General features: G+C 69.7%; 48 protein-coding genes (1 of these 48 running past the window's edge). 19 read left to right on the top strand and 29 right to left on the bottom strand.

The features are described from left to right. Window positions 1-717, top strand: the 3' portion of a protein-coding gene (locus AAFN86_RS25130) for a TlyA family RNA methyltransferase (protein WP_347546346.1). Its footprint begins 21 nt before the window's first position; 717 of the gene's 738 nt are visible here — the last part of the coding sequence; its start codon lies off the left edge, out of view; it ends in the stop codon at window positions 715-717. 164 nt (window positions 718-881) lie between these two features. Here the strand turns inward: AAFN86_RS25130 and AAFN86_RS25125 are convergent, their stop codons facing one another. Then, window positions 882-1,877: a DUF4118 domain-containing protein gene (locus AAFN86_RS25125; protein ID WP_347546345.1), complete on the bottom strand. Its 996-nt coding sequence runs from the start codon at window positions 1,875-1,877 to the stop codon at window positions 882-884. A 78-nt stretch (window positions 1,878-1,955) separates the two neighbouring features. On the opposite strand from AAFN86_RS25125, the gene AAFN86_RS25120 reads away from it, so the two are divergent. Next, entirely contained in the window at window positions 1,956-2,690 is a 735-nt protein-coding gene (locus AAFN86_RS25120) for a Crp/Fnr family transcriptional regulator (protein WP_347546344.1), read from the top strand. A gap of 325 nt (window positions 2,691-3,015) precedes the next feature. Beyond that, complete coding sequence (locus AAFN86_RS25115; protein WP_347546343.1) at window positions 3,016-3,648, top strand: glutathione S-transferase N-terminal domain-containing protein; 633 nt, start codon at window positions 3,016-3,018, stop codon at window positions 3,646-3,648. A gap of 383 nt (window positions 3,649-4,031) precedes the next feature. On the opposite strand, the gene AAFN86_RS25110 is transcribed toward AAFN86_RS25115, so the two are convergent. From AAFN86_RS25110 to AAFN86_RS25100, 3 genes are all read right to left on the bottom strand, one after another. After that, on the bottom strand, window positions 4,032-4,289 hold the full coding sequence (locus AAFN86_RS25110) for a hypothetical protein (RefSeq protein ID WP_347546342.1): 258 nt from the start codon (window positions 4,287-4,289) through the stop codon (window positions 4,032-4,034). 292 nt (window positions 4,290-4,581) lie between these two features. Then, window positions 4,582-5,490, bottom strand: coding sequence for an ABC transporter permease (locus tag AAFN86_RS25105; protein ID WP_347546341.1), 909 nt, complete (start codon window positions 5,488-5,490; stop codon window positions 4,582-4,584). Window positions 5,491-5,502: 12 nt separating this feature from the next. Beyond that, window positions 5,503-6,456 carry an ABC transporter permease gene (locus tag AAFN86_RS25100; protein ID WP_347546340.1) on the bottom strand — a complete coding sequence of 318 codons (954 nt, stop codon included), beginning with the start codon at window positions 6,454-6,456 and terminating at the stop codon, window positions 5,503-5,505. A gap of 351 nt (window positions 6,457-6,807) precedes the next feature. On the opposite strand from AAFN86_RS25100, the gene AAFN86_RS25095 reads away from it, so the two are divergent. From AAFN86_RS25095 to AAFN86_RS25065, 7 genes are all read left to right on the top strand, one after another. Beyond that, the gene (locus AAFN86_RS25095) at window positions 6,808-7,542 is read left to right on the top strand and encodes an aspartate/glutamate racemase family protein (protein ID WP_347546339.1); all 735 of its coding nucleotides are present in this window, start codon (window positions 6,808-6,810) and stop codon (window positions 7,540-7,542) included. 295 nt (window positions 7,543-7,837) lie between these two features. After that, window positions 7,838-10,348, top strand: a complete 2,511-nt coding sequence (gene hrpB, locus AAFN86_RS25090) for an ATP-dependent helicase HrpB (RefSeq protein WP_347546338.1) — start codon at window positions 7,838-7,840, stop codon at window positions 10,346-10,348. A 32-nt stretch (window positions 10,349-10,380) separates the two neighbouring features. Further along, window positions 10,381-11,433 (top strand): trypsin-like peptidase domain-containing protein, encoded by a 1,053-nt coding sequence (locus tag AAFN86_RS25085; protein ID WP_347546337.1) that lies wholly within the window; start codon window positions 10,381-10,383, stop codon window positions 11,431-11,433. A 12-nt stretch (window positions 11,434-11,445) separates the two neighbouring features. Beyond that, on the top strand, window positions 11,446-12,126 hold the full coding sequence (locus AAFN86_RS25080; protein ID WP_347546336.1) for a response regulator transcription factor: 681 nt from the start codon (window positions 11,446-11,448) through the stop codon (window positions 12,124-12,126). A gap of 284 nt (window positions 12,127-12,410) precedes the next feature. Continuing rightward, on the top strand, window positions 12,411-13,823 hold the full coding sequence (locus tag AAFN86_RS25075) for a HAMP domain-containing sensor histidine kinase (RefSeq protein WP_347546335.1): 1,413 nt from the start codon (window positions 12,411-12,413) through the stop codon (window positions 13,821-13,823). A gap of 66 nt (window positions 13,824-13,889) precedes the next feature. Then, the gene (locus AAFN86_RS25070) at window positions 13,890-14,162 is read left to right on the top strand and encodes a hypothetical protein (RefSeq protein WP_347546334.1); all 273 of its coding nucleotides are present in this window, start codon (window positions 13,890-13,892) and stop codon (window positions 14,160-14,162) included. Window positions 14,163-14,282: 120 nt separating this feature from the next. After that, on the top strand, window positions 14,283-15,419 hold the full coding sequence (locus AAFN86_RS25065; RefSeq protein ID WP_347546333.1) for a YbfB/YjiJ family MFS transporter: 1,137 nt from the start codon (window positions 14,283-14,285) through the stop codon (window positions 15,417-15,419). Between the two features lie 176 nt (window positions 15,420-15,595). On the opposite strand, the gene AAFN86_RS25060 is transcribed toward AAFN86_RS25065, so the two are convergent. From AAFN86_RS25060 to AAFN86_RS25045, 4 genes are all read right to left on the bottom strand, one after another. Continuing rightward, window positions 15,596-17,176, bottom strand: a complete 1,581-nt coding sequence (locus AAFN86_RS25060) for a glycosyltransferase family 39 protein (RefSeq protein WP_347546332.1) — start codon at window positions 17,174-17,176, stop codon at window positions 15,596-15,598. A gap of 20 nt (window positions 17,177-17,196) precedes the next feature. After that, window positions 17,197-18,594: an amidase gene (locus AAFN86_RS25055; protein WP_347546331.1), complete on the bottom strand. Its 1,398-nt coding sequence runs from the start codon at window positions 18,592-18,594 to the stop codon at window positions 17,197-17,199. Further along, window positions 18,594-18,770 carry a hypothetical protein gene (locus AAFN86_RS25050; protein ID WP_347546330.1) on the bottom strand — a complete coding sequence of 59 codons (177 nt, stop codon included), beginning with the start codon at window positions 18,768-18,770 and terminating at the stop codon, window positions 18,594-18,596. Before AAFN86_RS25050 ends, AAFN86_RS25055 begins: the two co-directional genes overlap by 1 nt. Window positions 18,771-19,140: 370 nt before the next feature. Continuing rightward, on the bottom strand, window positions 19,141-19,548 hold the full coding sequence (locus tag AAFN86_RS25045; protein WP_347546328.1) for a globin family protein: 408 nt from the start codon (window positions 19,546-19,548) through the stop codon (window positions 19,141-19,143). Window positions 19,549-19,931: 383 nt separating this feature from the next. Between AAFN86_RS25045 and AAFN86_RS25040 the strand changes: the two genes are divergently transcribed. The 5 genes from AAFN86_RS25040 (at window position 19,932) to AAFN86_RS25020 (ending at window position 23,863) form a co-directional block, all read left to right on the top strand. Beyond that, window positions 19,932-21,131 carry a CoA transferase gene (locus tag AAFN86_RS25040; protein ID WP_347546327.1) on the top strand — a complete coding sequence of 400 codons (1,200 nt, stop codon included), beginning with the start codon at window positions 19,932-19,934 and terminating at the stop codon, window positions 21,129-21,131. 22 nt (window positions 21,132-21,153) lie between these two features. Next, a complete protein-coding gene (locus AAFN86_RS25035) occupies window positions 21,154-21,681 on the top strand; it encodes a biotin transporter BioY (RefSeq protein WP_347546326.1) in 528 nt (175 codons plus the stop codon). 65 nt (window positions 21,682-21,746) lie between these two features. Beyond that, entirely contained in the window at window positions 21,747-22,649 is a 903-nt protein-coding gene (locus AAFN86_RS25030) for a hydroxymethylglutaryl-CoA lyase (protein WP_347546325.1), read from the top strand. Window positions 22,650-22,714: 65 nt separating this feature from the next. Further along, window positions 22,715-23,620 (top strand): trypsin-like peptidase domain-containing protein, encoded by a 906-nt coding sequence (locus AAFN86_RS25025; protein WP_347546324.1) that lies wholly within the window; start codon window positions 22,715-22,717, stop codon window positions 23,618-23,620. 111 nt (window positions 23,621-23,731) lie between these two features. Then, on the top strand, window positions 23,732-23,863 hold the full coding sequence (locus tag AAFN86_RS25020; RefSeq protein ID WP_347546323.1) for a peptide chain release factor 1: 132 nt from the start codon (window positions 23,732-23,734) through the stop codon (window positions 23,861-23,863). A 554-nt stretch (window positions 23,864-24,417) separates the two neighbouring features. On the opposite strand, the gene AAFN86_RS25015 is transcribed toward AAFN86_RS25020, so the two are convergent. Then, a complete protein-coding gene (locus AAFN86_RS25015; RefSeq protein WP_347546322.1) occupies window positions 24,418-24,849 on the bottom strand; it encodes an Rrf2 family transcriptional regulator in 432 nt (143 codons plus the stop codon). Window positions 24,850-24,932: 83 nt separating this feature from the next. Between AAFN86_RS25015 and AAFN86_RS25010 the strand changes: the two genes are divergently transcribed. Next, window positions 24,933-25,085 carry a hypothetical protein gene (locus tag AAFN86_RS25010; RefSeq protein ID WP_347546321.1) on the top strand — a complete coding sequence of 51 codons (153 nt, stop codon included), beginning with the start codon at window positions 24,933-24,935 and terminating at the stop codon, window positions 25,083-25,085. A 57-nt stretch (window positions 25,086-25,142) separates the two neighbouring features. Beyond that, complete coding sequence (locus AAFN86_RS25005; protein ID WP_347546320.1) at window positions 25,143-26,378, top strand: NnrS family protein; 1,236 nt, start codon at window positions 25,143-25,145, stop codon at window positions 26,376-26,378. Here the strand turns inward: AAFN86_RS25005 and AAFN86_RS25000 are convergent. From AAFN86_RS25000 to AAFN86_RS24910, 19 genes are all read right to left on the bottom strand, one after another. Continuing rightward, entirely contained in the window at window positions 26,330-26,806 is a 477-nt protein-coding gene (locus AAFN86_RS25000) for a hypothetical protein (RefSeq protein WP_347546319.1), read from the bottom strand. The two genes, AAFN86_RS25005 and AAFN86_RS25000, sit on opposite strands and share 49 nt — an antisense overlap. Window positions 26,807-26,818: 12 nt before the next feature. Beyond that, a complete protein-coding gene (locus AAFN86_RS24995) occupies window positions 26,819-27,766 on the bottom strand; it encodes a polysaccharide deacetylase family protein (protein ID WP_347546317.1) in 948 nt (315 codons plus the stop codon). 11 nt (window positions 27,767-27,777) lie between these two features. Continuing rightward, window positions 27,778-29,361: an ABC transporter substrate-binding protein gene (locus AAFN86_RS24990; protein WP_347546316.1), complete on the bottom strand. Its 1,584-nt coding sequence runs from the start codon at window positions 29,359-29,361 to the stop codon at window positions 27,778-27,780. Window positions 29,362-29,744: 383 nt separating this feature from the next. Continuing rightward, a complete protein-coding gene (locus AAFN86_RS24985) occupies window positions 29,745-31,448 on the bottom strand; it encodes an ABC transporter ATP-binding protein (protein WP_347546315.1) in 1,704 nt (567 codons plus the stop codon). Beyond that, window positions 31,445-32,590 carry an ABC transporter permease gene (locus tag AAFN86_RS24980; RefSeq protein ID WP_347546314.1) on the bottom strand — a complete coding sequence of 382 codons (1,146 nt, stop codon included), beginning with the start codon at window positions 32,588-32,590 and terminating at the stop codon, window positions 31,445-31,447. The genes AAFN86_RS24985 and AAFN86_RS24980 overlap by 4 nt, the downstream gene beginning before the upstream one ends. Then, the gene (locus AAFN86_RS24975; RefSeq protein WP_347546313.1) at window positions 32,590-33,576 is read right to left on the bottom strand and encodes an ABC transporter permease; all 987 of its coding nucleotides are present in this window, start codon (window positions 33,574-33,576) and stop codon (window positions 32,590-32,592) included. The genes AAFN86_RS24980 and AAFN86_RS24975 overlap by 1 nt, the downstream gene beginning before the upstream one ends. 16 nt (window positions 33,577-33,592) lie before the next feature. Next, window positions 33,593-35,530 carry an ABC transporter substrate-binding protein gene (locus tag AAFN86_RS24970; RefSeq protein WP_347546312.1) on the bottom strand — a complete coding sequence of 646 codons (1,938 nt, stop codon included), beginning with the start codon at window positions 35,528-35,530 and terminating at the stop codon, window positions 33,593-33,595. A gap of 465 nt (window positions 35,531-35,995) precedes the next feature. Beyond that, the gene (locus AAFN86_RS24965) at window positions 35,996-37,315 is read right to left on the bottom strand and encodes a hypothetical protein (protein ID WP_347546311.1); all 1,320 of its coding nucleotides are present in this window, start codon (window positions 37,313-37,315) and stop codon (window positions 35,996-35,998) included. A 59-nt stretch (window positions 37,316-37,374) separates the two neighbouring features. Further along, complete coding sequence (locus tag AAFN86_RS24960) at window positions 37,375-38,574, bottom strand: polysaccharide pyruvyl transferase family protein (protein WP_347546310.1); 1,200 nt, start codon at window positions 38,572-38,574, stop codon at window positions 37,375-37,377. A gap of 71 nt (window positions 38,575-38,645) precedes the next feature. Further along, entirely contained in the window at window positions 38,646-39,089 is a 444-nt protein-coding gene (locus tag AAFN86_RS24955; RefSeq protein WP_347546309.1) for a hypothetical protein, read from the bottom strand. 50 nt (window positions 39,090-39,139) lie between these two features. Continuing rightward, complete coding sequence (locus AAFN86_RS24950; protein ID WP_347546308.1) at window positions 39,140-43,021, bottom strand: glycoside hydrolase family 99-like domain-containing protein; 3,882 nt, start codon at window positions 43,019-43,021, stop codon at window positions 39,140-39,142. Between the two features lie 47 nt (window positions 43,022-43,068). Further along, complete coding sequence (locus tag AAFN86_RS24945) at window positions 43,069-44,403, bottom strand: HlyD family type I secretion periplasmic adaptor subunit (protein WP_347546307.1); 1,335 nt, start codon at window positions 44,401-44,403, stop codon at window positions 43,069-43,071. Then, window positions 44,400-46,043: an ATP-binding cassette domain-containing protein gene (locus AAFN86_RS24940; RefSeq protein ID WP_347546306.1), complete on the bottom strand. Its 1,644-nt coding sequence runs from the start codon at window positions 46,041-46,043 to the stop codon at window positions 44,400-44,402. Before AAFN86_RS24940 ends, AAFN86_RS24945 begins: the two co-directional genes overlap by 4 nt. Beyond that, window positions 46,040-47,758, bottom strand: coding sequence for an ATP-binding cassette domain-containing protein (locus tag AAFN86_RS24935; RefSeq protein WP_347546305.1), 1,719 nt, complete (start codon window positions 47,756-47,758; stop codon window positions 46,040-46,042). Before AAFN86_RS24935 ends, AAFN86_RS24940 begins: the two co-directional genes overlap by 4 nt. A 3-nt stretch (window positions 47,759-47,761) precedes the next feature. Further along, window positions 47,762-48,451, bottom strand: coding sequence for a hypothetical protein (locus tag AAFN86_RS24930; RefSeq protein WP_347546304.1), 690 nt, complete (start codon window positions 48,449-48,451; stop codon window positions 47,762-47,764). Continuing rightward, window positions 48,423-49,703, bottom strand: a complete 1,281-nt coding sequence (locus AAFN86_RS24925) for a glycosyltransferase family 4 protein (RefSeq protein WP_347546303.1) — start codon at window positions 49,701-49,703, stop codon at window positions 48,423-48,425. Before AAFN86_RS24925 ends, AAFN86_RS24930 begins: the two co-directional genes overlap by 29 nt. Before the next feature lie 4 nt (window positions 49,704-49,707). Then, window positions 49,708-51,852: a glycosyltransferase gene (locus AAFN86_RS24920; protein ID WP_347546302.1), complete on the bottom strand. Its 2,145-nt coding sequence runs from the start codon at window positions 51,850-51,852 to the stop codon at window positions 49,708-49,710. A gap of 49 nt (window positions 51,853-51,901) precedes the next feature. Then, window positions 51,902-52,735, bottom strand: a complete 834-nt coding sequence (locus tag AAFN86_RS24915) for a calcium-binding protein (protein WP_347546301.1) — start codon at window positions 52,733-52,735, stop codon at window positions 51,902-51,904. 105 nt (window positions 52,736-52,840) lie between these two features. Then, on the bottom strand, window positions 52,841-53,500 hold the full coding sequence (locus AAFN86_RS24910; RefSeq protein ID WP_347546300.1) for a winged helix-turn-helix domain-containing protein: 660 nt from the start codon (window positions 53,498-53,500) through the stop codon (window positions 52,841-52,843). A 175-nt stretch (window positions 53,501-53,675) separates the two neighbouring features. Here AAFN86_RS24910 and AAFN86_RS24905 point away from each other — a divergent pair, with 175 nt between their 5' ends. Beyond that, on the top strand, window positions 53,676-55,586 hold the full coding sequence (locus AAFN86_RS24905) for a class I SAM-dependent methyltransferase (RefSeq protein WP_347546299.1): 1,911 nt from the start codon (window positions 53,676-53,678) through the stop codon (window positions 55,584-55,586). Window positions 55,587-55,636: 50 nt separating this feature from the next. On the opposite strand, the gene AAFN86_RS24900 is transcribed toward AAFN86_RS24905, so the two are convergent. Then, window positions 55,637-56,575 carry a hypothetical protein gene (locus AAFN86_RS24900; protein WP_347546298.1) on the bottom strand — a complete coding sequence of 313 codons (939 nt, stop codon included), beginning with the start codon at window positions 56,573-56,575 and terminating at the stop codon, window positions 55,637-55,639. A 265-nt stretch (window positions 56,576-56,840) separates the two neighbouring features. Here AAFN86_RS24900 and AAFN86_RS24895 point away from each other — a divergent pair. Continuing rightward, window positions 56,841-56,972 (top strand): NAD-dependent epimerase/dehydratase family protein (locus tag AAFN86_RS24895; RefSeq protein WP_347546387.1); only part of this gene is annotated, 132 nt, incomplete at its 3' end.

The raw sequence follows: 56,972 nt of genomic DNA, 5'->3' as shown, positions 1-56,972 counted from the left end.
GTGGTGCTGGTGGAACGCGGCCTCGCGGAATCCCGCACGCGCGCGCAGGCGCTGATCCTCGCAGGCAAGGTGTTCTCCGGGGAGAAGCGCATCGCCAAGGCCGGCGACCTGCTCGCCGAGGGCACGCCGCTGGACGTTCGCGGCCAGGATCATCCCTGGGTCAGTCGCGGCGGCATCAAGCTTGCCCACGCGCTGGATTTCTTTGGCCTGTCGCCCGACGGTCGCATCGGCCTCGACATCGGGGCTTCCACCGGCGGCTTCACCGATGTGTTGCTGACGCGCGGCGCGGCAAAGGTCTACGCCGTCGATGTCGGGCACGGGCAACTCGACTGGAAGCTGCGCAACGACCCGCGGGTGGTGGTGCTGGAACGCACCAATGCGCGGCACCTCACCGCCGAGCAGGTGCCCGAACCACCCGGCGCGGTGGTCTGCGATGCGTCCTTCATCGGGCTCCGCACGGTGCTGCCGGCGGGGCTCGCGCTGGCCGCCCCCGGCGCCTTTGCCGTCGCGCTGATCAAGCCGCAATTCGAAGCAGGGCCCGAGAAGGTCGGCAAGGGCGGGGTGGTGCGCGACCCGGCGGTGCATGAGGAGGTCTGCGCGATGATACGCGACTGGTGGACCGCGCTGCCCGGATGGCGCGTGCTGGGCATCGAGGCAAGCCCGATCACCGGGCCGGAGGGGAACCGGGAGTTCCTGATCGCCGCGCTGCGGGCATGATGCGGCGGCAGCCGCGCAAGGAACGGGCGCTGCCCCAGGCGCGCGGAGATTTGGTGGTTGCAGGGGATGGAGAGGGGCTCTGCCCCTCTCCAGACCTCACCCCGCCAAAGGCCAAGGGGCCTCCGGACACCTTGTGTTGGTGACATATGGCGCGGCCGAGCGCCTCAGCCGGCCGGCGGCGGCAGCAATACCGTCACCAGCGCCCCGCCACCCGCCGCGTTGCCGAGTTCCAGCCTGCCGCCCAGCCGCTGCGCCATGCTGCTCATCACCAGCACACCGAGGCTGTCACCCTCGGGATCGGGCGTCGTGGCGAAGCCCGGGCCGTCATCGTGCAGCGTCAGGCGGCGCGTGCCATCGGGGTCGCTTTCGAAGCGGATGTCGATCCGCCCGGCCTCCCGCCCAGCGAAGGCGTGCTTGATGGCGTTGGTCACCGCCTCGGCGACGATCATCGACAGGGATGTGGCATCCGCCGGCGTGATGGCCAGGCGCGGCGCCCGCACGCTGACCGTGACATCCTTCCGGCCGGCGGCGGACAGGATGTCGCGCGCCAGGGTCTCGATCGCCTTCTCGAAGCCGGCCTCGCCTAGCGCGGGGTCATGCAGGCGCCGATGGATGGTCGCGACGATCGACAGCCGCGTCACCGCGTCGTCGAGCACCGCGCTGGCGTCCTCGGCGGTTTCGACGCGGCTCGCCTCCAGCGAGAGGAGGCTGGCGACCAGTTGGATGCCGTTGGCGATGCGGTGCTGCAATTCGCTGAACATCAACTGTTCGGAGGCGCGCATGGATTCCATCTGCGCCCGCTTCCATTCCAGCCGCGCGAGCGCCTTGGTCAACCGGTGCACCAGGGCGATCTGGCTGCCGGCAACCAGGATGAAGAAGCCCATCGCCACGATGTCGCGTGGCCACGCGAAGCTCCATGCGCCGGGCGGCGGCAGGAAGAAGTAGCTGGCCGCGAGCAGCGATGCGGCCGCCACCGCCGTCGCCGGCATCCAGCCGCCGACGAAGGAGGTCAGCAGGACGGCCAGGAAGAACGTGACGAAGGGCAGCCCGCCCATCGATTCGGAGAAATGGTACCGGGCGAGGAAGGCGACCGCGAAGGCCGCTGCTCCCACAACCCATCCTGTCCAGGGCCTGCGGACGAGGATGTCGAATACGGCCAAGCCGGTGAGTCTCCTTGTTCGAGGGTAACTAGTGCAACGATCTCGCCGTTTCGTCATTAACCTGGGATACTGCCCCTCATGGAACCCCCGCTGCCCTGCACGGCCTGCCCGCTGCGCCCCCTGGCAGCGTTCAAGCCGGTAACGCCGCTGGAGCTGGCCTCCATCTCCGCATCGAAGGTCGGCCAGCGGCTGTGCACCGCCGGGGCGACGGTGCTGGCGGAAGGCCAGGCGACGACGCGCGTCTATGTCCTGCTCGCCGGTTGGGCCTTCCGCTTCAAGACCATGGCGGATGGGCGGCGGCAGATCCTAAATTTCCTGCTGCCGGGCGACCTGCTCGGGCTGCAGGGCGAAATGCTGGCGAACCTGACCCATGGCGTCGAGGCGCTGACCGAGGTGAACCTCTGCGCCTTCGCCACCGACGCCGTACCCGGGTTCTTCCGCGACCATCCCGGCATCGCGTTCGACATCACCTGGCTCGCTGCGCATGAGGAAAGGCTGGTTGACGACGCCGTGCTGACGGTGGGTCGGCGCACCGCCATGGAACGCGTCGCCGCCCTGCTGGTGCATCTGTACAAGCGCGCCGCCTCGGCAGGCATGGTCGAGGGCGTCAGTATCCCCTTCCCGTTGACGCAGTTGCACATCGCCGACGCGCTGGGCCTGTCGGTGGTGCACACCAACCGGGTGCTGCAGCGGCTGCGCAAGGGCGGCTTCATCCGGCTGGAAGGCCAACGATTGGCGATTGGCGATCTGCACGCGATGCAGCGGGTCGGGCACTACTGGGAACAGCCCGCGCCGCGGCGGCCGCTGCTGTAGGCGCACGGCGCGGCCACAGCCGATCCGGCCGCGCCGCGTCTCCGGTGGCGACCCGCCGGTGAAAATTCCCGCATGGCCGCGCGACGTCCGGCCCTGGCCGTGATCCTGGTCCGCGGCCTGTTGGCGTTGCCGCTGCTGTAGTCCGGCGGGCGCCACCGCGGTTCCTGTGTTTCGCACGCCCCCGGGCTGCACTGAAGCAGGATCCGTTCGCTTTCGCTCACGCCTCCTGCTCCATGCCCTGGTTTGATCGTGCGATTCACGCGCCCGGTGATTCCACCTGCGGCGATCACGCTATAGCCTGCCGAGCCGCGGCAGGGAGGATAGCATGCTCAAGGTCTGGGGTCGGGTGAACTCGGTCAACGTCAAGAAGGTGCTGTGGATGCTCGACGAGCTCGGCATCCCCTATGATCGCGCCGATGCCGGGATGGAGCATGGCGTGGTCAACGACCCGCCCTATCGCGCGATGAACCCCAATGGCCGCGTGCCGACCATCGAGGATGACGGCTTCGTCCTGTGGGAATCGAATTCCATCCTGCGCTACCTCGCGATGAAGCACGGCGGCGCGCTGTATCCGGCCGACCCGGCGGCGCGCGCGAGTGCCGATCGCTGGATGGACTGGCAGCTTTCCACGCTGGGCCCGGCGGAACGCAACCTGTTCTGGGGTCTGGTGCGCACGCCCGCGGACCGGCGCGACATGGGCGCGGTGATGGCGGCGGCGAAGGCGGCGGGTGAATGCTGGGCGATGCTGGACGCGCATATCGCGCGCCATGGCGGGCCGTTCATCGACGGCGCGGCGATGACGATCGCCGACATCGTGCTCGGCTGCTACGCGCGGCGATGGTTCGGGGAGGAGGTGCGGGTCGAGGGCATGCCCAATTTCCCGGCGCTCGCCGCCTGGTATGCCGCGCTTGCTGAGCGGCCGGGCTTCGCGCGGTGGGTTGCCGTGCCGATGACGTAAAGGGCCGGGCGGTGCAGGGACGGATCCGCTTCGGCTTTTTGCGAGAGCCGATATCGTTCGCGAACGGCGCTATCTCGGTCTCGCCGCTGCCAGATTTCGCTACCACAGCCGCGAGTGTCCTTGCCTCGGAGGGCGTCCAAGACAATTGGCTGGAGCCCCCGCTCCAGCGCAGCGTCGAGATCGCGACGGGCAGGACCCGCATGGGCCCAGCAGCCGCGACTTGGTTTTCCGTACCGTCGACGCATGAGCTGACCCACATACGCGCTTCCGATGTGGAGCGCCTGCGGTTCCTCGTGTTCCTGACCGGCTTCTTCTTCGGAGTTCGCTGTTTGCCCGAGGGCTATGGTCATCTCCAGCGAACACCGCTGAGGTTGCACGAGCTGTCAGACTTCTATTGTTTCGCCGATGACGCAGCGGCGGCTCTCACGTTGGTTGACCACTTCTGGAAGCGCACAACAAAACGCAAGCGATCGTTGCTGCTCGCGACTGTGAATGTTCACCAAATGAGCCAATCGTACCGCAATCCTTTTGAGCAGCTCTTCTTTTTGACAACCGGCCTGGACGCAGCCTGGAAACTTCGCGAACTGGATCAGCATCGGCCAATACACGCTCGTCGCGTTCCGTACGGTGAACGGCTCCATGAACTATGCCAATGGATCGGTTGTCCAACTCCGTGCTGGATGCGTTCTCGCTCATCGGCCAGGGGCCGGGTTCGTACGGGATTTTCTGATCTAAGGAATGCGTTAGTGCACGAGGGCCTCGTAGCCGGGCAGCCCCTGGGCTTTTCCGTCCAACACGCGCGTAAGATTTTGATCTTCGAACATCTGCTGAGTCGCGCCATTTTTGCAGCGCTCGAGATCCGCATTCCCTACACAAGTCGGACTGTCGAGACGCGGGATATGCATGACCTTGGGGGCATTCGTACCCTCGCGATCAGCCCTTCACATCCATCGCCTGGCGCAGCCCGTCGCTCAGCAGGTTGAAGCAGATCGACGTCACGAAGATGCACACGCCGGGCAGCACCGCCACCCAGGGCTGCACATAGATCGCCGTGCGCAGCGTGTTCAGCATCAGCCCCCATTCGGGCTCCGGCGGCTTGGTGCCGAGCCCCAGGAAGGACAGGCCGGATGACAGGATCATGCATACGCTGATCAGCGACGTCGCATAGACGAAGATCGGCCCCAGCACGTTGCCCAGCACATGCACGCGCACGATCGTGAACGCGGATGCGCCCGAGGCCCGCGCGGCATCCACGAAGTCGAGGTTGCGCACGCCGGTCGTCACACTTTCCGCCACGCGGATGATCGGTGGGACGAATACCAGCGTCAGCGCCAGGATGGCGTTGATGATGCCCGCGCCGAGCGCGCCCGAGATGGCAACCGCCAGCAGCACCGAGGGGAAAGCGTAGAAGATGTCGGTAGTGCGCATGATCGCCATGTTCACGCCCCCCCCGGCGAAGCCCGCCAGCACGCCGAGCGTGGTGCCGATGACGAAGGCGAGTGCGACCGGCGTGATGCCCATGAACCAGGACAGCCGCCCGCCGAACAGCAGCCGCGTCAGCATGTCGCGGCCCAGTTCGTCGGTGCCGAGCAGGTAGTTCGGCGTGCCGAGGCCCCGCAGGCGCCGCATCATGCTGCCCTGGTACGGGTCGTGGGGCGCGATCAGCGGCGCGAAGACGATGGCCAGCAGCATGACCAGCAGGACCACCGCGCAGGCGATGGTCAGCGGATCACGCCGCAGGCGCTTCCAGACGCCGGCCCAATAGCCCTGGCCGCGCGCGGTGCCCTGGCGGGCCTGGATGGCGAGTTCGGCCTCGGCGGCCGTCGGCGTGGTGGCACTCATCGCCGGTCTCCCTCAAGCCCGCTTGATGCGGGGATCGAGCGCGGTCTGCACCAGGTCCACGCACAGGTTCAGCGCCACGAAGAACATCGCCAGCACCAGGATGGTTCCCTGCAGCACCGGCAGGTCGCGCTGGAAGATCGCGTTGTTCAGCAGCAGCCCGGTTCCGGGCCAGGAGAACACCGTCTCCACCAGGATCGACCCGCCCATCAGGTAGCCGAGTTGCAGCCCCATCACTGCGAGCGCGTTCGGCGCGGCGTTCTTGACGACGTGGGTGAAGATGCGCCCGCGCGTCAGGCCCTTGCCGCGCAGCGCGGTGACGAATTCCTGGTTCATGATCTCGGCGACGATGCCGCGCACCGTGCGCGTGACGATGCCCATCGGGATGACCGCGAGGGTGACAGCGGGCAGCACCAGATGCTGCAGGTGTTCCCAGTCCCAGCCCCAATCGGCCGATCCGCCCGGCCCTGCCCCCATCGCCGGCAGCCAGTTCAGCTGCACCGAGAAGATCACCACCATCACCATGCCGAGCCAGTAATGGGGCACCGACACGCCGGCGACCGCGATGCCCACGGCGATGCGGTCGATGGCGGACCCACGGAAGGTGCCCGCCAGCCCGCCCAGCAGGCAGCCCATCACGAAGCCCATCACCGAGGCGACCACCGCCAGCCGCAACGTGTTCATGATCGCCCCCGCCAGGTCCGACCACACCGGCCGCCCGGTCGCCAGCGACCGCCCCAGATCGCCCTGCACCACCTTCAGCAGCCACAGGCCGAACTGGACCGGCAGCGGCTTGTCGAGCCCGTAGTCGCGCCGCACCTGCTCCACCACATCGCCCGGCGCATCGGCCGGCACGATGGCGTTGATCGGGTCGCCCGGGGCGATCTGCACCAGCATGAAGCAAACGAAACCGACCGCCAGCGCGATCGGGATCGCATAGAGGATGCGGCGGATCAGGTAGAAGAACATGTGCGCTCCTCACAGGCGCCGGGCAGAAGTGCGGCCCGGTGCGGATGGGTCTCGGTCGGCGCGACGGGCCGGCTTGAAGTGCCAGCGTCCCGCGCTGCCGGCCTGCCTTGCCGGCCGGCCAGGAACACCAGCGTGCTGCAGAAGCCGTCCGCAAAAGCCGACTGCAAAAGACGTTTGCAAAGGCCATGCCATGCCACTCACCCAGCGGGCGACCCTGTGCCGTGCCTTCGATGCCCAGATAGGCGGCAGGCTGCCCGTGCGGCATGCGCCCGTGGCCCCTGCCGTGCCGCGCCGAGGCAGCGCCTGGCCTCGGCCCTTGCGCCCGGGCCGCCCCCATGCTGATGCCACGCGATGCGCCTGCTGCTGCTGAACGGCAACACCGACCCTGCCATCACCGACCTCATCGCGACCCGCGCGACCGAGGCCGTCGCGCGCCTCGGCCTGCCCGCGTCCGAGATCATCCCGGCCACGGCGCCCTTCGGTGCGCGCTACATCTCGACCCGTGCCGCCGTGGCGGTGGCCGGCCACGCCGTGCTGGCGGCGCTCGCCGAGCATGTCGGCACCGACAATCCGCACGGCTTCGATGCCGCGGTGATCGCCTGCTTTGGCGAACCGGGCATCGAGGCGGCGCGTGAAATGCTGCCCATCCCGGTGGTCGGCATGGCCGAGGCCTCGATCGCCGCGGCGCTGGCCATCGCGCCGCGCATCGCCCTGCTGACCGGCGGCGCCCTGTGGGTGCCGATGCTGGAGGAATTCGCGCTGATCCGTGGCCATGGCGCTGACCGCGTGGCCGTGCGCGGCGTGGCGCCCACCGGAGACATGATCGCCCGCGACCCGGACGGTGCCGCCGCCCTGCTGGTCGAAGCGGCCCGCGCCGCGGTGCAGGACGGGGCCGGCGTGGTGGTGCTGGGCGGCGCCGGCCTTGCCGGGATCGCACCGCGCGTCGCGCCGCATGTGGGGGTACCGGTGCTCGACAGCCTGGATTGCGCGCTGGCGGCGGCGCTCGGGGGCGGTGCGGCGCCGGAGCGGGTGGCGCAGGCGCCGGTCTTGGGGGTGTCGGAACCGTTGCGCCGCTGGTTCGCGTGAGTGGCGCGGGAGATTGGAGGGGCTCTGCCCCTCCAAGCCACCCCGCCAAAGGCCTAAGGGCCTCTGGACACCTCGCCTTGGCGTTGGGCGCGGCGATCGAGCGAGGACGGTCCGGCCGCCCTTGGCGCGGGGCCGGGACACCCGTCCGGGCACCGGGGCCATCGGTTGCGTTTCACGGCAGCAGGCCCGCCGCGCCGGGCCCCAAATGCCCGCGGTCCAGGGGCCCGTTGGCCCCTGGTGGGGTGGCTTGGAGGGGCAACGCCCCTCCATCCGTCGCGCTGCAAAGCCCCCCCTGATGCTTCCCTTCCCCGACCTCCCCGTCGCCGACGCCATCCCCGCCCTGTGCGACGCCCTGCGCGCCGGCCCCAACGCCGTGCTGATCGCCCCGCCCGGCGCGGGCAAGACGACCCTCGTCCCGCTCATCCTGAAGGACGAGCCCTGGGCCGCCGGCGCGCGCATCCTGGTGCTGGAACCCCGCCGCGTCGCCGCCCGTGCCGCCGCGCGGCGCATGTCGGAGATGCTGGGCGAATCCGCCCCGGGCGGGACGATCGGCCTTGCCACGCGGCTCGACCGCGCCTTCTCCGACCGCACGCGGGTCGAGGTGGTGACCGAGGGCCTGCTGGTGCGCCGGCTGCAATCCGATCCTGGCCTGGATGGCGTGGCGGCCGTGCTGTTCGACGAAGCGCATGAGCGCAACATCGACACCGACCTCGCCCTGGCGCTTTGCCTCGACCTGCAGCGTGCCCTCCGGCCAGAACTGCGGCTGCTCGCGATGTCGGCGACGATTGATGGCGGTGCCTTCGCCGGGCTTCTGGGATGCGGGCCGCTGCAGGGCGCGGCATCCACGGGCGCTGCGCCGACCGGGCCAACGGACGCTGCGCCCGTCATCGAAAGCCTCGGCCGTGCCTGGCCGGTGACGCTGAAGTACCGCCCCCGCGACCTCGCCGATGCGCGCGACCTGCCGGAAGCGATGGCCGGCGCCATCCGCGACGCGCTGCGCGAGCATCCCGGCGACGTGCTCGCCTTCCTGCCGGGCTGGGGCGAAATCCGCCGCACGCAGGAACGGCTGTCCGGACTCGATGCGCTGGTGGTGCCGTTGCATGGCGAACTGCCGCCCGCCGAACAGGACATCGCGCTGAACCCCACCAGCGACGGGCGGCGCAAGGTGGTGCTGGCGACGTCCATCGCCGAGACGTCCTTGACCGTGCCGGGCGTGCGCATCGTCGTCGATGGCGGCTTCCGCCGCGCGCCGCGCCTGGATGCGGCATCGGGGCTGTCGCGCCTGGTCACGCTGCGCATCAGTCGCGCCGCGGCGGAACAGCGCGCCGGGCGCGCGGGGCGCACGGCGCCGGGCGTGGCAATCCGGCTGTGGACGGAGGCGCTGCATCGCGGCCTGCCGCTCGCGGACCGGCCGGAGATGCTGGAGGCGGAACTGTCCTCGCTGGTGTTGGACATCGCCGGCTGGGGGGCGTCGCTGGGTGACCTGGCGTTCCTCGATCCGCCGCCGGGCGGCGCGGTGAAGGCGGCGCGGGCGCTGCTGCACGACCTTGATGCGCTGGACGATGAAGGGCGCATCACCGCGACGGGGCGGCGCATGGCGCGGCTGGGGACGCATCCGCGCCTCGCCCGGATGCTGGTAGCCGCGACGGATGACGGCGAACGCGCGCTCGCCGCCGACCTCGCCGCGCTGCTGGAGGAACGCGACCCGATCAAGGGCCGCGAGGCACCGTCCGACATCCATCTGCGGCTCGACCTGCTGCATGGGGCGGATCGCGCCGATGCGGATCGTGCGACGATCCATCGCATCCGCCGCGCATCGGCGCTGCATCGGCGGCGGCTTGGCGTGCATGGCGGCGTGCATGCGGAAGGCGATGCCGGCGCGCTGCTCGCCGCCGGCTTCCCCGACCGCATCGCGGCCAAGCGCGGGACGATGGATGGCGCCTTCCGGCTCTCCTCAGGGCAGGGCGCGCGGCTGCCGGCGACCGATCCCCTGGCGAAATCGGCGCTGCTGGCGGTGGCGGACCTTGCCCTTCAGGGCACCGAGGCGCGCATCCGCATGGCCGCGCCGATCGACCGCACCGTGCTCGAAGCCCGCTTCCCGGAACGGTTGCGGCGGGAGGAAGGGGCGGCTTTCGACGCGCGCACGGGCGCGGTCATCGCCCGTCGGCGCCTGATGTTCGGCCCGCTGGTGCTGGAGGAAGCCACCCTCGCCCATGCCGACCCCGCAGCCGTCGCCGCCGCCCTCGCCGATGCGGCCGCCGAACGCGCCCTGCGCGACCTGAACTGGACCGATGCCGCGCGCCAGGCGCAGGCGCGGATCGGCTGGATGCGACGGGTCGAGGGCCACGAATGGCCCGATGTGTCGGACGCCATGCTCGCCGCCAGCGTGCGGGATTGGCTCGCACCCCACCTGCATGGCCGGACGCGGCTGTCCGAACTCGGCGCGCTGGACGCGACCGGTCTGCTGCTGGACCAACTGCCCTGGGAGAAGCGCCGCGCGCTCGATGCCGCGCTGCCCGCCCGTATCGCCCTGCCGGCCGGGCGGTCGGCTGCCATCGACTATGCGCGCGACGTCCCGACGCTCGAAGCCCGCGCCCAGCATCTGTTCGGCCTCGCCGCCATGCCGCCCCTCGCAGGCGGGCGGGTGCCGATCCAGGTCGCGCTGCTGTCGCCGGCCGGGCGGCCGATCGCGGTCACCGGCGACCTCGCCGGCTTCTGGAAGGGCACCTGGGCCGAGGTGCGCAAGGAGATGCGCGGGCGCTACCCGAAACACGCCTGGCCCGAAGATCCGGCAGCGGGCGGTTGAACCCCCCGGTGCGGCAGCGCAGATTGGACGCCGTGAACAAGCCTTCCCTCCCTGCCGAGTCGCAGTCCCCGCCGCTGTCGCGCCGCCTTGCGCTGCTGCTGCCCACCGCCCTGGTCGCCTGCGCACGCCCCGGCGTGGCGCAGCGCGGCCTGCCCGATTTCGCCGACCTGGCGGAAAGCGTGCTGCCGGCCGTCGTCAGCATCCAGGTGACCAGCCGGGAGGGCGGTGAACAGCGCGGCACGCCGGCGGAACGTCGCCGAGGCGGCCATCTGGTGCAGGGCGCCGGGTCGGGCTTCATCATCGAGCCCTCGGGCATCGTCGTCACCAACGGCCATGTCGTGGGCAACGCGACCCGGGTGATCGTCACCACCCAGGACGGCACCGAATATCCGGCGCGGGTGATGGGGGCGGACGACCTGACCGACCTTGCGCTGCTGAAGATCACCGCGCGCACGGCGCTGCCGGCGGTTTCGCTGGGCAATTCGGCCACCATGCGGGTGGGCCAGTGGGTGATGGCCGCGGGCAATCCCTTCGGGCTTGGCGGCTCGATCACGGTGGGCATCGTCTCGGCGCGCGGGCGCGACATCGGCGCCGGTCCGTTCGACGACTTCATCCAGACCGACGCGCCGATCAACCCCGGCAATTCCGGCGGGCCGCTGTTCAACATGGCGGGCGAGGTGATCGGCATCAACACGGCGATCTACTCGCCCTCCGGCGCCTCCGCCGGCATCGGCTTCGCGGTGCCGTCCGACCTTGCGCGGCCGGTGGTCGAGGCACTGATCCGAGGCGGGCGGGTCGATCGCGGCTGGCTTGGCGTGTCGGTCGCGGATGCCGAGGAACAGGGCCGCCGGCAGCGCGGCGCGGTGATCATGGGCGTGGAGCGCGGCAGCCCCGCCGCCCGTGCAGGGCTGCGCCAGGGCGACCTGGTGACCGCGCTGAACGGCGAGGCGGTGGCGACGTCGCGTGCCCTGGTGCGCGGCGTGGCCGTGCTGCCACCCGGTGAGACGGTGCGCCTGACGCTGCTGCGCGGCGGGCGCAGCCAGGACATCGCCGTGCAGATCGGCCGACGGCCGAACGAAGGTTGAGGACAAGGGCGCATGCGTATCCTGCTGGTCGAGGATGATGCCGAGGTCGCGCGTTTCGTGCGCAAGGGCCTTCAGGAAGCCGGCCATGTGGTCGAGCACGCCGGCAATGGCCGCGATGGATTGTTCCTCGCGGCATCGGAGCAGTTCGACATCCTGGTGCTGGATCGCATGCTGCCCGGCGGCGTGGACGGCGTGCGCCTGGTGGAGACGCTGCGTGGCCAGCACAACCGCACACCGGTGCTGTTCCTGTCGGCCCTTTCCGCGGTCGACGAACGCGTGAAGGGCCTCAAGGCCGGCGGCGACGACTACCTGGTCAAGCCCTTCGCCTTCGCCGAGCTGCTTGCCCGCGTCGAGGCACTGGCGCGCCGGCCGACCGTCGATGCACCGGCGACGAAGCTCAAGATCGCCGACCTCGAGATGGACCTGCTGTCGCGCACCGTCACCCGCGGCGGCAAGCGCATCGAGATCCAGCCACGCGAGTTCCGCCTGCTCGAACACCTGCTGCGCCATGCCGGGCAGGTGGTGACGCGGACCATGCTGCTCGAGAAAGTGTGGGATTATCACTTCGACCCGCAGACCAATGTGATCGACGTGCATGTCAGCCGGTTGCGCCAGAAGGTGGACAAGGGCTTCGACAAGCCGCTGATCCACACCGTGCGCAACGCGGGCTACATGATCCGCGCCGAGGCGTGAGAGGGTGGGGGTGGAAGAACCGAAGGGGGCGTTGCCCCCTCCGGGCCTCCCCCACCAAAGGCCTAAGGGCCTCTGGACACCTCGACTCGGCGCCGGGCGCCACGGCTGGAACGAGTTGATCCTGGCGAATCCTGCTCCGCAGCGGGACATGCTTACCGGCGCCCGGCCCATCATCTGCGCTGCCCAACCATCAAGGCGCCAAGTCCCCGCGGTCCAGGGACCCGTTGGTCCCTGGCGGGGAGGTTTGGAGGGGCAGCGCCCCTCCATATCCTGCGCACCCCCCCATGGCTGACGCCACCGCTCCAGTACCCGGCGCCTGGGACCCCTTGCTGCGTTTCCTGCGCAGCGCCTCCTTCCGTTTCGCGCTGCTTTTCGCCGGTGTGTTCAGCGCTTCGGCAGTGTTGTTCGCGTTGGTGCTGTGGTTCGCCACCGCCGGCTCGCTCGACCGCCAGACCGATGCGGCGCTGCGCACCGACGCCTATGGCCTGGCCGAACGCTGGCGCGAGGCCGGCCCTTCCGCTGTGGCCGAGGCGATCGCCGAGCGCCTCGCCGCCGATGTCGAGAACCACGCCATCTACGTCATGGTCGATGCGGCCGGGCGGCGCCTGGCCGGCAATCTCGACCGCTGGCCGTCGGAAGCGGGCGGCGACGGCGACTGGTCGGTGGCGCTGGTGATGCGGGAGGGCGTGCAGGTCGAGGCACGCACCTACACCATCGAGCTCGATGGATACCGCGTGCTGATCGGCCGTGACGTCGAGGAAAAGCAGCGCCTGCGCGACCTGCTGGCGGAGGGTATCGCCTGGTCGGCCGCCGCCGCGGCGCTGTTCGCCCTGGTCGGCGCGGCAGTGCTGCGCCGCGCGCTGGAACACCGGCTGCGCCCGGCCGCGCAGACGGCCCGCGCGATCGCCGCCGGCGACCTGTCGCGCCGCGTCCCCTCCTCGGGGCGGGATGACGAATTCGACCGGCTGGGGGAGAGCATGAATGCGATGCTCGACCGCATCGACCGGCTGATGGAAGGCATCCGGGGGGTATCGGATTCCATCGCGCACGACCTGCGCACGCCGATCGCTCGGGCGCGCGCGAAGCTGGAGGAGGCGCTGGCCGATGCCGGCGATGCCGATGCACTGCGGGCGGCGATGGAACAGGGCATCACCGACCTCGACAACATCACCCGCGTGTTCGAGGCGCTGCTGCGCATCGCCGAGGCCGAGGCGGGCGCCCGCCGTGCCGCCTTCGCGCCGATCGATCTGGTGCCGGTGCTCGCCGATGTCGCGGAGTTTTATGGCGTGGTCGCCGAAAGCCGCGGCCAGGTGATCGAGACCGACCTGCCCGAGCGGCTCGACGTGGTGGGCGATCGCGACCTGCTGGCGCAGGCGGCGGGCAACCTGCTGGACAATGCGCTGAAATTCACCCCGCCGGGCGGCACCGTCCGGCTGTCCGCCCGCGCCGGTGCGCGGGATGCAATCGAGGTGGCCGTCGCCGATACCGGACCCGGCCTGCCGCCCGAGGAACGCGCCCGCGCCGGGGAACGATTCTTCCGTGCCGATGCCTCGCGCGGGACGCCTGGCTCGGGGCTTGGCCTGTCGCTGGTGCAGGCGGTGGCGCACCTGCATGGCGGGGACATCGTGCTGGAGGACGCGGTCCGGGGTGCCCAGCCGCCGGGGCTGCGGGTGGCGATGCGGCTCGGCGGGGCGTGATGGGCACGGGCGACCTATGAACGGGGGTTCATGCAGCCGTCACCGGGCGGCTAGGCAGGGCACCGCATGGTGCGATCGATGCGTGCCTTGTTGCCTTTGGCCTTGCTGTTCGGGACAAGTGACCTCGTTGCCGGTGGTGAACCGATGCCACGGGTCACCACAGATAGCCGCGAATACTGCGTCGAACTCGTTCACCGGCTGGTCGTGCTTCCCGGTGCGCAGGACGAGGTGGTGCGCCGGATGGCCGAGGACGGCATGCGGCTGTGCGATACGGGGCACCCGCGTACCGGGGTGGCCAAACTGCGACGGGCGATTCGCGCGGCGCAGGCCCAGCCCTAAGCAACATCGCGACCGTGCGGCTTCGGCTGGCCGGGCCCCTGGAGCTATCGCACCGCCTCGTGGCCGGTGCCGCAATGGACGGGCGCTGCGCCTTCGGCCCGCGCGGCGATTCGGCCCGGCATGACCCGCCCGCTCATCGCCCCTGCCCTGGCCGGCGCCGCCGCAACCTGTTCCGGCATCGGCCTGGCGCGCTTCGCCTATGTGCCGCTGTTTCCCGCGATGGTCGCAGCGGGCTGGGTGGATGGCGCGGGGGCGGGCCTGCTCGGGGCCATCAACCTCACCGGCTACCTGATCGGTGCGCTGTCGGCGCCGCGGGTGGGGCGGGCCTTGTCGATCCCCCGTGCGCTCGATGCCGGCATGGCGCTGGCGGCGCTGGCGGCGGCCTGTTGTGCCTGGCAGGGCGGGCTGGCCTGGCTCGGGCTGTGGCGTTGCCTGGCGGGTGTCGCGGGCGGGGTGTTGATGGGGCTGACGGGGCCGGCGGTGCAGTCGGTGGTGGCGGCGCAGCGGCGTGGCGTGGCGGGCGGGATTGTGCTGCTCGGGGTGGGCAGCGGGATCACGCTCGGTGCGCTGCTGGTGCCGGCGCTGGTCGGGTACGGCGTGCCGGCAGCCTGGCTTGGCCTGTCGGCGACCACGGTTGTGCTCTGGCTGGCGGCGCGGCGCTTCTGGCCGGCGCCGCCGGTCGCTCCCGCGGCGCAGATGCACGGGGGGCTGCCGCCGGTTGGACGATTGGTCCTGTCCTACGGGTTGTCGGGGGCGGGTTTGGTGCCGCCCATGGTGTATCTGGCGGATTTCGCGGCGCGCGGGCATGGGCTCGGGGTGCGGGCCGGCGGGCTGATGTGGGTGGTGTTCGGCATCGGCGCCGTCTCCGGCAGCCTGGCCGGTGGGGCGCTGGCGGATCGGCTGGGTGGGCGGCGGGCCATGGTGGTGGCGCTGTCGGTGCAGGTCGTCGCCCTCGGCACCGCTCTGCTGCCGGGGGTCGCGTGGCTGGTCGTCTCCGGCTTGCTGTCGGGGGTGGCGGCGGTGGGCGTGACCTCCGTGGCGCTGGCCGCAGCACGGGAACGCGCCGGGGCCCAGGCGGGTGTGGTCTGGGTACGTACTACCGCGGCCTTTGCCGTGGCGCAGGCCGCCACCGGCTTCGCGATGGCGGCGATCTTCGGTGCCACCGGGGAGAGCCATGCCGCGATCTTCGCCGTGGGGCTGCTGCTGTCGGTGCTGTCGATGGCCGTGGCGATGGTCGATCGTCCAACCTCGGCATGAACGGCTGCGACGGACTTCGCGATGCTCCGTATCGGGAGCGCGCGGCGCGACCGCGCCCAGATCGACCGCGGCCCCCGGCGCACCAGTACAGGGCGCGAAGCCAAGGCGCGCGGAGGCGGGCCGCCCGGCGTCCGGGGGACACATGAAAAACCAGCTGAAACCGGCATCCGCCGGCTTCAGCGCAAGCGCCAGACCTCGACCGGCCCGCGTTCCTCATAGACCACCGAGGCAAGGTCGTAGCGGTCGGCCAGGGCTTCCTCGATCATGGCCGCGATGCGGGGGCGCACGCGCGGCCACCAGCCGCGATCGACCACGATGACCTGCGGATTACTCGCCAGAATGCGCTCGACCTCGGCATTCGGGTCAATGCCGGTGACGCGCCAATACGGCCCGACCAATTGCCCCGGGAAGGCGTAGCGCGTCGCCAGCCCGGCCCCCGACATCACGTACAGCGCCGGGTGGTAGTTCACGACCCAGACAGGGTCGCCCGGATCGATCTCGCGCCGGATGGCGGCGGCAACCTCGCGAACCGGGTCGGGTCCGCCGAGGCCGACCGCGCCATAGAGCATCGGCACGGTCGAGGACCGCCATGCATCCATCGCGACCCCGCCGACCAGAAGCGCGAAGGCGGAGACGACGAGGCCCGGCCGCGCCGCCCGCGCCAGCCGGCGCGCGCCAAGCGCTGCGAGCAGGCTGAGCGGCGGCAGCCAGATCAGGAAATAGTGCTGGTAGTACATGCCTGGCATGATCACCGCCCCGGTGGCGGCGATGAACCAGGCGATCGCCACCCAGCGCAGCAGCGCGACCGGACCGTGCTTCACCCGCGCGCGGATCAGCGCCGGCGGCACCAGCGCGAAGGCCCACAACAGGATCATCACCACGATCAGTACGAAGCGGCTGGCGTCGCCCACCCCGATGCGTTCGCCGGCATAGCGCAGCGGTGCGATGAAGGTGCCGGTGACGAAGGCGTCCAGCTCGCCGCGCAGCAGATAGGCAAACCCCAGCAGCAGCGTCGGCATGGCGCAGAGCGCCGCATAGGACAGCGCATAAGCCAGCACGCGCCGCCAGGAGATCAGCCCGCGCAGCAGGGCCGGGCCGACCAGCAGGGCCCAGGCCAGGCAGCCCTCGAACACCGCGACCGGCTTGATCGCCAGGGCGCAGCCGATCATCACACCCATGCCGAGGATCTTGCCGAAGGGCGGCGCCTCGTCATGTTCCAGCGCACGGCGCACGGCCCGCAAGCCGAGCGCCATGGACCACGCGACCAGCGGCGCGAACAGGATCTCGGTATTGGTCGCGAGGCCGCCGAGCAGCGTGGTGTGCGCGAGATACAGCAGCCCCGCCGCCAGCCCCAGCGCGGGCGGCGCGGTGGCGAAGCGCACGATGGCGAACAGCGCCCAGGCGGTCAGCCAGGTGGTGATCACGCCAAGCAGGCGCGGCACCCAGATGCCCTCGCCGAACAGCCACATGATGGCCGAGAACAGCGCCGGCGCGCCGACCGGATGCATGTCCCACACGCCAACCAGCGGCCAGTTGCCGTTCAGCCATTCGCGCGCCTGCACCATGTACAGGCCTTCGTCGGTGTCGATCACCGCCGGGACGAAGGCGAAGGCGCGCAGCAGCGCGGCCGCGACCAGCAGCAGCAGTGGCACCGTCGCGCCCCGCAGCAGCCAGCGCACCCGTGGGGACCGCAGCGCGAGCCCGGGCGCGGATGCTGCCTGCACCGGCCGGCTGAGCGAGACGCTGTCGGGGCTCATGGCATGTCGCCGCGCGCGCCTCACGGCGCGGGGCGAAGGTCCTTCCAGGGTGCGGCACGTTCATATGCCGCCGCCGCGCGGTAGATCGTCGCCTCCTCGAAGAAGCGCCCGACCAGTTGCAGGGCGAGCGGCAGGCCCTCCTCCTTCGACAGGCCGCACATCAGCGTCAGCGCCGGGTGCCCGGTGACGTTGAAGGGGGTGCGCGCCTGGCGTGGATAGGTGATCTCGACCGCTGCCGGGTCGTCGATGCGGCAGGCGGGGTCCATGCTGCTGGCCGTCAACAGCAGGTCGACGCCGGCGAAGGCATCCTCCACCGCGGCGATCAATTCACGCCGGCGGCGCTGGGCCTGGACGTAGTCCTCCGCCCGGACGAACAGGCCGGGGGCGAGGCGCTTTCGGGTCAGGTCGGAATAGCCCTCCGGTGTATCGCGCAGCCACCGCCCATGGATGGCAGCGGCTTCCGACAGCAGGATGGCGCGGTTGACACCGGCGAATTCGTTGAGCGACGGCAGGGTGACGATCTTCATCTTCACACCCTCCTTCGCCAGGAGTTTCGCCGCGGTTTCCAAGGCGGCGGATATTTCCGGCGTGGCGGGCTGGTCGGCCTCATGGAAATGGCGGACGAAGCCGATGGTCAGGCCCTTCAGGCCCTTCTTCATGTGGCGGCCGTAATTCTCCGCGCGGCGCGCGGCGCTGCCCGGGTCCTCCGCGTCATGCCCCGCGATGACGCCGAGCAGCATGGCATTGGAGGCAACGTCCTTCGTCATCGGCCCGACATGGTCGAGCGTGAAGGCCAGCGGAAAGACACCGCGACGCGACACCAGCCCGTAGGTCGCCTTCATGCCGACGATGCCGCAATGGCTGGCCGGGTGCCGGATCGATCCGCCGGTGTCGGTGCCGAGCGCTGCCGGCAGGATGCCCGCACCCACCGAGGAACCGGAGCCCGATGACGACCCTCCCGGATGATGCGCCGTGTTCCAGGGGTTGCGCGCCGGCGGGAAGGGCAGGTCGAAGGCCGGCCCGCCGATGGCGAATTCATGGGTGGCGAGCTTGGCCGGAAACACCGCCCCCGCCGCACGCAGCTTCGTCACCACCGCCGCATCGGCCGTCTTCCGGTTGTCGAGCAGATGGCGCGAATGGCAGGTGGTGACCTGCCCGGCCAGGTCGATGATGTCCTTCAGCCCGATCGGCAGGCCATCGATCGGCGATCGCGGACCGGACCGCGCGATGCGCCGCCCGGCCTTCTTCGCATCCTCCCGCGCATCGTCCCACAGCGGGAGGATGGTGGTGTTGAGTCGCGGTTCCAACGCGTCGAACCGCGCGCGCAGCGCGTCGAGGTATTCGACCGGCGAGATCCGCCGGCGGGCGATGGCCGCTGAGGCTTCGGCGAGCGTCAGTTCATGCGGCTGCGAGGCCATCAGCGGGCGACCGGCACGGCATAGGCCGGGATCGGCTCTGCGCGCTCATCGGCGGGGCGTGTGAAGGCGCCGGCCAGGCGGCGCGCATGGGCGGTCGCCTCTGCGATCTCGGCCGTCCGGTCGCGCCACTTGTCCCCCAGACCCGCCGCGCGGGCGAGCGCCTCGTCCTCGGTCATGCCCCAGCCATCCTTGTGCCTGCTTGGCGGCAAACTGCCGCAAAAGGGCCAGGGGCGGAAGTTAGCCGAGGAGGATGGCAGGGGTAGGGCGGGCGCGTGGCAGGTTGGAGGGGCGCTGCCCCTCCAAACCACCCCGCCAGGGGCCATCGGGCCCCTGGACCGCGGGCTTTTGGCACCGGGCGGCATGGTTCAGCGTTGGAGATGCGACCGATGGGCCTTGCGCCGGGATTCGGCCCATCGCTGGGCCAAAAACCTGCGGGCCATGTGGTGCTGACCGCGGCGCGGCGCCCGGTCGAGGTGTCCAGAGGCCTTTAGGCCTTTGGTGGGGTGAGGTCCGGAGAGGGGCAACGCCCCTCTCTGGTGCCTCCGTCTAGGCCGCCGCCTTCCGCATCACCCCCGCCAGCAGCGTATAGGCGGCGAGCCAGGCCGATTGGGCTTCCTCGGTCCAGGCCGGCCCCAGGCCGCGTTCCAGCGTCCAGAGCAGCGCGGCGCCGACGCTGTCGTACTGGCTATCCGCCACGCCATACCCCGCATGGCGGCGGGCCAGGGCTTCGGCGGCGGGGATGATGTCCTGTGGCCGGGACAGGCCGGCGACCACGGTGCCGAGCATGGTCATCAGCTTGCGCTTCTGTTCCGGCAGGGTCTCGGCCTTGAACAGCGGGCGGGTGGTGGGGTCGAGCTCGAACAGCCGGTCGTAGAACAGGTCGGCGGCGGTGTTGGCGATCGGTACGACCTGCTTCCACGTCGTCTGCACGATGCGCGTCTGATCCGGGGTCATGGTCCATCCTCATCTCGGTCGTGAGGACGCCACTGTGCCGCACGGTGCGGTTGCGATGCAGCAAGGATCGTTTCGTAGAACAAAAAAGTTGGGGGCGGCACCGTCGGGGTGCCGCCCCCGAAGTCTGGCGGCCCAGAAGTCGGACCGGGGCACCGGGCAGGGAGGAACCCGGGCCGTCCAGGGTGCCGCGGCGCCAAAGCGCCCCGGCTCGCGCAGCCTGCGCCCGCACGGGTTGCCGAAGCGTTGCCGGCGCGACGGAACGATCGAAGCATCCGCGCGTGTCTGTCCTGGATTGACCGCGCGCAGTCGGGACATCGCCTCTGGCGATCCCCACGCACAGGGCTGATTCCAGCCGCAGGCGATCTGCTCTATTGGATCAGGCCATGACGCATGCGCCCAGATTGCCCCTCGCCGGGCTGAAGATCGTCGAACTCGGCCACTACATCGCGGCACCCTTCGCCACGCGGCTGCTGGCCGATCTCGGCGCCGAGGTGGTGAAGGTGGAACCGCCCGACGGCGATCCGGTGCGCGGCTGGGGGTCCAGCGTGGACGGCAACGCCGTCTGGTTCAGCGTGCATGGGCGCAACAAGCTGTCGGTCACGCTCGACCTGAAGAAGCCCGATGACCGCGCGAAGCTGGTGGCGCTGCTGAAGCGCGCGGATGCGCTGGTGGAGAATTTCCGCGCCGGCTACCTCGAGCGCATCGGACTGGGGCCGGATGTGCTGCATGCGGAGAATCCGCGGCTGATCATCGGGCGCATCTCCGGCTACGGCCAGGACGGGCCGTATCGCGATAAGCCGGCCTTCGGCGCGATCGGGGAGGCGATGGGGGGCCTGCGCCACCTGACCGCCAACCCCGGCCAGACCGAGTATCCGCCGCCACGCTGCGGGGTGTCGATCAGCGACGACCTGGCGGGGATGTACTGCGCCATGGCGGTGGTCGCAGCCTGCTGGCAGGTGAAGGGCGACCCGGCCGCGAAGGGGCGCGTGGTCGATGTGGACCTGGTGTCGTCCGTCTTCTCGCTGATGGAGGGGATGCTGCCGGAATACGGGCTGTTCGGCTGGGTGCGGCAGCCGCAGGGCGCGGCGATCAAGACGGCGGCACCCACCAACACCTATCCCTGCGCGGACGGGAAGTGGCTGTGCATCGCCGGCAATTCCGACCTGATCTTCAAGCGGCTGATGGGTGCGATCGGCCAGCCGGCGATGGCCGCCGACCCGCGCTTCGCCAATAATGCCGGGCGTTGCGAGAATGTCGCGGAACTCGACGCCGCCATCGCCGACTGGACGCGGACGCGGACGGGCGCCGAGGCGGAAGCCGTTCTGGAAGCCGCTGAGGTGCCCTGTTCACGCCTGTTCGACATGGCCGATTGCGCCACCGACCCGCATTTCCGCGACCGCGGCTGGGTGATGGAGGTAGCGGACCCGTTGCTCGGCCAGGTGCTGCACCCGGCGGCACCGTTCCGGTTTGATGGGGTGAGCCCGCGGGAAATGGTGCGCTGGCCGGGTGTGGCGGCGGGTGCGCATAACGAAAAGGTCTTCGCTGCGCTCGATCGCGGGGAGACCGCGCCGCTTTCGGCGTGACGGAATACGAAGGACACATCCCATGACGACCATGACGAACACGGCCACGCGCAGCGCCGCGATGGCGCGCTTCTGGGGCTTTGCGCTGCTCGGTTCGGCCGTGCTGGCCGCCTCGGCGCAGGTCAGCCTGCCCATGTGGCCGGTGCCGGCGACGCTGCAGACGCTGGCGGTGCTGCTGCTGGGCGCGCTGGGCGGATCACGGTTGGGGGTGGCGAGCGTCGCGCTGTACCTCGCCGAGGGTGCGGCCGGCCTGCCGGTCTTTGCCGGCGGTGCGGGCGGGTTGCCCGTGCTGGCGGGGCCGACGGCGGGCTATCTGCTGGGCTTCCTGCCGGCGGCCTGGATCGCCGGACAGGCGGGGCGGGGCGCGCTGCGCCAGGCCGCCGTGCTGGCCGCCGCGCATCTGGTGTTGTTCGTGCCGGGTGTGATCTGGCTGGCGGGTTTTGTCGGCATGGAACGAGCGATGATGGCCGGCTTCATGCTGTTCGTGCCGGGCACGTTGGTGAAGACGGCGCTGGCCTTCGCCACGCTGCGGGCATTGCGGCGGGGCTGATCGCAGCCCCCCTCGCGCCGCCGACGCAGAAGTGGGAAAATGGTCGTCGAGACCAGGAGGAATGCATGCCCGAGACCGCCATCATCAGCGAGGTCGCCCCGCGCGACGGCATCCAGTCGATCACCGGCGCGCTCGTGACGACCGAGGCCAAGATCGCCCTGATCCAGGCCTGCTACGATGCCGGGCTGCGGCGCATGGAGGTTGGCTCCTTCGTCTCGCCCAAGGCGATCCCGCAGATGGCGCAGACTGAGGTCGTGCTCGCCGCCTGCAAGCGGATGCCCGGCCTTGAATCCACCGTGCTGGTGCCGAACCGCCGCGGCTTCGACAGCGCGATCGAGCACGGCGCCGACCGGCTCGGTTTCTTCATGTCGGCTACCGCCGGGCACAACAAGGCGAACCTCAACCGCACGCGGGAGGAATCCTTCGACGAACTGGCGAAGCTGGTGCGCGACACGCCGAAGGGCACGAAGATCCGCTTCAACCTGTCCTGTGTGTTCCATTGCCCCTTCGACGGCGTGGTGCCCGAAGCGGAGGTGCTGCCCTGGGTGGAACGCATCGTCGCCCTGGATCCCGATATGGAGATCGCGCTCGCCGACACCACGGGCAATGCGAGCCCCGACCAGGTCTCCCGCATCTTCCGCCACGCCATCGGCGCCTGGGGCAACCGCTTCGCCTTCCACGGGCATGACACCTACGGCATGGGCGTCGCCAATGTCTCCGCCGCCTGGGAAGCCGGCTGCCGCGTATTCGACTCCGCCGCGGGCGGCATTGGCGGCTGCCCCTTCGCGCCGGGTGCCACCGGCAATGTGGCCACCGAGGACCTGGCCTGGATGTTCCGCCGCATGGGCGTGACGACGGGCATCGACTGGAACCGGCTGCTGGTCGCCGCCGACATGGCGGCAGCCATTCCCGGTGCGGTGCCGGGCGGGCGGATGCGCGCGGTGCCGGCGGCACGGCAGGCGGCGTGACGCCGCGCCCGGCCGCGTCGCGCGCCCTTTCGCCGGCGGCCCCGGCTCCCAATCTGTTGGCGCAGATGCGTTACGCCCCCAGCCTGGTCCTGCTGCTGCTCGCCACCGCCTGTGCGCCGCTGGGCGAGGCGCCGTCGGCCACCGCCCCGCAACCTGGCGCGCCGGCGGACGGCACCATCGTCACCGACTATGGCGGCGGCACGGCACCTGTCGCCCAGTATGTCCGGCTGCCGGACGGCCGGGCGATGCCGACCGAAGGTGCGCCTGGCGCCGCGGCTGCTGGCCCGCCCGCCGGCAAGCCTGGCGAGGGCACCAGCGTCGCCGAAGCCCCCACCCCGCCGCGTGAAGGGCGCGCGATCGGCACCGGGTCGGCCTTCGCCGTCACCGCCAATGGGCTTGCCGTGACCAACGCCCATGTCGTGCAGGGCTGCCGCACGGTGGTGGACGACCAGGGTCGCCAGGCGCGCGTCATCGCATCCGACCGCCGGCGCGACCTCGCGCTCATCAATGTGGGGCGCAGCTTCCCCTCGGTCGTGCGCTTCCGCGACCGCGCGGCGGTCGACCTCGGCGAGACGGTGCTGGTCTTCGGCTTCCCCTATGGCCAGGCGCTCGGCACCGGGCTGAACGTAACCAACGGGATCGTCACCGGCCTCGCCGGGCCCGGCGGCGACGCATCCCGCTTCCAGATGAATGCCGCGGTGCAGCCGGGCAATTCCGGCGGGCCGGCGGTGGATGATGCCGGGCTGCTGCTGGGCGTGGCGGTCGGGCGGCTGAACGACATCGCCGTGCTGCGCGCCACGGGTTCCCTGCCGCAGGGCGTGAACTTCGCCATCCGCGCCGACCAGGTGGAAGGCTTCCTTGCCGAGCAGGGCGTGCGGCCCGAGCGCGGCGCGCATGGTGCCGGTACCGGCGCCCGGGCGGTTTCGGCGGCGGTCGCGCCGGCGGTGTTCCAGATCCTCTGCCGCGGGTAAGCCACGTCACCGCATCCTGCCCGGCCGCGGCCGTAACCTTTCCACGATTCAGGCACTTTTCACGGTCACTGTCTGCATCATGCCGCCGGAGATCGCGGCCTGGAGGGTTGCATGTCGGAGGCCGAGATCGAGCGGCGGATGGCGGAGCTGGACCGCCTGTTGAACGACCCCGAGACGCGGATGGACGCGGAGCGGGTATGGGCGATCCTCGCCGAGATCAAGCGGGCGGCGCCGCGCCGGTGAACGGCTGGAGGGGCCGCGCTCCCTCATGGCCACATTGCCGAACACGAAGACAAGCCAGAAACGGGATCGTGGCTCCTGGCGTCGTCTCCGCTGGGAAAAGCGCCGGCGGCCTTCTGCATGTCCATGAGCTGCCCGACCAGTTCGATGCCGGGCGGATCGTCAGGTGCGTCGCCTGGCGTGGCGAACAACGTGCCGACCAAGCCCGTGCGGCCTCCAGGACGCCCTGCCCCTTCCCGAAAGCAATGGCCCGCCGCGGCTCTGCGACGCGGTCGGCGCAGGTCTGCGCGAGGTTTGGGTGGAAAGCCGCTGCTCCGGTGATCACCTCTGCTGACGCCGCCAGCCATTCATCGGGCGGCGCCTGGAGCATGCTGCGTTCGCATGCACTCACGCCGCATGCTCCGGCCTATTGTTTTGAGAGCATCTTCACCCGATCAGGTGATTCCATCTGATCAGGATCTGCCCCAACCGAATCGATCTCCGATGCATCCTCAAGCGTGGATCCGGCGCAGCAACAGGTCGCGCCCACCCGGCAAGGTTGGCGGCTTGGCCCGTCTTCAGGCCGCGATTCCCAGCAGGTCCTGCAACTGCCCGCCGGACTGGGCGAGATCGGCGAGGGTGGTGGCATCCAGCACCGCGAGGAACGCCTCCCGCGCCTCATGCATCGTGCGCTTCAGGCGGCAGGCCGGCATGATCACGCAGGCCCCGCCCGCCAGGCACGGCACGACCGCCATGTCCGGTTCCATCTGCCGCACCACGTCGCCGACCGTGATCTCGGCCGCGGGCCGCCCCAGCGCGAGCCCGCCTCCACGCCCGCGCACGGTGTTCACATGGCCGGACTGCCCAAGCAGATGCGCGACCTTCATCAGATGCGCTTCCGAGATGCCATAGGCCGTCGCCACCTCGGCGATGGTCGCCCGCCCACCCGGCTTCACCGCCAGGTGGATCAGCATGCGGAGGGAGTAGTCGGTCAGGACGGTCAGGCGCATGAGCTAAAGATACATATTATATATTGCTTTTCAAGCACTAAGCGCCCATAAGGTTGATGCAACATAGACCTTAAAGGGCCACCATGACGCCGCTCCGTCTCTTCCTCCTCCCGGGCAATCTCGTCAGCGACGCCCTTCACATCGCCGATCCCGAGAGCCGCACGATGCTCCGCTCGCTCGTGAACATGCTGGTGTGGAACTTCATCGGCGTCTTGGCGGTCCTTCCTTTCGTCTGATCCGTCATCGCGGAGCACGCCAGCGCCGCCCCCAATGTCCCGAAGGCAGGCATGCCAATGAGTGCAGCAACAAATCCGCCCGGTCGTGGCGTGGCGTCCGTCGCCGCGCCAAGGCGCGGGCTACGCTTCGCCCTGCTGGCCCAAGGATTTCGCCCCTTCTTTCTCCTGTCGGGGATCTGGGCCCTGTTGGGCGTGGCGCTCTGGGCCTCTGCGCTGTCCGGGATGCCGGTGCCAGAAGGGCCGCTCCCGCTCGTGCGATGGCACGGCCATGAGATGCTGGCCGGCTTCGTCGGCGCCGCGATGGTCGGCTTCCTGTTGACCGCCGTGCCGAACTGGACCGGGCGGCGCGGCCATGCCGGTGCATCGCTGGCCATCCTGGTGACGGTCGTCCTGGCCGGGCGCCTCGCCTTGCTGCCCGGCTCGCCCCTGCCGACGGGCATCGCCGTCGCCATCGCGCTGGCGGGCCTGCCGACGCTCCTGCTGCTGTTGCTGCCCTCCCTGGCGAAAGCCGGGCAGCCAAGGCTGTTCGGCCCGCCCCTCATCGTGCTGCTGTTCTGGGGCGGCGACCTCCTCATGCTGGGTGGGACTGCCGGCTGGTGGGCAGCCGACACCTGGCGGCTGGGGCAACTGCTGTCGGCCAATGCGGCCCTCGCCCTGGTCGGGCTGATCGGCGGGCGCATCGTGCCTTCCTTCACCCTGAACGCCCTGCGCAAGACTGGCAGGCCGGCCGAGCCTGCGCCGCTGCCAGGCGTCGACCGTGCCGCGGTCTTGTCCCTGCTCAGCGTGGTGGTGATCGACCTTGTCCTGCCGGACAGCATGGCGGCCGGTGGCGTTGCAGCACTGGCGGCGATCCTGGTCGGGCTTCGGCTCTCGCGCTGGCACGGGCTGCGGACGCTCGGCCTGCCGATCGTCTGGGTGTTGCACCTCGCCTACGCCTTCGTGCCGCTGGCGCTGGCCACCAAGGCGGCCTTCCTGTTGGGTGGCATGCCATGGGCGGTGAACTGGCTGCACCTGCAGGGTGCGGGTGCCCTCGCGCTGATGATCGTGGCGGTGATGACCCGCGCGGCACTGGGCCACACCGGACGTGACCTGGTCGCCGCCCCGGCCACTGTGTTGGCCTATGTGCTGATCGCGCTGGCCGCGCTGATGCGCTGCTTCGGGCCGCCGCTCACCGGCGGGGCATTGGTGACGCTGATGGTCGCAGGGGTGCTCTGGGTCGCGGCCTTTGTCCTGTACCTGACGGTCTACGCCCCGGTACTGCTGTTCGCCCGGCCGGACGGGAAGCCGGGGTGAAAAGCGCGTTCAGCCATGCCATCCGGCAAGCCTGCCCGGTCCTTTCCCACGCCGCCTGCGACGGACAGGGCTGGCGCGTTGTGTTCCTGCTCATCGAAGGTCAGGCCAGTGATCATCGCGGCGCCGCTCGCATGCAGACCCGGTTCCCAGCCGGGGCGGAGGAAACAATCGTGGATCGTGGCTGAGACATCGCCCACCTTCGCGACGCCCTGACCACGCGCGGCATCGCACCCTGCATTCCATCGACGCGCAGTATCAAGCAACCCATCCCGCACAACGCCTTTCTCCACCGCCAGCGCCACCGCATCGCGATCATGCTCGGCAGGTTCAAGGACGGGCGCCGCTTTGCACGGCACCATGATCGCCGCGCACACACCTTGTTCAGCACCATCACGCTCGCTGCCGCCGTCACCTTCCGGCTCAAGCAATGAGTCCTGAGCCTAGATGAAGGCGAACTCCTCCTCCTCGGGCACCACGCCAATGGCGCGCTCCGCGACATCGGCGAGCGTCGTTCCAACAGGTCGAAGGCCGGCGCGGCCGCATGCCGCGCACATCTCGTCCAGCATCTCCTTGAAGCGCTGCGTGAAAGGGTCGGCCGCATCGCGATACTCAAACATGTTGTGGCTGATGGCATTCAGCACGGGTACCGCCGGCGCCCGCGCGGTGACTTGAGCCACGATGTTCTCCGCGATGCTGCGATAGGTGATGCCGAACTGGCCTACCCAATCCGTATCCGGCCGGAAATCGGCCGGCATCCGCCTGCCATTGGAGGCTATCAGCACCTGCGAGACGTCGGCCGAGAGCGGCATGTTGCCGAATTCGAGGTCCCCCGCGATCTGCCGGAAGGTCGCGTTCGGCCGATGCGGATCAGGTTCGCAGCCTGTCCATACCGAGCGGGTTGCACGATAGACGCGCTCCGGGGCCGATATCGATCCGCCACGGAACCCCAATGCGGTCAGCACCCGGAATGTGCTGTCGTTCGCCGAGAAGGTACCTGGGCGAAACCACAGCGGATGTCGTCCCATGGCTTCGTGGAAAAGTGTGGCTGCCTCCGAAAGCAGCGCCGTGGCATCCGCTTCCGCAAGGTCGCCGAAATGGCAACGGAAGCGCTTCCCGTCGTATCGTGCGTAGGAATACTTCCAGGGATGCATATGCAGGCCGACGCAATGCCCTTCGGCTTCGAGCGATCTGAACAGATCAGCCTGGGCGAGGATCGTCTCGGGATGGACGAAGAACGTGCATGGGAAGCCATAGGACTTCGCGATCTCCGCATAGCCGGTCACTGCGCGTTCCCCCATCGCCCAGTCGCGCGGCCCGGTGGCCTTCGGATGGCTGGTCGCCGTGCTTGGCTCGCAATCCATGGTGATGACGACGCTGATGTCCTGCACTTCTATGTCCTTTACGGCTGACGCTTGACGTCGAAGGCGAAGGCGGATTCGTCGGCGCGACCCACCATGGCGAGGCGGCCGCGCAAGGCCCAGGTGTTCACTTGGAAGTGCAGCGGGACCACCGCCACGTCGTCCATCGCGATGCGTTGCGCCTCAGCCAGGATCCTTTCCCGCACAGCATCGTCGGTGGTGCGGGCCGCGAGCGCGAGGCGCGCATCAAGCCTGATGTTCGAGTATCGCCCGCGGTTGTTGGTCCCGAGCCCGGCGGCAAGGCTCTGCGTGGCAAGCGTTGCCGTCAGCACTGACAGCGCCTCACCATTCGCCGGGAAGGCAGTCAGGTAGACGCTGAATTCCGGCGTGCCCAGTTCTCCTCCGGATGTCGCCCGGGTGAAGAAGGTATTGCGCGTATACGTCTCAAGCGTCGTGCGCACGCCGATCCGCGTGAACATCTGCGCCACCGCCTCGGCGACGCGGGCATCGTTCACATAGCGGTCATTGGGCGAATGCAGCGTGATCTGGAACCCGTTCGGATAGCCCGCCTGTGCAAGCAATGCCTGAGCGCGTGCGGGCGAGAAGGGATCGGCCTGCAGTCCCGGATCGAAGCCGAGGAAGCCTTCCTGGACGAGCTGGCCAGCCGGAACCGCGGCACCTTCCATCGTCCGCGTCACGATCGCATCGCGATTGATCGCCAGTGAAAGCGCGCGCCGCACCCTGGCGTCGCGCAGCGGATTGGGCCGCAGCGGCTGGCCCTCGTTGTCGCGGATGAAGGGCGAGATATCGCGATTGCTGTCCAGCGACAGAAAGACGATGTAGCTGGACGGCACCTGCACCACCGATACACCCGGCGTGCCACGCAGACGCGCCATGTCAGCAGTTGGGACATGATCGATGATGTCGGCCTGCCCGGCGAGCAGGGCCGCGACCCGCGCCGGATTGGCGCGCATGAGGCGGATCGTCACCTGGCGCCATTCAGGTCGGCCGCCCCAATAACTGTCGTTGGCCGTCAGTTCCACCCGCTCGCCGGGCCGGAAGGAGGAGAGGCGGAACGGACCGGTCCCGACAGCGGCGGTGCCCGCATTGAATTGCTCAGTGCCGGCGCCCTCGGCCGCGCGGCGCGACACGATCGCGACCATGGCGAGGTCACTGAGCATCAGCGGATAGGGACCGGGCGTTTCGATGCGGATCGTGTGATCATCGATGACGGTAAGCGTCTTGCCGCGTGTGAACAGTGCGAAGCTGCCGGGGCTGTTCTGCACGCGGGGGACGCGGTCGAAGGAGAAGGCGACATCCGCGGCAGTCAGGGGTGTGCCGTCATGGAAGGTGACGCCGCGGCGTAGGCGGAACTCCCAGGTACGATCGTCGATGATGCGCCAGGACTCGGCCAATCCCGGATGCGGCTGGAGACGCGCGTCCGTGTGGATCAGGTTGTCGAAGATATGGCGGGCGACCTGGTTGTTCGGCGCCGTGTAGTGGAAGTGTGGGTCGATCGCCGTCGGTTCCTGCTGCACCGCGATCGTCAGCGACTGCGCGTGCGGACCCGAATGGACGAATGCTGCGGCGAGAACAGCAACAATGGCGGCGAGCACCTGGCGCATCTGCAACCCCCTCGGCCTATCGAAGAAGCGTATCGTCGGCACTTGGCGTCGGCAACCTGGCAAAGCCAGGCTTGGGGATGCCTTCGACGCCACCTCGGCCATGCCGGCGGGCTTATCCGGAGGGCCGACGCGGGATCAAAAGCCGGGCATCCCAGCAGCGCGTCGGTCGTGGGCTGGAACCTTGGCGGCGCACGTTTGCCCGCATGTCAGGCGGTCGTCGCAGAACGCGCGGCCGTCTTCGGCGATATTCAAGAGGACGAATATTCTGAGCGGCAGCGTGCCACGGATCGTGGTTGCGATCCGGACGCGTCGGATGGAACCACCCTGCCTATCCGTGCTCCTCATCTCCGACGCACACTCGATCCTACAATCGAGGACCAGCGCTACTCCATCCGGTAGCGATGCCGCAGATGCATTCGCCGCTCGCCGGGGTCCGGACGCGGCACGGCCGAAAGCAGGGCCCGCGTGTACGCATGTTGCGGATCATCGCAGACCTGAAGCGTTTCGCCGGTTTCCACGACACGGCCGCGAAGCATCACGGCCACGCGGTCACACATGTAGCGGATGACGGAGATGTCGTGGCTGATCAGAATGAGGGCGAGGTCGAGCTCATCCTGCAATTCGAGCAGCAGGTCGAGCATTCGAGCACGGATCGAAACGTCGAGTGCCGATGTCGGTTCATCCGCGACGATCACCCGCGGAGACAGTGCAAGCGCGCGGGCAATGCCGATCCGCTGCCGTTGACCGCCTGAGAAGGCATGCGGATAGCGTTCCGCCGAACTCGGCTCGATCCCGACACGCGTCAGCAGGGCCGCAACCTTGTCGCGCAGTTCGGTGCCCCGCGCCAGGCCGTTCACCAGCAAGGGCTCGCCAACGATCTGGGCAACCGTCATCCGCGGGTTCAGGCTGGCGAAGGGGTCCTGGAACACCATGCGGATCTCGCAGCGCGCCGCGCGCAGCGCCTCGTCCCGCGCCGTGACGAGGTCGATCACCGAACCGTCGCGCCGGCGGTACTCGATGGCGCCGCCGGTCGGATCGACCACGCGCAGGATGCAGCGGCCGAGCGTGGTCTTGCCCGAACCGCTCTCGCCCACCACACCGAGCGTCTCGCCGGCCCGCACGTCCAGGGAGATGCCGTCCACCGCCCGCACCTCGGTGGTCTTGCGCCGGAACAGACCCTTGCCGCTGGAGAAGCGCATCTCGACATCCCGCAGGCTCAACACCGACGGCCCGACGGGGCGGCCCGGTCGTGCCAGGCGGATGGCCGAAGGGCGCTCCAGCTTCGTCACGTTGCCGAGCAGCATGCGCGTATAGGGATCGCGAGGATCGGCGAAGAGGTCCCTCACCTTGCCGCGTTCGCGCACCCGGCCGCGTTCCATGACGACCACGTCATGCGCGATCTCGGCGACCACGCCCATGTCGTGCGTGATGAACATCATCGTCATGCCACGCTCGTCCTGCAGACGCCGCAGCAGATCCAGGATCTCGGCCTGGGTCGTGACATCCAGTGCCGTGGTCGGTTCGTCCGCGATCAGCACCGAGGGGTTGCAGGCCAGCGCCATGGCGATCATGGCGCGCTGCCGCATCCCGCCGGAGAACTCGAAGGTGTAGCGATCGACGGCAGTCTTCGGGTTGGGGATCTCCACCTGCGCCAGCAGTTCGGCCGCGCGCGCGCGGGCCTCCCGCCGCGATACACCAAGATGCAGGCGCACCGCCTCGCCAATCTGGTCGCCGATCCGGTGGACCGGTGACAGCGAGGACATCGGTTCCTGGAAGATCATCGCGACGTCGTGGCCGCGCAGTTCGCGGATCGCGCGGCTGCGCGGATGCAGGGCCGCAAGATCAAGTTCGGGCTGGTCGGGCCGGCGCAGCAGGATGCGCCCGGCCGTGATCCGCCCCGGCGGGTCGACGATCTGCAGGACGGCGCGTGCCGTCACGCTTTTGCCCGAACCGGATTCGCCGACGACGCAGGTGGTCTTGCCGCGCACCAGCGACATCGAGACGCCATCCACCGCGCGCACCAGCCCCGCCCGCGTCGGGAAGGAGACGTGCAGGTCCTGGATGTCGAGAGCGAGGTCTTCGGTCATTTCTGGTACGGGTCCGCGGCATCGCGCAGGCCGTCGCCCAGGAAGTTCAGCGCGAGCACCGCCAGAACCACCGCCCCGCCGGGCGCGAACAGCCACGGCGCCGTCGCGATCGACCGGATGTTCTGCGCTTCCCGCAGCAGTACTCCCCAGGAGATGACGGGTGGTTGCAGGCCAAGGCCAAGGAAGGACAGCGCCGTCTCCGCCAGGATCATCGCCGGAATGGCCAGGGTGACGGAGGCAATGATGTGAGAGGCGAAGGAGGGCAGCATGTGGCGGAAGATGATGCGACCTTCCGAAACGCCATCGAGCCGCGCAGCCGTGACGAAATCCTCGGTCCGCAGCGACAGGAAGCGGCCGCGCACCACGCGCGCCAACTGCGCCCATCCGACCAGGCTGAGGATGATGGTGATGCAGAGGTAGATGCGTTCCGGCGGCCAGTTCTGCGGCAGGGCGGCACCGAGGGCGAGCCAGATCGGGATGGTCGGCAGTGACAGGACGAACTCGATCACCCGCTGCACGGCGAAGTCGATCCTTCCCCCGTAATAGCCGGACACACCGCCCAGCAGCAGTCCGATGACCAGCGAGAGGAACACACCTGCCAACCCGATCATCAACGAGGTCTGCGCCGCCACCATCATGCGACTGTAGACGCAGCGGCCAAGCCGGTCGGCACCGAGGAGATACACCTGGTCGCGCGGGTTCTCGGGCGCCAGGAGGTGCGTGGTGCTGGGGATCAATCCAAACAGGTGATGCTCATACCCCTCGGCAAAGAAGGTCAGGTAGATCTTGCGGTTGCCGTCGGGGCGGAAGGTTGGCGCCAGCGTCACCGGATCGCGCACCATGCGCATCGCCTGGACATGGGGGCGGAAGCGCCAGGATCCGTCCTCGGCCGTGTCGATCCAGTGCAGCGTCTGCGGCGGGTGGAACACCGCGCGGGCATTCTGCCGCCCGGGTTCGTTGATCGCGAAGAAGCCGGGGATGGCGGCGACCAGATAGAGGAACAGGACGATGATGCCACCGAGCATCGCCAGGCGATGGCGCTTGAAGCTCCACCACATCAGCCGCCATTGCGACGCGACGGCGAAACGCTGATCGGCGGGCTGCGGTTCCGGTGGCGCGGCAGTCGTGATCGGCTGGTCCATCAGTCGTACCGGATCCGCGGATCGATCATGGCGAGCAGGATGTCGGAGAGCAGCATGCCCACCAGCGTCAGCGTGCACATCAGCAGCAGGAAGGCACCGGCGAGATACATGTCCTGCGCGAGCAGGGCTTGAAGCAGCAGCGGTCCGGCGATCGGCAGGCTCATCACCACCGCGACGATCGTGGCACCCGAGATCAGCTGCGGCAGCATCCAGCCGATGGTGGAGACCAGCGGGTTGATCGCGAGGCGTACGGGGTACTTCACCAGGAGCCAGAATTCCGAGAGCCCCTTGGCCCGCGCGGTAACGACATAGGGGCGATGCAACTCATCGAGCATATTGGCACGCATGATGCGGATCAGCCCCGCCGTGCCGTTCACGGCGAGGATGGTGACCGGCACCCAGAGATGCGCCAACAAGTCCTGCACCTTGGCGAGCGTCCAGGGCGCGGTCTGGTATGCCTCACTGAACAGGCCGGAGACATCCTGGCCAAGATGCACCACCGCCACATACATCAGCACGAGCGCCAGCAGGAAGGACGGGATGGCGAGACCCAGGAAGGCGATGAAGGTGAAGAAGTAATCCGCGAAGCTGTATTGCTTCACCGCCGACAGCACGCCGATCGGCAGGGCGATGGCCCATGTCAGGATCAGCGTCGAGGTCGTCAGCAGCAGCGTCAGTCCCATTCGTTCCCAGATCAGGCCGGAGACCGGCTGCTGCCATTCGAAGGACAGGCCGAAATCACCCCGCAGCAGGATGCCGCTGATCCACAGCCAGTACTGCACGATGAAGGGCTGGTTGAGGCCGAAGCGCTCCCGCAGTTCCATCGCGGTGCGCTGGTCCACGATTTCATTGGATGCCGCTAGGGTCGCGACATAGGTCGTGACGTAGTCCCCTGGCGGCAGCTGGATCAGGAAGAAGGCCAGGAAGCTCACCGCCGCCAGCGATGGGATCATCCACAGGAGGCGGCGCAGGATGAAGCCGGTCATGCGCCGCGCCCTGGCGTCACGAGGTGAAGAAGAACTGCTGCGGCATGGATGGTCCCGGATGCGGCCAGGACCAGCTGTTCGGCATGCTCGCCGGCACCCCGCGCAGGCGGTTCGACGCCACGCCGAAGCTGTTCGGCGCCATCGCCACGCCGAGGCATTCGAATTGCTCGGCGGCGATGTCGAAGACCTGCTTCATCAGCCGGCCCTGTTCGGCCGTATCGGGGGTCGAACGCGCGGCGTCGTACAGCCGCATCCTCTCCTTCTGATGATCCGGCGGCTCGACACCTTCCTTGCCGCCGGAGGCGTACCAGACCGCCCAGGGAATGGCGTAGCGTGTGCCCTGCGGGTGCTGCGCGAAATAGTCGCGCGGATCGAGCATCGGCTCGAGCCCACCCGGGCCGGGCCACACCGCCATGTCGGGATCGTTGTTGTCGCCACGGGTGTAGTACAGCGACCGATCGATGGCGTTGATCTTCAGGTCGATGCCGATCTCGGCCCAGTGCCGCTTGATCAGTTCAAGCGCATCGTTGTTGTCGGGATACAACGCGGTGATCACGTCGATCGTCAGGAACACCCGCTGCCCGTCGGGGCGCAGGCGGAAACGCTGTGCATCGCGGCGGTTGTAGCCCAGTCGATCGAGGATGCGGTTCGCCTCGGCCGGATCATGGTCGGTGAACTGACGCGCCAGCTTCTCATGATACCAGGGATGCGTCGGGCGGGGTCCGATCTGCCACGGCTCGCTCTGGCCGAGATAGACGATGTCCACGATCTCCGGCCGATTGATGCCGAGCGACAGGGCGCGCCGGAAATCCTTGTTCCCCAACATCTCCCGCATCTTCGGGTCCTTGTGGGTGATGTTCGGGTAGATCGTCATGGAGTTGGACAGCGCGGCCACCGTCTCGAACATCCGGTATCCGCCGCGCTGCTGGTTCTGCGAGACGACCGGCTTGTTCGCGAGCGTGTCGATATGGCGTTCCTGCAGGTCGAGCCTTCCGCCGATGACATCGAGCATCAGGCTCTCGACATCCTGGTAGATCTGGAAGTTCAGCCGGTCGACATAGGGCAGTTGCCGGCCGTCCGTATCGACCTGCCAGAAGAACGGGTTGCGCTTCATCGTCACGCGCGTCGCGCCGCCCTGGTAGGGCTCATCGATCACCCAGGGTTCGAGCGTCGGCTTCTCCGGGTTCGACCAGCGCGACGGGATCTCGATGTCGCCGCAGCGCTGGCGGAACAGCTGCGCCCAGTCCGACACGTTCGCCGCCCGCAGCACCGCTGGAAGGTCCGTGTTGAAGCGCGGATGGAATCGCGAGCAGTAGTGCTTGGCGAACAGCGTCGGGTGCTGGCCGAGCGGTGTCGCCATTTGCTGGAGGAACAGCCCGTAGGGGCCGGCGAAGGTGAAACGCACCGTGGTGTCGTCAACCTTTTCGCAGCGCACCGGCTGGCCATCGATCACCCACAGGCTTGGCGGGGAGCGGAAGAGCTCGGTGTTCAGGATGCAATCATTGATCGAAAACAGGATGTCGTCGGCGGTGAAGGGTGTCCCGTCGGACCAGCGCATGCCGGGGCGGAGCTTGAAGGTGAAGACCTTGCTGTCGGGGCTGACCTCCCAGGATTGCGCGACACCGGGCAGCACATCGGTGAAGGCCATGTTCCAGCGCGTCAGCCCCTGGTTGCCGACCAGGCGGAGAATGCCATTGTGATCGGAACCGCCGCGGAGGCCGCGACGCAGCGTGCCGCCGTAGCGGGCGTTGGGCTCGTTCGGCGACACCACCAGGGGCGCGGTGCCGACGCGTTCTGCCAAGGGTGGCAGTCGGTTCTGCTGGACGAGGGCCGCGAGATCCGGCGCTTCCCGTGGTGCGGGTTGCGCTCGCGCGACCGCCGGCAAGCCACCCGCAAGTGCCACGGTCGCCGCACCTTGAAACAAGCGACGGCGATTGAAGCCGATGTCGTCCATATCCGAGCGCTCCCACCCACATTGTCCCGGCTCAGGCCGGATTTTGAGGAATGCTGGCATGGCGATCCCCGCGGCGGCAAGCGGGGGGATCGGACACCGGGCCTGGCCTGGCCTCAGCGCGCGTCGGCCGGCGGCCCCAATCGCCCGTCAGCCCCGGTTCGGGGAGGCGAAATGGAGAGAAGCCGGCACTTTCATAGCGTCGGTCATCGCGTCGATGAGGCTGGGCGCCTTCGCAGCCGGCGCCTGGCGCACGGCGTTGGGCAGTCTGCCGGCATCGGCAAGGCTCCACGACCGCAACGCGAAGGCCCTGGCGTCGGTCCGGAAGTCGGGAATGGTGGTTTGGACGCCGGAATGCCGGCCGTCGCACAGCCCACGGTGACCCTGCTGGACATTGCCGAGGGATTCGCCTCTGGACAGCCCGTCACGAGGCTGGTGCCGAAGCCGATCGTCGCCGCTCGGTCTCGACTATCCTTCGCCCCGAACGCAACGCCGCACGGCCCAGGCGCCGTCGTACCACAGCGCTTCAAGGCCGCTCGGTGCCCGCAAAGCATCGTTCCGGATGGTCATGCCGGGTGGGCAGGGCCACGGTACCACGCCGGGCCTGCCGCAGGCTCGCAGCGTGGCCGCGCGGTCCCGCGCCGTGCTGTGCAGCGCGCAGTCGGGGGCGGTTACGCCGTATTCGGGCCAGGTCAGTACGACCTCGCGCGGTGCTCCGCCGTCGCCGAGCACCTGCCGGAATTCCACGAGCCTGGCGGTCCCCTCGGTCCAGGTGGGGGACAGCCAGCCCCCTTCGGTGAACTCGTTCCAGCCATAGACCAACACGCTCCGGAACGGCGATGTCGCGGATCGAATGGCGGCGCGCAGGGCATTGTCGAGTTCGCCGGGTCGTGGCGGATCGCACCAGTTGGGGCTTCCCGGCGCGCCCGTGCGCTGTCCGCGCGCCTCGATGCGCGGCCGATAATCCCAGCCCGTCGTCAGGTTGGGCAGGACGGGCAGGCCGCTCGCGGCGAGGGCCTGCCAATGCGCCTGCATCCTGGCGACGCAGGACGCGTATGACAGGGCCCGGCCGCCGCTGCCTGCCGGCACGACATAAGCCGAGAGCATGTCCATCCCCAAAGCCCGCGCCAGTTCCGCCCCACGTTGCGGGTCCGCGTGCAGGAAGATGGCGAGAAGTCGGACGCCGCTTTGCCGATGCACCGCGTCCCGCAGCGCCGCGAAGGCGTCACGGAAGCGCTCGGGCGAGCCCAGCGACCGCGACCACGCTTCCGGCTCATGCCCGAAAAGGAAGATCGGCGCGGTGCCGTCGGGCGCGCGGATGTAGTCCGGATGCGCCACGAGCTGCGCCAGTGTCTCGGCGGTATCGGCGAAATCCTCCTGAGGGAAGGATTGGTTCAGGCTGATGGCGAAGCGCATTCCGCCGCGATCCGGCAGCCGCAGGAAGCTGGCAAGGGTGCGGTTCAGCCCCAATTGCCGTGCCGGAGCCCGGCCCCAGGATCCCGCTTCGGGGTAGAGGCCGAAGACGAAGTAGTCCAACCCGCCGGCGCGGGCATAGGCATTGTCCGCGGCCAGCACGTTCTCCAGCGCGCCATTGATCCGCAAAGTGCCATCGGCGTCGCGCGCGGCATGGAACGGCATGCGCGACCGCCATTGCGGCGTGTCGAGCAATGCAATCTCGGGCGAGTTCGGTAGCCAATCATCCCAGCGTATGGCGCCAACCATCACGGCCTGTGCGCGCGCGGCACCATGCGTGAGCAACAGCGCGAGCACGGCCAGGACGTATCTCAAGCGTCGCGTCCTCCACTCAGGCAGGCGAGACGGCACCGCCATGCGGTATCGACGCTTCGTCAGGCGGCGGCCTGCACGGGCCCCTGGTCCATTTCTGCATGCATGGCGATGTCGAGCCCGTTGCGCCGCAGGAACAGCCTCCATTCCATCGTGAGTCGGCCCAGCTGCGCGAGGAACGGCCGATAATCGGCCTCGGCAGCACGTTCGAGGATCTCCTCCGCCGGCACGGGGCGTTCAAGCAGCAGATGCGGCACGCGCAGCAACTCGCACAGCTCCAGCGTCCGCATGTCATGCACGAGGAAATAGGCCGGCGTGCCGGCCAGCAACGCCGCGATGTTGCCGTGGAAGCGGCTGCCGATCGACACGGTCATGGTCTGCATGCAGCCGACCCAGTCCTCGACGGAGAAGAACATCCGCACCCGGCGCTCCAGGAAGATGCGCAGATCCTCGCGGGATGCCGAAAGGTCGAAGATCTCCGCGATGTGCTGCGCCAGCGTTGCCGCCTTCCGACCGTCCCCGGCCGTCATGGCGGCGAGGAAGTCCATCTCCGCCCGCTCGTTCTGAAGCATGTAGTACGCGTTCTCGCCGAGCAGGCGCTGGAAAAGCCCGTTCTCCGACGCGCGCATCGCCTCGGGATACAAGGCATGGCGACGAACATTGTTCGACAGGTTCACCGCCACCTTGTCGCGCGCGGGAACGGCCCCGGCCAGGCGTTGCAGCGTTTCCGCCCGCAGCCCCAACAGCGACGGGCAGCCGACAATGCTGAGATTGCGCATGCCCATGTCCCACAGCACCTGCGCCGTGAACGCCCCACGCACGCCGATGGAGCCCTGTTCATTCATCAGGCGCAGCAGGCGCTCGGTACCGGGCTTGAGCGCCGGCGCTTCCCCGGGGCGAAGCTGGGACCCGAGGCCGAAGCAGAACAGCGGCACCTTGGCCCGGGCGAAGTAGTCGGCATGGTCGGTGAGGTCCACGCCATTGCCGACGAAGTTCGAGGCCGGCACGAAGACACGATCGAAATGCTCATGCAGGCGCTCGGCCGGAATGGCGCCGAAGCCCGGATGGAAGGCCTTCTGGGCGCAATCCGTGCCGTGGAACAGGCCATGGCCGATGAAGAGGTTGCCGGTATTGGCACCGGTCGCCTCCAACCCCTCGGCCAGGCTGGCATGGGCGCCGACATGCGCCGGCGCCCCCCAGAAGCAGATGCGTTCGCCCGGGGCGGCGATGCGAAACAGGGGTGGCAGTGCGGTCTCGCTCATGGGGCCTCCAGGCAGGTGTCGTGGCGCCGAAACTCCGGCGGAAGACGGGAGGGGCGATGCCCCTCCCCGGCTCACGCTGCTTCCAGCGCCTGCTTCCATTGCTGCGCGTCTGCCTCATAGCGCGGGCTCGGGCTGCGCCACTCGGATGCACCGATCATGCTGAAATGCTCGCGCCCCGAATTCAGCTTGCCGGCCTTCACCGCCGCGCCGACATCGGGGTAGGAGCGCAGGTACCAGCGTTCCTCGACATCGGGCGTGCCACCCTGGCGGCCTTCGAAATAGCCGAAGCCGATATAGTGCAGCCTGGCATTGTCGATGGTGCCGGCGCGCAGCGCATCGGCGACGTCGGGGTTGGCGGCAAGGTAGCCGGCCTCGTTGAAGTCGCCATTCGCCACCGCGATCTGCAGCAGGAAGCGAAGCAGGCCGACCGGGATCTTCACATCCTGTTCGTCCTTCAGCGCCTCCCGCGAGGTGCCGATGGTCTGAAGCAGGGCATCATACGGCGGAACATACATCGGTTCGCGATCTCCAGTGGGTTTGCGTCGTGTCTTGGCGTCGGTCCGCTTCATGTCTTGCGGCCGCCTTTGCGGCGCACGCGGCGCCGGGTCTTCACGGGGGCCGGCGGCGGTGCGCCAAGTTGCGCCGCCACCTCCGCGAGATAGTCGCGCTGGGCCTTCGCGGCCTCGGCTGCCGCCGGGAAGGCGGCGCGCGCGTAGTCGTGGCAGCGTGCGATCTCCTCGACATGCCGCGTGGCATCGAGGGCGTGGGTCACGCTCTGGGCATGGCGCCGATGCACGTTCAGCGGCGTCGCCTCATAGGCAACGCGCGCACCAGGTGCCGCGAGCGCCTGCAGATACAGCCGCCAGTCGCCGCCCATGCGGAAGCCGCGCAGTTCTTCCCCGCAGGCCGCGAGCGCGTCGAGCAACGCCTGGCGCCGCCACACCACGGCGCTGACGTTCAACACCATGTTCTTCACGGCGAGGAAGCGTCGGACGAAGTCCGCGGCGGCGAAGACCTCGCTGCGCTGCAGAGCATCGCGGCCCAGCGTCGCGTAGTATCCCTTGTAGTCCGGCCATAGCGGGCTGCCATCGGCCTGGATGCTGCGGCTGTCGGTGAAGGCGAAGGCGATCGCCGGATCGGCCTTCATCCGCGCCGTGGCGCGCAGCAGGAAGTCGGGGTCGGACAGGTCGTCCGCCTCGGCAATCCAGAGGAACTCGCCCTCCGCCATCTCGGCTGCCTTGCGCCACTGCGCGAAGACCGAACCGGAATTGGTCTCATTGGGCGCGAGGCGAATGTCCCGCCCATGCCGCTTCGCCACCGCCCGGATGATGTCGAGGCTGTCATCGGTCGAGCAATCATCGAGCACGATGACTTCCCGCACCGGCAGCGACTGCGCGAATACACTGCCCAGCCGTTCATGCATGTAGCGCGCGTAGTTGTAGTTCGGCACGGCGACCGAGACCGATGGCGCATCCGGCACCGCCAATGCGAGCAGGTCGCGCACATAGGGCCGCCAGGCAAAGCGCTCCGCGGCAAAGCCGCGCCGCATCCGCCGCTTGTCCGGCGCATCCGAGGCCAGCGCGGCGGCGAGCGCCTCGGCCATGGCCGTGACATCGCCATAGGGGACCACCACGCCCGCGCCAGTCTCGGCCAACATCTCCGGAATGCCGCCGCTGCGATCGAAGGCGATGACCGGCAAGCCGGCGGCCATCGCCTCCAGCGCCACCGACGGGAAGGGGTCCTCGCGCGAGGTGAGGGCATAGGCTTCGGCGGCACGCAGGAAGGCGCCGACATCCTCGCGCCGGCCTGGCATATGGAAGGTCCCCGTGGCCTTCGCCGCGGCGATTTCATCCGCAAGCCAGCCTTCCATGCCGGGATCCATGGTGCCGAGCCAGCACAGATGCACCCGCCGCCGGCCGCGCCAGCGCAGCAGGCGCCATAGTTGCAGGAACAGGTCGAAGCCCTTGCGCATGTCGGCATAGCCGATGCCCAGGACCAGCGCATCCTCCTCGGCGACACCAAGCTCCGCGCGGATCTTCGCCCGGGCATCGGTCGGCGCGGAGAGATCCTTGTAGATACCCTGGGGACGCGTCAGGCAACGCTCATCGGGCAGGATGCCGAGAAGGCCCATCACCTCGTCCCGCACGAAGCCCGCCGGGAACACCACCTTGCGGGCGGCGGCGATACCTGCGCGCGCACCCTCGGCCAGGTATTTCTCCCGGATCAGCCGCGGCAATTCATGCACCAGCTGCACCGCACCGATGCCGGCCGCCTTCAGTGCCGGCACGACCGACCCGGCCGCGGTCGTGTTCACGATCGCATGGCGGAAGCCGCGTGCGGCCAGCGCGCCGATCCGCGCCGACGCGGTCGCGCCGGAGACCACCGTGGTCGGCGCCACACGTCGATAGGCCGGCTCCATGGCGCCACCGCCGAGCAGCAGGAATTCGACCTCGCAGCCATGGGCGCGACGCAGCGTGGTACCGATGGACAACAGCAGCTGCTGCGCCCCGCCCGGGAAGGCGTCATGCCCGACCAACAGCAGCCGGGGCGGCGCGTCCTCGCCCAACCGCGTCTGGCCCGTTACCGCACGGCCCGTGGCGTTCAGATACGCCGCGCCGAAGTGCAGGTCGGGCTCCAGATAGGCGCCCTCGCACCACTCGTTCCAGGCGTTCACGCAGACGATCGCCTCGCCGTGGAAAGGGTGCTGGCCGGCATGCTCGATCAGCCGCGCGAGCCAGGCCTCATAGGCCGCCGGCGTCGATCCGGTGATGACGAGGCCATTGCCCTGCCGCCGGGCGTCGTTGTCCCAGGACGGCACGGCAGTCTTGATCAGCGGGAAGTCCGGCGCGGGTTCCTCGACCGAAACACGCGCGACATCCGCATAGTGATAGACCTTGCCGGTGAAGTCGGGATCGAGAATCTCGAGCCCCGTCGCGACCGGCTCCATCGTCTGCGTCAGCTTGTGCGGCGGGAATTCGATGGCGCCGTCCAGGCCGTGCGGGCGTGGGTCGGTGTCGCCGAAACCCTGCGCCATGATGATCAGCGGGTCCTCGCCATGCGTCTCGCGGAACAGATGGCGCCAGCGCGCGATGGTGGACTTCGACTGCGGGACCAGCGCCGGGCGATACATCATCAGCAGCGGCCGGCCGCCCACGCGGATGTAGCGTGGATCGCGGAAATGCCGGGCATATTCGGCGACCATCTTCTCGTCGTCGTCGGGCCGGTAGTCCTGGCTGATCAGCACTTCGCTCTCGGCGCCGTCCCAGCGCCGCGTCCAGTTCTCATTCGCCCACATCAGGGCGAAGGGCATGTCGATGGATGGATCGGCGAGGAAGCGTTCGACCGGCTTTTCCATCAGCCGCGTGCCGTTGAACCAGTACCAGTAGAAGACGAAGCCGTGCACGCCGCCGGCCTTGGCCATTTCCACCTGGCGGCGAAAGGCGGCGTCGCCCTCAAGCGTGTAGAAGCCGAGGTCGCGCGGCACGCGCGGCTGGTAGTGCCCCTTGAAGCGCGGCAGGCCGCGCGGGACGTTGGTCCATTCGGTGAAACCCGTGCCCCACCAGGCGTCGTTCTGCTCGAATGCGTGGAATTGCGGCAGGTAGTAGGCCAGCAATTTCACCCGCCGCGCGGTGTCGGCGGGCAGTGGGCGGAATTCCTCGAAATCGGGACCGGGCTTGGTAAAGCGCTTCACCTCGCGCGGAACGGAAGCCTCATCCTCCGGCATGCGCCCATGCACGCCGGGCTCATGCCGATGCGCCAGCCAATGGGCAAAGGGATTTTCCGACAGGTCCCCGCGCAGATAGCGCTGCGCATAGAAGCGCACATCGAAAGCCGGCGACGGGTCGCGACCTTCCTTGAAGCCGTGCCCCCAGAAATGCTCGAAAGGATCGACACCAGCCGCGGCGACATCAGGATTGCGGCCGAGATAGTACTCCACGTCGAAATCCGGCATCGGGCTGAACCGCCCGCTGCGGCGATGCGCCAGCCAATGCGCGAGGGCATTCGCCCCCTCGGCAAGCGCGTAGCGTTCACGGTACCAGGCCGGATCGAAGAAGGGGCTTGGCTTGCGACCTTCCGCATCGCCGTGGAAGGCGTAGTGGAACAGCGGATTCAAGCCACCCGCAACGACATCGGGATTCTGCGCGAGGTAGTAGGCCGGATCGAAATAGGCGTTCGGCCGCCTACCCTCGGTGTACCCGTGATCGAAGAAGTGCTCGAAGGGCTCGACGCCCGCGGCGGCGATATCGGGATAGGTGGCGACGTAGTGCTCGCGGTCGAACAGCCCGGTGCGTGCCAGGGCGGTCATCCGCACCCCGCGCGCCGCCTCGGCGGCAACGGTCGTGGCCGCATCCGCTTCCACCTCGGCCATCGGCGGCGACGGGAAATCCGGCTCGCTCGCCACCAGACCGCCACGGCGGCGTTCAAGCAGGGCGAAGAAGTCGGTCATGGCCGGGGCCTCATCGTGCGGAAGGGGGGTTGGATGCCGCGCATGGATCAGTCCCGCAGCGACCGGCGCAGCCCGTCGAGCAGCGGGCGCAGCATGTAGTTCAGCGCGCTGCGACGCTCGCCGAGCAGGAAGGCCTCCACCGGCATGCCCGGTGCGAGAGCCGTCCCCGGCGGCAGCGCCGCATCCGCGCCGGACGGCAAGGCCAGGCGCGCGACGAAATAGGCGTAGCCTTGCGGATCAACCTGCCGATCCGCCGATACGTAGGTCACCTCGGTCGGCAGCAGCGGCACCTCGCGCGATCGGAACGCGGACAGGCGCAGCCGCGCGGGCTGGCCAACGCTGACATTCTCGATGTCGTTGAGGGAGACGCGCACCTCCGCCTCCAGCCGGTCATCCACCGGCACCAGGTCGAGCACCGCGGTACCGGCTGCGATGCTGCTGCCCGGGGTGAAGAAGCGGATATCGGTGACGATGCCGGGCTCCTGCGCGACGAGCAGGCGGCGGGTCAGGATGTCCTCGGCGCTGCGCAGCCGCTGTTCGGCATCGGCGCGCTGCGCCTGGGCGTCCTGCAGGTCCCGCGCAACATCCTGCTGGCGGTTCAACCGGGCATTCGCCATCTCCAGCTCGGCCTGGGCGATCGCTTCGCGCGCCTGGGCTTCCTGGGCCTGGTACTGGCCATGATTGCCGACCATCTCGGCCTCGGCGCGCTGCAATTCCCACTGCCGCGTGCGGGTAGCGAAGCCGCGGCCGACCAATTGCGTCACGCCGGCAAGTTCCTCCCGGATCGCGCCGAGGCGAATCGCGGTGGCGTCGCGTTGCGCGACGAAGGCGGCCATCTGCTCCTGCAACTGGGCGATGCGTGCGCGGCTGACCCCGATCTGGCCGTCATAGGCTTCCCACCGCGCGGCAAAGAGCCTGCCTTCGGCGGCGATCAGGGCCGCTATGGTCGGGTCGTTGCGGCCGGCGGCGCCAACGTCGGATGGCACATCCATGCTGCGGCTGCCCTGCTGCTCCGCGATCAGCCGCGCGGCGCGGACGGACTGGCCGAGGAAGGCTGCACGGGCCTGGGCCGCCGCCGCGTCGGCCTGCGTCGTGTCGAGCTGGAACAGCGGCTGGCCCGCGGCGACGCGCTCACCCTCACGCACCAGCAGGCGCCGCAGGATGCCGGGTTCCAGCAGCATGACGGTCTTGCGCCGCCCTTCCGCCGCAAGCTGGCCTTGCCCCACCACGGCCCGTTCGATCGGCGTCACCGAGGCCCACAGCAAAAGCCCCCCCACCCCCAAAACCAGCACGAGAAGCGCCGCGGCGACGAGTTGCCCGATGCGCGGCGGCGGCATGGCGGCGTCGAAGGCACGTTCCAGCGCGTCGGCGGCGGCGCTCATGCGGCATTCTCCAACGTCCAGGCGCCGCCCTTCGCCAGGCGCAGCACGGTGTCGGCGACGTCGCGCCAGGCCGCCGGGTCGTGCGACACCAGCAGCACGATCGCCCCGCCGGCCCGGGACCGGGCCACCGCCTGGCGCAAGGCCACCCGGCCATGGCCGTCGAGCCCGGCTTCCGGCTCGTCCAGGACAACCAACCGCGGCGCGCCGTGCAGCGCGCGGGCCAGGGCGACCAGCCGGGCCTGCCCACCGGACAGTCCGGCGTCGGGCCCCGCCGCATTCTCGTATCCGCGCGGCAGCCGTCCGATGGCCGCATGGGCGCCGGCCAGGCGGGCCGCCGCGACGGCATCGCCGGTGCCGGCGCCGGCGAAGCGGCCGATATTCTCCAGAACGCTGCCGTCCAGCAGCTGTGCCTCCTGCGGCAGATACCCCAGCAGGGGGCCGAGCACCGCGCGGTCGGCGCGCCGCGTGTCCTGGCCATCGAGCAGCACCCGTCCGGCCTCCGGCGCCGCAAGGCCGAGGACGGCGCGCAGCAGCGTCGTCTTGCCGATACCGTTCGGCCCGGCCACGACCACGACGGAGCCCGGTGCGAGATCGATCGTCAGTTCCGTGACCAGCGGCACCGCCGCACGCTCGGGGCGCAGGGTGAGCCCCTCGATACGCAGACCCTGCGGCGCGGCCTCGGGGGGCACGATGTCGGGCGCCGTACCCTGCCGCACCGTCGCCGCCAGGCGTCGCACCGCGGCAATGCCGTCGCCCCAATCGCGCCAATGCCCGACCAGATGCATGACCGGCTGGGTGGCGAGATTGGTCATCGTCGCTGCCGCCAGCATCGCGCCGGGAGACACGGCGTGGGCGAGCAACAGCCCGACCCCGACCGCCACGGTGGCAAGTTGCTGCCCGGAGACCGCGAGCTGCAACAAGCCGTTCAACGCCCGCGCCCGCCCTTCCGCAACGCCGCGATCGGCCATGGCCCGCGCCTGCACCGGGGCGAAGCGCGCCAGCACCGCCGGCAGCAGGCCCAGGCCGAGCACCAGTTCCCGTTGCGCCAGCTGCGCCGACAGGTCGCGCCGACCACGTCCCACCTGCTGCGCGGCCGCCTGTACCGGACCGCGCGTCGCGCGATCGGCGGCGAGGCCGATCAGGCCCTGCACGAGCGCGGAGACCAGCGCCACGGCGAAGAACAGCGGATGCAGCAGCCAGAGCACGAACAGCGCGATGGGGATCGAGACGAGGTCGAGCACATCCACCGGCACCGAGCCGCCGAGCAGCCGCCGCAGCGCCGCCACATCCTGCAACGCGCGACCGGCCGCTGGGCGATCACCGCCCAGCGCGACGCGCACCGAAGCCGCGAGGGCGCGCAACTCCAGCCGCCGCCCCACGCGTTCCGAGAGCGCCGAGAGCAGCGCCGCGCGCAGGTAGCGCAGCACGCCACCCAGCAGCAGCACGACCAGCAGGATGGTCACCAGCACCCACAACGTCTCGAGGTTACGGCTTTCCATCACGCCATCGAAGACGTGCATGGTCAGCAGCGGCGTGGTCAGCATGGTCGCCTGCACTGCCACAGAGACCAGCACGCAGACAGCCAGTACCGGCCACGCGGCACGCAACGGCGCAGCGATGGGTGACAGGGCCCCGCTCATGCCGCCTCCGGTGCCGCGAGGCGGCGCGCCGGTTCGGGCAGGGCGCGCGGTGCATGCGGCGCCGCGAGCAGCCGCCGCCTGGCACCCGTCTCCTCCAGCCGCCCGTCACGCAAGGTCATCACCCGCGCCGCCGCGCGTAGCAGCCCTTCCCGATGGGAGGTGAAGATCACCCCCGTCCCGGCGACCGACAACGCGGCGATCATCGCGGCCACCGCCGCCTCGCCTTCGGCATCCAGGAAGGCGGCCGGCTCGTCGAGCACCACCAGCCGCGGCGCACCATAGATGGCGCGTGCCAGGGCGATGCGTTGCCGCTGCCCCATCGACAACGCCATCGTCCCGCCGATCCGCGTGGCGAAGCCCTGTGGCAGGCCCGCGATCATGTCGAGCGCGCCCGCCAGCCGCGCCGCGGCGATCACCGCCGTCATGTCGGGCGCAGCGTCCAGCCGCGCGATGGAATCCGCCACGCTGGCTTCGGGCAATACCGGCTCCTGCGGCAGATAGCCGAGATGCCGCGACAGGTCGGCACGATCCCAATGCGCCGTGGCATGGCCGTCGAGGAAGACCTCGCCCGCATTGCAGGGCTGGATGCCCAGCAACACGCGCAGCAGCGTGGATTTGCCCGTGCCCGGCGGACCGGCCAGCGCCACCACGTCGCCCGGCCCCATCACCAGGTTCACGTCGCGCAGCATCGGTTGCGCGGCACCGGGGAAGACCAGCGTCACACGCTCGACCAGAAGCCTGCCCTCGGGGCAAGGGAAGGCGCGGCTGGCGGCGGCGGGGGCGGATTCATCCATCGTCAGCAGCCGGTCGAGACGCCGCCACGCCGCGCGCGCGGCGGCGGCATCCTCGAACTGCCCGCCGATGCGCGCGAAGGGGTCCATCACCCGCGCGGTCAGCAGCATCCCGGCCAGGATGCCGTATCCGATGCTGCCACCCTCGGCGAGCACGATGACGCCGACCGTGATGGCCCCGCCCTGGGCCACGGCGTAGAGCGTCGCCGTCGCGGCCTCGGCCAGCCGCGCCGTGCCCTGTGCCCGCCGCAACCCGACCGTGCCGCGGGCCAGCGCGCCGGCCCAGCGCGACACCAGGGCGGGCAGCATGCCCATCGCCTCCACCGCCTCCGCGCAGCGCGCGGCATCGGCGACAAGGCGCGCACCCTGCGCGGCCGCATCATTGGCATCGACCAGCGCCGCGCGCGTCGCGCGTTCCGCCGCCAGGCCCAGCAACAACGCGAGCCCCGCCGCCAACGCCGCGAACAGCGCGAACGCCCAGTGGAACAGCGCGAGCAGCAGCAGCAGCACCGGCACCAGCACGGCATCCAGCGCCAGTGCGGAGAGCGGGACGGCGACGCCGCGCCGCACGGCGTCGATGTCGCGCAGCGCCTGCTCGGTGGCCACCGCCGGCAGCGCCGCCCGTGCGGTCGCAGCCGGCAGGGCGCGTGCGGTCAGCCGGCGCACCAGCCGCTCCGTGCCAATCAGCAGCATGCGCTCGCGGATCTGTCCCAGCGCCACCACCGCCACCGCCACGATGGCGAAGCCCGCGGACAGGCCGGCGGCGGTGGACAGGCTGCCGGTCGGGACCACCAGCGCATAGAACTGCACGGTGAGCATCACCAGTGCGAAGGGCCCCAGCGCGCCGGCCAGGCCCAGCCAGGCGGCGACGCGCGCGGTGCGCATCGTCTCCGCCGCCAGCCCTGCCATTGCCGCCGACGCCATGCGTCAGCCCCCCGCGAGCCGGATAGCGAGCAGCAGCGAACCCGCCCAGACCGTTCCCAGCACCACGCCGAGCAGCACGGTCCAACGGTCGGGCCCACGGCGCACGGGCGTGGCCGGGGCCGCCGGTGTCGCGGCCAGCCGCTCCTCCAGCCGCGTCAGCCAGATCATCAGGGTCGCCAGTTGCTCCGCCATGCCCTGCTGCGTCCGCAGCAAGGCATCGAGCGCGGCACGCTCGCCCGCCTCCGGCAGCCTTGTGCCGATCGAACGCAATTCCTCATGGATGCGGCGATGGGAGGCGACCACCGCTTCAAGCGTGCGTTGGCCACCGGCCTCCGGTGCCTCGGCGATGGCGCGGCGGATACGGATGGGCACCGTGTATTCGGTGCCGTCCGCGGCCCGCGCCACGACCGCCAACTCGGCCCGGCGACGGATCCAGTCGGGTTCCAGCGGGATCTCGAAGGCGTGGCAGCCATCGCCGATGCCAGCCTTGGCGAGATCCGGCCGGGCGAAGTTGGCCTGCGTGCGGAACACCGCCGACGAGGCGAGGCGCAGTTCGACCGCCACGCGTTCCTGCGGAACCGCGGCGTTCCAGGCCCAGCCATAGAGACGGTCGGGCGCGGCGTTGTCCACGAGCCCGTGCAACTCGGCGGCGGGGGCGATGGCATCAAGCGGTGGCGCGGTCTCGGACGGCACGGCGTCTCCTTCCGGCGCTGGAGCGGATCAGGCTGCGATACAGGGCGAGATGCGCCACCGCGGCGGCATCGAGATCGGGCGGCTTGGCGATGCCTTCGACCAGGCGGTCCCACAGGCCGGGTGTCTCCGCAGCCTGTCGCATGACCGCCGCGAGGCCATCCGCATCGCCGACCGGCGCATGCAGCCCGTCGATGCCGTCGCGCACCGCCTCGGCCATGCCGCCGACATCGCCGCAGATGACCGGACGGCGATGGCGGAAGGCCTCGAGGATCACGAGCGGCGCGTTCTCCCACCAGATCGAGGGCACCACGACCCAGTCGGCGGCGGCGATGCGCGCACGCAGCTCGACGGGCGCATAGGCCCCATGGTGACGCGCCGCCGGCGCGGCTTCGATCGCCGCAGCGAACTCGGCGAGATAGGCGTCGCTCTGCCATGCCGTGTCGCCATGGATCGCGAGGCCATGGGCGACGCCTTCCGCGCTCAGCCGCGCCGATGCGGCGAGGGCCACCAGCGCGCCCTTGAAGCGATTCACATTGCCGAACACCGCGAAGCGGTCGCGCCGCCCATCCGCTGCACCACGATGCGGCGCCGGCTCGGCGGCCGGGATCGCGTTGCGCAGCAGACGCAGCCGTTCCGCATCCCAGCCGGCCTGGATGAAGCGGTCGCGCAGGAATGCGCTTGGGGCGATCAGCGTGTCGAAGGCGGTGAAGGCGCCGCGCAGGCCCAGTTCGCGCAACATGAAGTCGCTCACGAGCCGATCCGGAAAACAGCGCCGGCAGGCATCGCCCGACGGGCCCTGGCAGAGCCGCCCATCGGCCGTCAGCAACTGCCCCTCGCGCGGGCATAGCAGGAAATAATCATGCAGCGTCGCCACCATGGTCGCCCGCGGCAGGATGCGGCGCAGCCAGTCGATCCCCTCCATGCCCCACAGCAGCGGGTGGTGGAGATGCACGATGTCGGGATCGAGCCGCGCGATCATCGGACCCAGCGACGCCAACCCGTACACATCACCCTGGGAGAGGAAGAAGCGGTCGAAATGGTCGAGCGAGACCAGCATCTCATCCGCCGCGCTGCCCACCGCCTGCAACAGCGTGCCCGGCCGCCGTTCCCGCAACAGCCCGGTGGTCCCGGCGAGGAACAGGCCTTCCGCACCATGCCGGTCGCGCAGGGCACGGAACAGGCCGAGCGCGAAGGCCTCGGTGCCGCCGGCCTGCAAGGACGGATGGTTGTGGGCAAGGAACAGGACCCGCATGCCGTCACGCCTCCGCAAAGCGCGTCATCAGCGCGGCGATGGCAGCGTCCCAGCGCAGATGGTGCAGGCGGCGGTTCACCGCGCCGGCCAGGGTGCGCGAATGGCCTTCATGCAGCGCGATGGATTGGCGTTCGAAGTGGAACAACTCGGCGCCGGGTTCATAGGCGATCTCGCCACCCGCCGCGCGCAGCTTCAGGCACAGGTCGGAATCCTCGAAATCGCCGAGGATGTAGTCCGTGCAGAAGCCGTCGACGCGCTCGAAGGCGTCGCGGCCGACCAGCAGGGCCGCCCCGGTCACCGCCGGCACGATGCGCGCCTGCCGTGCCGCTGCGTGCTGGCGCGGGAAGCCCTTGCAATAGTGGTCGTTCAGCCAGACGCCGTCCTCGCCACGGCGGAACAACAGGCCGGCATGCTGGATCGAGCCGTCCTCGAACAGCAGCCGCGGCCCGACTGCGGCCAGCCGCCGGTCGCGCGCGAGCCGCGCCAGCATGCGCCCGAGCCAGCCTTCCCCCGCCGGCAGAACGTCCGAATTGAGGAACAGCAGCGTGGGTGAGTGCGCCTCCGCCGCACCCGCATTGCAGGCCGAGGCGTATCCGCCGTTGCGCGGCATCACCACCAGTCGCAGCCCGATACCGAGCATGGACGCCATGCCGCGCAGCAGATGCTCGACCTCATGGCGCTGCTCGGGGCTGTCGAGGACATAGATCAGTTCCGCCGCACGGCATTCGGCATCGCGGGCGAAGGCCGCCAGCTGGAAACGCAGGAAGCGCAGGTTGCGATACAGCGGCACGATCAGGCTCGCGCGCGGCCGCGCCGGCAAGGTGCCGAAGGCGATCGAGCCGGGCGCGCCCTTGGCATCGCGCAGCACCGCGCGATGCAACGCCGACGCCGCCGGCATGATGACCGCATCGAGCAGCGCGGCATCGGCTGCGGAAGGGTGCACGGCGCGCAGCACCAGGTCGCGTGCCGTCTCGGGCGGCAGCAGGCCGGGTGGGGCGGTCAGGATTGCCGCGCCGTCGCCGGCGAATTGCAGCGCGAGTTGCCATTGCGCCGTCCCGGCCGGGTCGATCCCCGGCAGATGGGCCAGGAAGCCGGGCCGTGCGCCCGCGCCGCCGAGCGGCGCACGGGCGAAGCGATCGGCGATGTCAGGCCGCGCCACACGATGCAGCGCCGCGGCGGGCACCGCATGCGCAGCACCCGGCCCGCGCAGCGACAGCCCGGCCACCAGGCCCAGCGGATCGCGCAGCCAGCCGCAGAGGAAGACCCCGCCTTCATGGTCCGACACGGCAAGGTCGATCCCGCCGCCGACCGGGCCTGTCGCATCCTCGATCCGGGTCGGCCGCGCCGGCGCAAGCAACTGCACCTCGCGCAACAGTGCCGCAGCGCGGGGGTCCCGCCTCGCGCGGTCGGCCAGCGCCGGAAGCAGGCGCGGCGCGCCGCGTCGCCCCGCAAGCGCCGCGCGGATCGTCGCGCGCAATCCGGCCTGCCCGGTCGGCATGGCCAGGCGCAATGGCGGCATGGGCGCTGGCGGCAGCAACAGGCTCCCCGGCGGCGGTGCGCCGTCCAGCAGCAGGACGCCAGCCTCGGGAATCCCAGCGGAGGTGATGCCGGCCGGCGCCAGAAGCCGCCACACACCTTCGGGCGCGCCCGGCGTCTGCCAGGCGGACATCCCGGATTCGGGCCGCGCCAACCGGCGCGCGACGCCGACGGGCGCGGCGAGCAGCTGGCACAGCGTCGCGAGGTCGATATCCGCCCCGGCCCGCAGCATCGGCGCGCAGGTGGCGGCGAGGAAGCGCAACAGCGCCTCCCGTTCGCCCCCCTCGAAACCCGCGGCGAAGGCGGTGGGGGTCAGCAGCGTCGGCAGCGGAAAGCGCGCCGCCGCATCGGCACCGAAGCGCAATTCGATCGCCATGTCCGACAGCAGCGGGCGACGCGGACGCGCCGCATGCAACGCCCGCCTTGCCCCGGGCAGCGCCGTCGCACTGGGCGGCGGCAGGGGCTCCCCATCGACGAACAGGCGCGCCGCGCCATCGGGCAGCGCTGCGCCCAGCGTGACATCCACCAGCAGGATGCCGCCCCGGCTCAGCAGCGCCCTTGGCAGGGCAATCACCCCGGCCGACGCAGTCATCTCCACAAAGGGGAGGTCCACGACCTCCCCCCTTGGAACCGCGACTTCGGGGCGCGCGTCCAGGATCGCCTCAGACGATGCGGACGTAGCTGCTGAGATGGCTCAGCAGATCTTCGCTGGAGACGCCAACCAGCTTGATCTGGTCGCCGCCGCCGAGGTTGATGACCGAGCCGGTGTCATCGCTGGACACGCGGCCGGCCAGGTCGGACGTGCTGCTGATGCCGGTGCCGTTGATGTTCGCCTTGATGGCGATCACGTCCTCGCCGGGCCGGAAGTCGAGCACCACGTCGCGGCCGAAGCCGCTCTCGAAGTAGAAGGTGTCATTGCCCGAGCCACCGACCATGGTGTCGTTGCCGGCCCCGCCCAGCAGCGTGTCGTTGCCGGGCCCGCCATACAGGTTGTCGGCGCCCTTGCCGCCGGCCACCCAGTCATCCCCCGAGCCACCGAACAGCGTGTCCTTGCCGTCGCCGCCAAGCACCTGGTCGTTGCCGGCTCCGCCATCGACCAGATCGTCGCCATCGCCGCCATCGGCGATGTCGTTGCCGTCGCCGCCCAGGACCGTGTCGGCGCCTGCGCCGCCCGACACGACATCGTTGCCGGTGCCGCCGAGCACGAGGTCGTTGCCCTTGCCGCCATCCACGACGTCGTCGCCGGTGCCGCCGTCGAGGAGGTCGCTGCCGTTGTCGCCGAACAGGATATCGTCGCCTGCGTCGCCATAGGCGGCATCGCCGCCCTTGCCGGCGAAGACAATGTCGTCCCCGGCGCCGGCATGGATCGTGTCAGCCCCGCCGAAGGTGGCGATCAGATTGTCGAAGCTGCCGGGAATGTCGGTATCCGCATTCACGACATCCGAACCGTTGGTGCCCAGCAAAACGCCGCCGGGAAGGGTCGCGAAGTCCGCCATGCTCAGAATCTCCCGCGCTTGGGACCGGTTGTCCCACTGTGCCGATCACCACTGTAGGTTGCATAACGTGACAACGAGAGTCTCATGCATGTGCGGTGCACAAATTTACACACGCTTATGGATGTGGCGGATCGGGAGGGTCAGCGCATAGCCAATGCCACGCACCGACTGGATCGCGTCCACGGGCAGTTTGGGCCTCAGTCGCTTCACGAGGCTGTCCACCGCCCGGTCATCCGGTCGCCAGGGGCGGCGGAATACCGTGCGACACACCGCCTCCCGGTCAACCGGCGTGCCGGCCGCCGTTGTCAGCAGGGCGATCAGGCCGAATTCCGCCGTGGTGAGCCGCAAGGCTTCATTCGCCGGCGACACCAGCCGCCGACCGGTGTCGAGCAGGCGCCAGGCGGCCGGTTCAGTGCCGCGCGGGCGGGCGCGGCGCAGCACGGCGCGAATGCGGGCGATCGCCTCCGGCAGCGGGATCCCACCATGCAGGACCTCCGCCGCGCCGGCCTCCAGCGCCGCGGCGCGGTCCTCCGGGCCGTCATCCGGTGCCGCGACCAGCACGCAGGGAATGCGCGGCACGCTCCGCATCAGCTGGACCGCGTCTCGCGCGCTGCTGGGGGCGTCCCGCGACGGCAGGACCAGAACCGCGTCGGGTGGCTCAGTCGAGACGCGCTGCATCAGGAACTCGGCGCTATGCGCCATCTGCACGGCGACACCGCGGCGCGCGAGGCCGTCGGCGAAGGGGCTGACGTGATCACCGTCCACCGCGAGAATGATGAGCCTGGGGGCTCCGAGGGCAGTCGTTTCCGACATATGGACCATTGGAAAGTTTCGGATATACAACCATGGATAGCAAGACATTAACGTGATGCGCTAAATAAGGTATTTAATGCAATGCAAAATACACGCATATGGCGAATCTGTGTCTCGGGCCACGCGCGTGCTCGCTGCCCCTGAGTCCCAGGCGATCCTCGTCGCCCCTGGCTTCCCCCTGCCGGATCGCACCGCCTTGCGCCGGGTCGGCTCGACCGATGCGCGGGACTTCCTCGAGACCGGGCTGCTGTTGCGCGCGGCGCTCGAGGAGACCGCCGGCCTGGAGCCCGATCATGCGGTGCTTGACATCGGCTGCGGCTGGGGGCGGCTCGCCATGCCGCTGGCGGCGCGGCTCGGCACGCATGGGCGCTACCTGGGCATGGATGCGGCCGCGGAGGCCATTGCCTGGTGTCGGCGCCATATCGGCGAGATCGATCCGCGCTTCCGCTTTCATCACGCCGACATTCGCAACAGCTACGCGAATCCGCGCGGCCGCATCCCGGCGCACAAGGCGATGCTGCTGCCGTGGGAGGAACGCTTCGACCGTGTCGTTGCCTTCTCGCTGTTCACGCATCTCCTGCCGGATGCGTTGGTGCGATATTTCGCCGAGGCGGCGCGACTCTGCCGCCCTGGCGGTGCGCTGGTGGCGACCTTCTTCCTGCTCGATGCGCCGGCGCGCGAAGCGATCGCCGCGGGCCGCGCGGATCGCGACTTCCCCGCTGTCCACGGCATTGCGCGGCTCGCCAATCCCGGCGTTCCGGAAGACGCGGTCGCCTATGACGCGGCCGAAATCCTGGGGCTGCTCGATGCCGCGGGCTTCGATGCGGAATGGCGCCCAGGCGCATGGTGCGCGCGCGGGGTGGACCCTTTCGACTACCAGGACCTGGTGATCGCCCGCCGTCGCGGCCCCGCGGCGCCCTGCATCGGCACGCGCGGCGCGGTGCAGGCCATTTCGGGCGGCGCGCTGCGCGGCTGGGCCTGGGATGCCATCAAGGACGCTCCGCCGCTGCTGCGGCTGGAAGTTGCCGGCGAGGTGGTCGCGGAAGGCCAGCCCGATCATCCCGTGCGCTCGGCACCGCCCGATGGGCCACCCGCCGGGGCCCCAGCCGGCTTCGCGCTGCCCCTGCCGCCGCATCTGGTCGGGCGCCGGCTGCGCGACGTGCGCCTGCTTGGTGGTGCGGAGGCGCTGCCGCTGCTGGCGCGGCCGACGCTGCTGCTGGCCGATCCGCCCGAGGAACTCGCGCGCGGCTGGCGACGCGAAGCGCTGCGCGACGGCCTGTGGCGCATCGATTCCGTCGAACGGCAGCCCGATGGCGGGGCGCGGGTGTGCATCTGGGCCGTACCGCCCCGCGGTACGCCGCCAATCATGTCGCCGGTGGTGCTGCATGGCGCTGCGCGCGTCCCGCTGGTTCCGATGGACGGCAGCGACACCGCACTCGATGCCGCGCTTGGCCATCCGCCAGGGACGATCCGGCCCGGTTACGAGTTCCATCTTTCTCCGGCGTCGGCGGCGCACGCCAATGTGCTGCGGCTCGGCTTCGCGGCGGATCGTGTCTGGGCACCGCATGCCGGTCTGGCGCTGCCGCCCGCGGGCAATGCGGTCACAGGCGCGTCGTGCCTGCGCGGGGTGACGGGGCGGTCGCCGGCGTCCTTCGGGCCACAACTGGACCTGCGTCCGACCGGCCTTGCCGAGGTGCCGGCAGGTGAGGCCAGGCTGGTGACGGCGTTGGACGGTATCGACGCCGCCGAGGAAGCGGCGCTGGTGGATGCGCTGGCGGCAGCCATGGCACCGGGCGGCCTGCTGCTGTTCGGCACGCCTGGCGCGGCGGCGTTGATCGGCGGTGCCGGCGGTGTCGCGCGTCTGCTGGGCTGGCAACGCCACGGCACCGCGGAGGCGCCCGAAGCCGCGCCCGGGCAGCGCCGCCTGCGCAGCCGGGCGCAATTCGAAAGCGCGTGGGGTCAGGCCTTCGCCCTGCTCGACCTGCGTGAGGCGGTGCTGTCCGGCATGTGCGACCTCGCGCTGCTGAAGCGGCGCTGATCGGCGCGCCGCGTCATGGACCCGCAAGGGGCGCAGGCCTGCGCCGGCCCTCAGAAGAAGTCGCTGAGCGACAAGTCGCCGGGCGCGATTCCGGCGAGAAGGACGCTGTCCGATCCGTGGGTCAGCAGCGTCCCGCCATCCTGCGCCATGGCGGCGTCCAGCATGGCCTCGATCTGCGCCACGGACAGGCTGGTGAATTGCAGGCGATCCTCGCCTGGCGTGAAATCGGAGACGCGGTCCGCGCCGTCACCGGCGGCGAAGCGGAAGATGTCGGCGCCGGCACCGCCGCCCAGGATGTCGTCGCCGCGCCCCGCCGCGATCACGTCGTCGCCATCACCGCCGAAGATCTGGTCGCGGCTTTGGCCGAGGCCGAGGAACCGGTCGTCCCCGGCCCCGAGATCGACGATGGTCAGCGTGCCGGAATCGACGCCGGTGAAGGACCCGGCGCCATTGGCGGTCGCGGCGAAGGTCGCGTCCCCCGCGGCGATCCGGGCGGCGATGTCGAGCGCGCCGACGGTCACGATGTCATCGCCCTGGCCGGTCGTGACGCGGAAGGTGTTGACCCAGCCGAGCGCATTGTCCGCGACCTGGATGGTGACGACGTCATCGCCATCGCCGGTGATGATGTTGCCGCGCTTGGCGCCGATCACCGCGACGAAGGAATCATCGCCATCGCCGAGCGTGACATCGGTATGCACGAAGCCCGACAGCGTCACGCGGTCCGCCGTGTCCGAGAGGATGATGGCGTTCTTCACGCTGTTCCATGCGCCGAGCACATCAACGAGCAGGCCGGCGGCGCTGCGGCTGGCCTGCACGAGACCACCGAAGAGGAGTCCGCTGGGGGGTGGATCGGAGAAGTTGGTCTCCGTGATGGCGTGCAGCAACGGCGGCGCGCCGATGGCGGGGAGCGGCAACAGGGCCGGGTCGGTCCCGGGCAGGTACCATTGCGTCGCGGTGCCGAGCAGGCCGAGGCCGAGTGTCTGGGTCATTGGGGGTTCCAAAGCGGGGCAGCGGTGCCGACGCTAAGTCAGGCAGAGACACACGCATAAGTGGTATTTTGTGTCACGATCTGGCGTAGCGATCGGGCCTGTATTGCGCGACTTATCTCAGATTTCCGCGGCTTCTCGTGGTCGAGCCGAACCTTTCGGGCGCCAATTCGCCGCAGCGCAGCATTGCGCGCAATGCTGCGCCGCACATAGACTTATAGTTGTGTTTCATTGGCATTTTGATCGACATACGGGAGAGCGTGCGCCCATGCCCATCCTGATCACTGGTGGCCTGGGCTTCATTGGCTCGGCGGTGCTGCGGCGGCTGTTGTCGACCACGGATGAGGTGGTGGTGAACGTCGACCGCATGACCTATGCGGCGAGCCCCGAGAGCCTGGGC

This window comes from Roseomonas sp. CAU 1739, assembly GCF_039839775.1.
Classification (GTDB): domain Bacteria; phylum Pseudomonadota; class Alphaproteobacteria; order Acetobacterales; family Acetobacteraceae; genus Neoroseomonas.
This window is presented reverse-complemented; position numbering and strand designations above follow the sequence as displayed.

What these genes read in the sequence shown, in the direction of transcription:
- AAFN86_RS25120 (WP_347546344.1), top strand. Translation starts at nt 1,956, where the DNA reads ATGGAACCCCCGCTGCCCTGCACGGCCTGCCCGCTGCGCCCCCTGGCA.
- AAFN86_RS25115 (WP_347546343.1), top strand. Translation starts at nt 3,016, where the DNA reads ATGCTCAAGGTCTGGGGTCGGGTGAACTCGGTCAACGTCAAGAAGGTG.
- AAFN86_RS25110 (WP_347546342.1), bottom strand. Translation starts at nt 4,289, where the DNA reads ATGGAGCCGTTCACCGTACGGAACGCGACGAGCGTGTATTGGCCGATG.
- AAFN86_RS25105 (WP_347546341.1), bottom strand. Translation starts at nt 5,490, where the DNA reads ATGAGTGCCACCACGCCGACGGCCGCCGAGGCCGAACTCGCCATCCAG.
- AAFN86_RS25100 (WP_347546340.1), bottom strand. Translation starts at nt 6,456, where the DNA reads ATGTTCTTCTACCTGATCCGCCGCATCCTCTATGCGATCCCGATCGCG.
- AAFN86_RS25095 (WP_347546339.1), top strand. Translation starts at nt 6,808, where the DNA reads ATGCGCCTGCTGCTGCTGAACGGCAACACCGACCCTGCCATCACCGAC.
- hrpB (WP_347546338.1), top strand. Translation starts at nt 7,838, where the DNA reads ATGCTTCCCTTCCCCGACCTCCCCGTCGCCGACGCCATCCCCGCCCTG.
- AAFN86_RS25080 (WP_347546336.1), top strand. Translation starts at nt 11,446, where the DNA reads ATGCGTATCCTGCTGGTCGAGGATGATGCCGAGGTCGCGCGTTTCGTG.
- AAFN86_RS25075 (WP_347546335.1), top strand. Translation starts at nt 12,411, where the DNA reads ATGGCTGACGCCACCGCTCCAGTACCCGGCGCCTGGGACCCCTTGCTG.
- AAFN86_RS25070 (WP_347546334.1), top strand. Translation starts at nt 13,890, where the DNA reads ATGGTGCGATCGATGCGTGCCTTGTTGCCTTTGGCCTTGCTGTTCGGG.
- AAFN86_RS25065 (WP_347546333.1), top strand. Translation starts at nt 14,283, where the DNA reads ATGACCCGCCCGCTCATCGCCCCTGCCCTGGCCGGCGCCGCCGCAACC.
- AAFN86_RS25060 (WP_347546332.1), bottom strand. Translation starts at nt 17,176, where the DNA reads ATGAGCCCCGACAGCGTCTCGCTCAGCCGGCCGGTGCAGGCAGCATCC.
- AAFN86_RS25055 (WP_347546331.1), bottom strand. Translation starts at nt 18,594, where the DNA reads ATGGCCTCGCAGCCGCATGAACTGACGCTCGCCGAAGCCTCAGCGGCC.
- AAFN86_RS25050 (WP_347546330.1), bottom strand. Translation starts at nt 18,770, where the DNA reads ATGACCGAGGACGAGGCGCTCGCCCGCGCGGCGGGTCTGGGGGACAAG.
- AAFN86_RS25045 (WP_347546328.1), bottom strand. Translation starts at nt 19,548, where the DNA reads ATGACCCCGGATCAGACGCGCATCGTGCAGACGACGTGGAAGCAGGTC.
- AAFN86_RS25040 (WP_347546327.1), top strand. Translation starts at nt 19,932, where the DNA reads ATGACGCATGCGCCCAGATTGCCCCTCGCCGGGCTGAAGATCGTCGAA.
- AAFN86_RS25035 (WP_347546326.1), top strand. Translation starts at nt 21,154, where the DNA reads ATGACGACCATGACGAACACGGCCACGCGCAGCGCCGCGATGGCGCGC.
- AAFN86_RS25030 (WP_347546325.1), top strand. Translation starts at nt 21,747, where the DNA reads ATGCCCGAGACCGCCATCATCAGCGAGGTCGCCCCGCGCGACGGCATC.
- AAFN86_RS25025 (WP_347546324.1), top strand. Translation starts at nt 22,715, where the DNA reads ATGCGTTACGCCCCCAGCCTGGTCCTGCTGCTGCTCGCCACCGCCTGT.
- AAFN86_RS25020 (WP_347546323.1), top strand. Translation starts at nt 23,732, where the DNA reads ATGTCGGAGGCCGAGATCGAGCGGCGGATGGCGGAGCTGGACCGCCTG.
- AAFN86_RS25015 (WP_347546322.1), bottom strand. Translation starts at nt 24,849, where the DNA reads ATGCGCCTGACCGTCCTGACCGACTACTCCCTCCGCATGCTGATCCAC.
- AAFN86_RS25010 (WP_347546321.1), top strand. Translation starts at nt 24,933, where the DNA reads ATGACGCCGCTCCGTCTCTTCCTCCTCCCGGGCAATCTCGTCAGCGAC.
- AAFN86_RS25005 (WP_347546320.1), top strand. Translation starts at nt 25,143, where the DNA reads ATGAGTGCAGCAACAAATCCGCCCGGTCGTGGCGTGGCGTCCGTCGCC.
- AAFN86_RS24990 (WP_347546316.1), bottom strand. Translation starts at nt 29,361, where the DNA reads ATGCGCCAGGTGCTCGCCGCCATTGTTGCTGTTCTCGCCGCAGCATTC.
- AAFN86_RS24985 (WP_347546315.1), bottom strand. Translation starts at nt 31,448, where the DNA reads ATGACCGAAGACCTCGCTCTCGACATCCAGGACCTGCACGTCTCCTTC.
- AAFN86_RS24980 (WP_347546314.1), bottom strand. Translation starts at nt 32,590, where the DNA reads ATGGACCAGCCGATCACGACTGCCGCGCCACCGGAACCGCAGCCCGCC.
- AAFN86_RS24975 (WP_347546313.1), bottom strand. Translation starts at nt 33,576, where the DNA reads ATGACCGGCTTCATCCTGCGCCGCCTCCTGTGGATGATCCCATCGCTG.
- AAFN86_RS24970 (WP_347546312.1), bottom strand. Translation starts at nt 35,530, where the DNA reads ATGGACGACATCGGCTTCAATCGCCGTCGCTTGTTTCAAGGTGCGGCG.
- AAFN86_RS24960 (WP_347546310.1), bottom strand. Translation starts at nt 38,574, where the DNA reads ATGAGCGAGACCGCACTGCCACCCCTGTTTCGCATCGCCGCCCCGGGC.
- AAFN86_RS24955 (WP_347546309.1), bottom strand. Translation starts at nt 39,089, where the DNA reads ATGTATGTTCCGCCGTATGATGCCCTGCTTCAGACCATCGGCACCTCG.
- AAFN86_RS24950 (WP_347546308.1), bottom strand. Translation starts at nt 43,021, where the DNA reads ATGACCGACTTCTTCGCCCTGCTTGAACGCCGCCGTGGCGGTCTGGTG.
- AAFN86_RS24945 (WP_347546307.1), bottom strand. Translation starts at nt 44,403, where the DNA reads ATGAGCGCCGCCGCCGACGCGCTGGAACGTGCCTTCGACGCCGCCATG.
- AAFN86_RS24940 (WP_347546306.1), bottom strand. Translation starts at nt 46,043, where the DNA reads ATGAGCGGGGCCCTGTCACCCATCGCTGCGCCGTTGCGTGCCGCGTGG.
- AAFN86_RS24935 (WP_347546305.1), bottom strand. Translation starts at nt 47,758, where the DNA reads ATGGCGTCGGCGGCAATGGCAGGGCTGGCGGCGGAGACGATGCGCACC.
- AAFN86_RS24925 (WP_347546303.1), bottom strand. Translation starts at nt 49,703, where the DNA reads ATGCGGGTCCTGTTCCTTGCCCACAACCATCCGTCCTTGCAGGCCGGC.
- AAFN86_RS24915 (WP_347546301.1), bottom strand. Translation starts at nt 52,735, where the DNA reads ATGGCGGACTTCGCGACCCTTCCCGGCGGCGTTTTGCTGGGCACCAAC.
- AAFN86_RS24900 (WP_347546298.1), bottom strand. Translation starts at nt 56,575, where the DNA reads ATGACCCAGACACTCGGCCTCGGCCTGCTCGGCACCGCGACGCAATGG.